General features: G+C 70.4%; 58 protein-coding genes and 4 tRNA genes (1 of these 62 running past the window's edge). 39 read left to right on the plus strand and 23 right to left on the minus strand.

The window, feature by feature from the left end; all coding sequences use genetic code 11:
* Positions 1-89: 89 nt before the first annotated feature.
* The gene (locus ACFPCV_RS28105; protein ID WP_378059382.1) at positions 90-725 is read left to right on the plus strand and encodes a site-specific integrase; all 636 of its coding nucleotides are present in this window, start codon (positions 90-92) and stop codon (positions 723-725) included.
* Positions 726-998: 273 nt separating this feature from the next.
* On the opposite strand, the gene ACFPCV_RS28110 is transcribed toward ACFPCV_RS28105, so the two are convergent.
* From ACFPCV_RS28110 to ACFPCV_RS28130, 5 genes are all read right to left on the minus strand, one after another.
* Positions 999-1,073 (minus strand) — tRNA-Val (locus tag ACFPCV_RS28110).
* Position 1,074: 1 nt separating this feature from the next.
* Positions 1,075-1,146 (minus strand) — tRNA-Cys (locus ACFPCV_RS28115).
* 43 nt (positions 1,147-1,189) lie between these two features.
* Positions 1,190-1,262, minus strand: a tRNA-Gly gene (locus ACFPCV_RS28120).
* A gap of 93 nt (positions 1,263-1,355) precedes the next feature.
* Positions 1,356-1,781: an SsgA family sporulation/cell division regulator gene (locus ACFPCV_RS28125; RefSeq protein WP_075123646.1), complete on the minus strand. Its 426-nt coding sequence runs from the start codon at positions 1,779-1,781 to the stop codon at positions 1,356-1,358.
* Positions 1,782-2,759: 978 nt separating this feature from the next.
* A tRNA-Val gene (locus ACFPCV_RS28130) sits at positions 2,760-2,834 on the minus strand.
* 193 nt (positions 2,835-3,027) lie between these two features.
* On the opposite strand from ACFPCV_RS28130, the gene ACFPCV_RS28135 reads away from it, so the two are divergent.
* Positions 3,028-3,810 carry a hypothetical protein gene (locus tag ACFPCV_RS28135; protein ID WP_378059383.1) on the plus strand — a complete coding sequence of 261 codons (783 nt, stop codon included), beginning with the start codon at positions 3,028-3,030 and terminating at the stop codon, positions 3,808-3,810.
* A gap of 50 nt (positions 3,811-3,860) precedes the next feature.
* On the opposite strand, the gene ACFPCV_RS28140 is transcribed toward ACFPCV_RS28135, so the two are convergent.
* A complete protein-coding gene (locus ACFPCV_RS28140) occupies positions 3,861-5,285 on the minus strand; it encodes an LVIVD repeat-containing protein (protein ID WP_378059384.1) in 1,425 nt (474 codons plus the stop codon).
* A 104-nt stretch (positions 5,286-5,389) separates the two neighbouring features.
* Between ACFPCV_RS28140 and ACFPCV_RS28145 the strand changes: the two genes are divergently transcribed.
* From ACFPCV_RS28145 to ACFPCV_RS28155, 3 genes are all read left to right on the plus strand, one after another.
* On the plus strand, positions 5,390-6,043 hold the full coding sequence (locus tag ACFPCV_RS28145) for a DUF305 domain-containing protein (RefSeq protein WP_378059385.1): 654 nt from the start codon (positions 5,390-5,392) through the stop codon (positions 6,041-6,043).
* Positions 6,044-6,122: 79 nt separating this feature from the next.
* Positions 6,123-8,147 carry a threonine--tRNA ligase gene (gene thrS / locus ACFPCV_RS28150; RefSeq protein ID WP_378059386.1) on the plus strand — a complete coding sequence of 675 codons (2,025 nt, stop codon included), beginning with the start codon at positions 6,123-6,125 and terminating at the stop codon, positions 8,145-8,147.
* 35 nt (positions 8,148-8,182) lie between these two features.
* Positions 8,183-8,734, plus strand: coding sequence for an HIT family protein (locus ACFPCV_RS28155; protein WP_378059387.1), 552 nt, complete (start codon positions 8,183-8,185; stop codon positions 8,732-8,734).
* Positions 8,735-8,789: 55 nt separating this feature from the next.
* On the opposite strand, the gene ACFPCV_RS28160 is transcribed toward ACFPCV_RS28155, so the two are convergent.
* Positions 8,790-9,362 (minus strand): YceI family protein, encoded by a 573-nt coding sequence (locus ACFPCV_RS28160; protein WP_378059388.1) that lies wholly within the window; start codon positions 9,360-9,362, stop codon positions 8,790-8,792.
* A 102-nt stretch (positions 9,363-9,464) separates the two neighbouring features.
* On the opposite strand from ACFPCV_RS28160, the gene ACFPCV_RS28165 reads away from it, so the two are divergent.
* From ACFPCV_RS28165 to ACFPCV_RS28185, 5 genes are all read left to right on the plus strand, one after another.
* On the plus strand, positions 9,465-9,968 hold the full coding sequence (locus tag ACFPCV_RS28165) for a MarR family winged helix-turn-helix transcriptional regulator (RefSeq protein ID WP_378059389.1): 504 nt from the start codon (positions 9,465-9,467) through the stop codon (positions 9,966-9,968).
* A gap of 85 nt (positions 9,969-10,053) precedes the next feature.
* Complete coding sequence (gene pgsA / locus ACFPCV_RS28170; RefSeq protein ID WP_378059390.1) at positions 10,054-10,665, plus strand: phosphatidylinositol phosphate synthase; 612 nt, start codon at positions 10,054-10,056, stop codon at positions 10,663-10,665.
* Positions 10,666-10,719: 54 nt separating this feature from the next.
* Positions 10,720-11,628: a phosphatidylinositol mannoside acyltransferase gene (locus ACFPCV_RS28175; RefSeq protein WP_378059391.1), complete on the plus strand. Its 909-nt coding sequence runs from the start codon at positions 10,720-10,722 to the stop codon at positions 11,626-11,628.
* Complete coding sequence (locus ACFPCV_RS28180) at positions 11,625-12,782, plus strand: glycosyltransferase family 4 protein (protein ID WP_378059392.1); 1,158 nt, start codon at positions 11,625-11,627, stop codon at positions 12,780-12,782. The genes ACFPCV_RS28175 and ACFPCV_RS28180 overlap by 4 nt, the downstream gene beginning before the upstream one ends.
* An 88-nt stretch (positions 12,783-12,870) precedes the next feature.
* The gene (locus tag ACFPCV_RS28185) at positions 12,871-13,869 is read left to right on the plus strand and encodes an NUDIX hydrolase (protein ID WP_378059393.1); all 999 of its coding nucleotides are present in this window, start codon (positions 12,871-12,873) and stop codon (positions 13,867-13,869) included.
* Between the two features lie 24 nt (positions 13,870-13,893).
* Here ACFPCV_RS28185 and ACFPCV_RS28190 read toward each other — a convergent pair whose 3' ends face one another.
* Positions 13,894-16,029 carry an elongation factor G-like protein EF-G2 gene (locus tag ACFPCV_RS28190; protein WP_378059394.1) on the minus strand — a complete coding sequence of 712 codons (2,136 nt, stop codon included), beginning with the start codon at positions 16,027-16,029 and terminating at the stop codon, positions 13,894-13,896.
* A gap of 201 nt (positions 16,030-16,230) precedes the next feature.
* Between ACFPCV_RS28190 and pdxS the strand changes: the two genes are divergently transcribed.
* Positions 16,231-17,145 (plus strand): pyridoxal 5'-phosphate synthase lyase subunit PdxS, encoded by a 915-nt coding sequence (gene pdxS / locus ACFPCV_RS28195; RefSeq protein WP_378059395.1) that lies wholly within the window; start codon positions 16,231-16,233, stop codon positions 17,143-17,145.
* Positions 17,146-17,149: 4 nt separating this feature from the next.
* Here pdxS and ACFPCV_RS28200 read toward each other — a convergent pair whose 3' ends face one another.
* Positions 17,150-17,701 (minus strand): helix-turn-helix domain-containing protein, encoded by a 552-nt coding sequence (locus ACFPCV_RS28200; RefSeq protein WP_378059396.1) that lies wholly within the window; start codon positions 17,699-17,701, stop codon positions 17,150-17,152.
* A 79-nt stretch (positions 17,702-17,780) separates the two neighbouring features.
* On the opposite strand from ACFPCV_RS28200, the gene ACFPCV_RS28205 reads away from it, so the two are divergent.
* The 6 genes from ACFPCV_RS28205 to ACFPCV_RS28230 all read left to right on the plus strand — a co-directional run bounded on the left by ACFPCV_RS28205 (position 17,781) and on the right by ACFPCV_RS28230 (position 21,300).
* Positions 17,781-18,470, plus strand: a complete 690-nt coding sequence (locus ACFPCV_RS28205; protein ID WP_378059397.1) for an AzlC family ABC transporter permease — start codon at positions 17,781-17,783, stop codon at positions 18,468-18,470.
* Positions 18,467-18,796 carry an AzlD domain-containing protein gene (locus ACFPCV_RS28210; RefSeq protein WP_378059398.1) on the plus strand — a complete coding sequence of 110 codons (330 nt, stop codon included), beginning with the start codon at positions 18,467-18,469 and terminating at the stop codon, positions 18,794-18,796. The genes ACFPCV_RS28205 and ACFPCV_RS28210 overlap by 4 nt, the downstream gene beginning before the upstream one ends.
* 32 nt (positions 18,797-18,828) lie before the next feature.
* Positions 18,829-19,458 (plus strand): pyridoxal 5'-phosphate synthase glutaminase subunit PdxT, encoded by a 630-nt coding sequence (pdxT, locus tag ACFPCV_RS28215; RefSeq protein ID WP_378059399.1) that lies wholly within the window; start codon positions 18,829-18,831, stop codon positions 19,456-19,458.
* 73 nt (positions 19,459-19,531) lie between these two features.
* Positions 19,532-20,284, plus strand: coding sequence for a YebC/PmpR family DNA-binding transcriptional regulator (locus tag ACFPCV_RS28220; RefSeq protein ID WP_378059400.1), 753 nt, complete (start codon positions 19,532-19,534; stop codon positions 20,282-20,284).
* Positions 20,285-20,314: 30 nt separating this feature from the next.
* Complete coding sequence (locus ACFPCV_RS28225; RefSeq protein WP_378059401.1) at positions 20,315-20,824, plus strand: DUF4262 domain-containing protein; 510 nt, start codon at positions 20,315-20,317, stop codon at positions 20,822-20,824.
* Complete coding sequence (locus ACFPCV_RS28230) at positions 20,821-21,300, plus strand: GNAT family N-acetyltransferase (protein WP_378059402.1); 480 nt, start codon at positions 20,821-20,823, stop codon at positions 21,298-21,300. The genes ACFPCV_RS28225 and ACFPCV_RS28230 overlap by 4 nt, the downstream gene beginning before the upstream one ends.
* A 46-nt stretch (positions 21,301-21,346) precedes the next feature.
* Here ACFPCV_RS28230 and ACFPCV_RS28235 read toward each other — a convergent pair whose 3' ends face one another.
* The gene (locus ACFPCV_RS28235; protein WP_378059403.1) at positions 21,347-21,796 is read right to left on the minus strand and encodes a cupin domain-containing protein; all 450 of its coding nucleotides are present in this window, start codon (positions 21,794-21,796) and stop codon (positions 21,347-21,349) included.
* Between the two features lie 28 nt (positions 21,797-21,824).
* Here ACFPCV_RS28235 and ACFPCV_RS28240 point away from each other — a divergent pair, with 28 nt between their 5' ends.
* Together ACFPCV_RS28240 and ACFPCV_RS28245 are read left to right on the plus strand one after the other, a co-directional pair.
* A complete protein-coding gene (locus ACFPCV_RS28240; protein ID WP_378059404.1) occupies positions 21,825-23,534 on the plus strand; it encodes a metallophosphoesterase family protein in 1,710 nt (569 codons plus the stop codon).
* Positions 23,535-23,541: 7 nt separating this feature from the next.
* Positions 23,542-23,988 carry a GNAT family N-acetyltransferase gene (locus ACFPCV_RS28245; RefSeq protein ID WP_378059405.1) on the plus strand — a complete coding sequence of 149 codons (447 nt, stop codon included), beginning with the start codon at positions 23,542-23,544 and terminating at the stop codon, positions 23,986-23,988.
* 279 nt (positions 23,989-24,267) lie between these two features.
* Here the strand turns inward: ACFPCV_RS28245 and ACFPCV_RS28250 are convergent, their stop codons facing one another.
* From ACFPCV_RS28250 to ACFPCV_RS28270, 5 genes are all read right to left on the minus strand, one after another.
* On the minus strand, positions 24,268-25,791 hold the full coding sequence (locus ACFPCV_RS28250) for a glucoamylase family protein (RefSeq protein WP_378059406.1): 1,524 nt from the start codon (positions 25,789-25,791) through the stop codon (positions 24,268-24,270).
* A gap of 10 nt (positions 25,792-25,801) precedes the next feature.
* Complete coding sequence (locus tag ACFPCV_RS28255; protein ID WP_378059407.1) at positions 25,802-26,656, minus strand: carbohydrate ABC transporter permease; 855 nt, start codon at positions 26,654-26,656, stop codon at positions 25,802-25,804.
* On the minus strand, positions 26,649-27,626 hold the full coding sequence (locus ACFPCV_RS28260) for a carbohydrate ABC transporter permease (protein WP_378059408.1): 978 nt from the start codon (positions 27,624-27,626) through the stop codon (positions 26,649-26,651). The genes ACFPCV_RS28255 and ACFPCV_RS28260 overlap by 8 nt, the downstream gene beginning before the upstream one ends.
* Complete coding sequence (locus tag ACFPCV_RS28265; protein WP_378059409.1) at positions 27,619-28,893, minus strand: sugar ABC transporter substrate-binding protein; 1,275 nt, start codon at positions 28,891-28,893, stop codon at positions 27,619-27,621. The genes ACFPCV_RS28260 and ACFPCV_RS28265 overlap by 8 nt, the downstream gene beginning before the upstream one ends.
* Before the next feature lie 157 nt (positions 28,894-29,050).
* Complete coding sequence (locus tag ACFPCV_RS28270; protein WP_378059410.1) at positions 29,051-30,061, minus strand: LacI family DNA-binding transcriptional regulator; 1,011 nt, start codon at positions 30,059-30,061, stop codon at positions 29,051-29,053.
* A 78-nt stretch (positions 30,062-30,139) separates the two neighbouring features.
* On the opposite strand from ACFPCV_RS28270, the gene ACFPCV_RS28275 reads away from it, so the two are divergent.
* The 8 genes from ACFPCV_RS28275 to ACFPCV_RS28310 all read left to right on the plus strand — a co-directional run bounded on the left by ACFPCV_RS28275 (position 30,140) and on the right by ACFPCV_RS28310 (position 36,897).
* Positions 30,140-30,367 (plus strand): hypothetical protein, encoded by a 228-nt coding sequence (locus ACFPCV_RS28275; RefSeq protein WP_378059411.1) that lies wholly within the window; start codon positions 30,140-30,142, stop codon positions 30,365-30,367.
* Between the two features lie 32 nt (positions 30,368-30,399).
* Positions 30,400-30,972: a crossover junction endodeoxyribonuclease RuvC gene (gene ruvC / locus ACFPCV_RS28280; protein WP_378060030.1), complete on the plus strand. Its 573-nt coding sequence runs from the start codon at positions 30,400-30,402 to the stop codon at positions 30,970-30,972.
* Positions 30,969-31,565 carry a Holliday junction branch migration protein RuvA gene (ruvA, locus tag ACFPCV_RS28285; RefSeq protein ID WP_378059413.1) on the plus strand — a complete coding sequence of 199 codons (597 nt, stop codon included), beginning with the start codon at positions 30,969-30,971 and terminating at the stop codon, positions 31,563-31,565. Before ruvC ends, ruvA begins: the two co-directional genes overlap by 4 nt.
* 21 nt (positions 31,566-31,586) lie before the next feature.
* Positions 31,587-32,666 carry a Holliday junction branch migration DNA helicase RuvB gene (gene ruvB, locus ACFPCV_RS28290; protein WP_378059415.1) on the plus strand — a complete coding sequence of 360 codons (1,080 nt, stop codon included), beginning with the start codon at positions 31,587-31,589 and terminating at the stop codon, positions 32,664-32,666.
* A gap of 21 nt (positions 32,667-32,687) precedes the next feature.
* Complete coding sequence (gene yajC, locus ACFPCV_RS28295) at positions 32,688-33,071, plus strand: preprotein translocase subunit YajC (RefSeq protein ID WP_378059416.1); 384 nt, start codon at positions 32,688-32,690, stop codon at positions 33,069-33,071.
* Positions 33,072-33,233: 162 nt separating this feature from the next.
* Positions 33,234-35,084 (plus strand): protein translocase subunit SecD, encoded by a 1,851-nt coding sequence (secD, locus tag ACFPCV_RS28300; RefSeq protein ID WP_378059417.1) that lies wholly within the window; start codon positions 33,234-33,236, stop codon positions 35,082-35,084.
* A complete protein-coding gene (secF, locus tag ACFPCV_RS28305) occupies positions 35,081-36,379 on the plus strand; it encodes a protein translocase subunit SecF (RefSeq protein ID WP_378059418.1) in 1,299 nt (432 codons plus the stop codon). Before secD ends, secF begins: the two co-directional genes overlap by 4 nt.
* On the plus strand, positions 36,376-36,897 hold the full coding sequence (locus ACFPCV_RS28310; RefSeq protein WP_378059419.1) for an adenine phosphoribosyltransferase: 522 nt from the start codon (positions 36,376-36,378) through the stop codon (positions 36,895-36,897). The genes secF and ACFPCV_RS28310 overlap by 4 nt, the downstream gene beginning before the upstream one ends.
* 7 nt (positions 36,898-36,904) lie before the next feature.
* Here ACFPCV_RS28310 and ACFPCV_RS28315 read toward each other — a convergent pair whose 3' ends face one another.
* Both ACFPCV_RS28315 and ACFPCV_RS28320 read right to left on the minus strand, forming a co-directional pair.
* Complete coding sequence (locus tag ACFPCV_RS28315; RefSeq protein WP_378059420.1) at positions 36,905-37,543, minus strand: VOC family protein; 639 nt, start codon at positions 37,541-37,543, stop codon at positions 36,905-36,907.
* 10 nt (positions 37,544-37,553) lie between these two features.
* Positions 37,554-38,312, minus strand: a complete 759-nt coding sequence (locus tag ACFPCV_RS28320; protein WP_378059421.1) for a dioxygenase family protein — start codon at positions 38,310-38,312, stop codon at positions 37,554-37,556.
* Positions 38,313-38,413: 101 nt separating this feature from the next.
* On the opposite strand from ACFPCV_RS28320, the gene ACFPCV_RS28325 reads away from it, so the two are divergent.
* Together ACFPCV_RS28325 and ACFPCV_RS28330 are read left to right on the plus strand one after the other, a co-directional pair.
* The gene (locus ACFPCV_RS28325) at positions 38,414-40,723 is read left to right on the plus strand and encodes a RelA/SpoT family protein (RefSeq protein WP_378059422.1); all 2,310 of its coding nucleotides are present in this window, start codon (positions 38,414-38,416) and stop codon (positions 40,721-40,723) included.
* Between the two features lie 70 nt (positions 40,724-40,793).
* Positions 40,794-41,210, plus strand: coding sequence for a DUF4190 domain-containing protein (locus ACFPCV_RS28330; RefSeq protein WP_378059423.1), 417 nt, complete (start codon positions 40,794-40,796; stop codon positions 41,208-41,210).
* On the opposite strand, the gene ACFPCV_RS28335 is transcribed toward ACFPCV_RS28330, so the two are convergent.
* Genes ACFPCV_RS28335 through ACFPCV_RS28345 form a run of 3 tightly spaced genes read right to left on the minus strand, consistent with a single transcriptional unit; the run spans position 41,203 to position 43,545 of the window.
* Positions 41,203-41,904: a helix-turn-helix transcriptional regulator gene (locus ACFPCV_RS28335; protein WP_378059424.1), complete on the minus strand. Its 702-nt coding sequence runs from the start codon at positions 41,902-41,904 to the stop codon at positions 41,203-41,205. The two genes, ACFPCV_RS28330 and ACFPCV_RS28335, sit on opposite strands and share 8 nt — an antisense overlap.
* 46 nt (positions 41,905-41,950) lie before the next feature.
* Positions 41,951-42,709, minus strand: coding sequence for a peptidylprolyl isomerase (locus tag ACFPCV_RS28340; protein WP_378059425.1), 759 nt, complete (start codon positions 42,707-42,709; stop codon positions 41,951-41,953).
* Positions 42,706-43,545 (minus strand): peptidylprolyl isomerase, encoded by an 840-nt coding sequence (locus ACFPCV_RS28345; RefSeq protein ID WP_378059426.1) that lies wholly within the window; start codon positions 43,543-43,545, stop codon positions 42,706-42,708. Before ACFPCV_RS28345 ends, ACFPCV_RS28340 begins: the two co-directional genes overlap by 4 nt.
* Positions 43,546-43,792: 247 nt before the next feature.
* Here ACFPCV_RS28345 and ACFPCV_RS28350 point away from each other — a divergent pair, with 247 nt between their 5' ends.
* Positions 43,793-46,027 (plus strand): tetratricopeptide repeat protein, encoded by a 2,235-nt coding sequence (locus tag ACFPCV_RS28350; protein ID WP_378059427.1) that lies wholly within the window; start codon positions 43,793-43,795, stop codon positions 46,025-46,027.
* A 103-nt stretch (positions 46,028-46,130) separates the two neighbouring features.
* Here the strand turns inward: ACFPCV_RS28350 and ACFPCV_RS28355 are convergent, their stop codons facing one another.
* The gene (locus tag ACFPCV_RS28355; RefSeq protein WP_378059428.1) at positions 46,131-47,084 is read right to left on the minus strand and encodes a nucleoside hydrolase; all 954 of its coding nucleotides are present in this window, start codon (positions 47,082-47,084) and stop codon (positions 46,131-46,133) included.
* Positions 47,085-47,162: 78 nt separating this feature from the next.
* Between ACFPCV_RS28355 and ACFPCV_RS28360 the strand changes: the two genes are divergently transcribed.
* From ACFPCV_RS28360 to ACFPCV_RS28375, 4 genes are all read left to right on the plus strand, one after another.
* Positions 47,163-47,723: an LOG family protein gene (locus tag ACFPCV_RS28360; RefSeq protein ID WP_378059429.1), complete on the plus strand. Its 561-nt coding sequence runs from the start codon at positions 47,163-47,165 to the stop codon at positions 47,721-47,723.
* A gap of 205 nt (positions 47,724-47,928) precedes the next feature.
* Positions 47,929-48,687: a GGDEF domain-containing protein gene (locus tag ACFPCV_RS28365; RefSeq protein WP_378059430.1), complete on the plus strand. Its 759-nt coding sequence runs from the start codon at positions 47,929-47,931 to the stop codon at positions 48,685-48,687.
* A gap of 22 nt (positions 48,688-48,709) precedes the next feature.
* Positions 48,710-49,405 (plus strand): MBL fold metallo-hydrolase, encoded by a 696-nt coding sequence (locus ACFPCV_RS28370; protein WP_378059431.1) that lies wholly within the window; start codon positions 48,710-48,712, stop codon positions 49,403-49,405.
* On the plus strand, positions 49,406-50,041 hold the full coding sequence (locus ACFPCV_RS28375) for a hypothetical protein (RefSeq protein ID WP_378059432.1): 636 nt from the start codon (positions 49,406-49,408) through the stop codon (positions 50,039-50,041).
* Here ACFPCV_RS28375 and ACFPCV_RS28380 read toward each other — a convergent pair.
* Entirely contained in the window at positions 49,998-51,503 is a 1,506-nt protein-coding gene (locus ACFPCV_RS28380) for a YibE/F family protein (RefSeq protein WP_378059434.1), read from the minus strand. The genes ACFPCV_RS28375 and ACFPCV_RS28380 overlap by 44 nt on opposite strands.
* 12 nt (positions 51,504-51,515) lie before the next feature.
* On the minus strand, positions 51,516-52,598 hold the full coding sequence (locus tag ACFPCV_RS28385; RefSeq protein ID WP_378059435.1) for an AAA family ATPase: 1,083 nt from the start codon (positions 52,596-52,598) through the stop codon (positions 51,516-51,518).
* 143 nt (positions 52,599-52,741) lie between these two features.
* Between ACFPCV_RS28385 and pqqA the strand changes: the two genes are divergently transcribed.
* The 5 genes from pqqA to pqqB form a co-directional block, all read left to right on the plus strand.
* Positions 52,742-52,840 (plus strand): pyrroloquinoline quinone precursor peptide PqqA, encoded by a 99-nt coding sequence (gene pqqA / locus ACFPCV_RS28390; protein WP_378059436.1) that lies wholly within the window; start codon positions 52,742-52,744, stop codon positions 52,838-52,840.
* Between the two features lie 87 nt (positions 52,841-52,927).
* Positions 52,928-53,632 carry a pyrroloquinoline-quinone synthase PqqC gene (gene pqqC / locus ACFPCV_RS28395; protein ID WP_378059437.1) on the plus strand — a complete coding sequence of 235 codons (705 nt, stop codon included), beginning with the start codon at positions 52,928-52,930 and terminating at the stop codon, positions 53,630-53,632.
* Complete coding sequence (pqqD, locus tag ACFPCV_RS28400) at positions 53,616-53,873, plus strand: pyrroloquinoline quinone biosynthesis peptide chaperone PqqD (protein WP_378059438.1); 258 nt, start codon at positions 53,616-53,618, stop codon at positions 53,871-53,873. Before pqqC ends, pqqD begins: the two co-directional genes overlap by 17 nt.
* On the plus strand, positions 53,864-54,949 hold the full coding sequence (gene pqqE / locus ACFPCV_RS28405) for a pyrroloquinoline quinone biosynthesis protein PqqE (RefSeq protein ID WP_378059439.1): 1,086 nt from the start codon (positions 53,864-53,866) through the stop codon (positions 54,947-54,949). The genes pqqD and pqqE overlap by 10 nt, the downstream gene beginning before the upstream one ends.
* Positions 54,946-55,043, plus strand: partial view of a pyrroloquinoline quinone biosynthesis protein PqqB gene (gene pqqB, locus ACFPCV_RS28410; protein ID WP_378059440.1) — the start only. Its footprint extends 772 nt past the window's final position; 98 of the gene's 870 nt are visible here — the first part of the coding sequence; its start codon is at positions 54,946-54,948; its stop codon lies beyond the right edge, outside the window. The genes pqqE and pqqB overlap by 4 nt, the downstream gene beginning before the upstream one ends.

The raw sequence follows: 55,043 nt of genomic DNA on the forward strand, positions 1-55,043 counted from the left end.
CGCACTCGTCCTCACCCATTTCGAACACGGCCGACTCACCTGAAAGTCGCTGAGATCACCTCACTGTCCGGAAAGTGGGAGGCGCGCCAATGACAGTCAAGGCCTGGGTCAAGGCCCTGCGACGGTCGCTGGCGGAACCCACCGTGCAGGACGTGGTGTCGCTGTTCTCGACGATCATGAACGAAGCCGTCGACGAAGGACTGATCGCAGCGAACCCGTGCCGCCGACTGCGGATCAACACCGGCGCCGGGGATGAGCGGCCTGTCGCGACACCGGAGCAGGTGTCGATGATCGCGGGGCGGGCGCGGTTGATGGACCGTGTGATGATGATCATGGCCGCATACGGTGGGATGCGATGGGGCGAACTCGCCGGGCTCCAGTGGCAGCGGGTCGACCTGGACCGCGGCCACCTGAGCATCGACGCCAAGGACGGGGCTCTGCACGAAGTCGGCGCGACGTTGGAGTTGGGGCCGCCGAAGACCAAGGCCAGCGTCCGCACCGTGCACCTGCCGCCGTTCCTGGTCGACCTGCTCGCTGAGCTGCGCGCGTCACATCCGGGGCTCGGTATGTGTTCACGGCGTTCGAGGGTGGATGGCATCGGCGGGCGAACTTCCGGCGACGGGTCTGGCTGCCTGCCGTCGCCGGAGACGCCAAGCGTGGCTGGGATCCGATCGCGCCCGGTCTGCACTTTCATGATCTGCGTCACACGCACAACACGTGGTTGATCGAGGACCACGTTCCGGACGTCCTGCGACACCGTCGCATGGGCCATCGGCAGAAGGGGTGTCCGGGATCTACTCCCACGTCACCCCACCCATGATCACCGCGATGCTCGGCGGGTTGCAGCAGCGGTGGGAGCATTTTGGGAGCACCGATGCGGGTGACCACTACCGGGATGCAAGTGTGGTCAAGATCAGTTGCTCCCAATTTGCTCCCACAACGCAGAAACGGCCTGTCGGTGATGATCACCAACAGGCCGTCTGACCAGCGTTTATGTCTGGTGGGCGATACTGGGATTGAACCAGTGACCCCTACCGTGTCAAGGTAGTGCTCTCCCACTGAGCTAATCGCCCGAGGCGGCGGCGGGAATCGAACCCGCGTACAGGGCTTTGCAGGCCCTTGCCTAAGCCACTCGGCCACGCCGCCGTGGCTACCGCGTGGAGTTGGGGGTTATGGGATCCCCTACTCGAGCGGACGACGGGATTCGAACCCGCGACCCTCACCTTGGCAAGGTGATGCGCTACCAGCTGCGCCACGTCCGCGAAACCTGGGGCTGTGGAACGGATTCCGTGTTCCCCTCGGTGTGAGCGGAACTCTATCCGATGGCCGAATCGACGATCACAGGGGGGTCCCTGTCATGTCAGGTCGGTGGAGATGAGGTGTGTCAGTGCCTCGTCCACGTCGACCCAGAGGTGTTCGTTGCCGGGGACCACGACGTCGTACGTGCGGTCCAGGAAGTCGGCCAGTTCCTGTGCCGACGCCTCGAACACGGCGTGCCCCGACGGTGAGCTGAGCTCGATGACGACGACCTCGGGATCGTCGACCGCCGGCCGGATCCGTACGTCGCCGTTGCCTGCTTCCGCGATGAGACCGTCGGCGAGCAGGTCACGTGCGAAGACCCACTCGACCCACCCCGCGCGGCCGGTGCGGAAGGCCGCGACAACGGCGTAGGGATCGCGCGTGTCGTAGCGCAGCTCGACCTTCACGGGGACGGCAGGCGTCCGCGGCGCGAGTAGGTCGAACACCGCTGTTGAGCGGAGCGTTACGTGGTCGTTGCGCATTGTCGCTACCCCTTCTCTCCCTTCCCAGCCTTGAAACGACTGAGCCCCTGTCCCTGTGACGGTTGAAGGACCTCTTTCGATCGCACAACCCTCGCAGTTCACCCATCCGGGCCAGCATTTCAGCGGAACGCACCCGGTCCGCGACGCTCCGTGAGTCGGTGCCGTTCCGCCATTTGCATCCCTGGCAAGGACCGTCCGCACCCCGGTAGCGCCGTGGCCCGGATATTGCCCCGTGCCATCCGGCAACTTACCTCAGGGTAGGGCCATACAACCCGCGGCGAACGAGAATTTCCCCTAACCGGACACCAACTTGAGGCGGGAAAGAACCCGGCCGGACACCGGAGTGAACGACCGGGTGACGAAGGCTGACCCATACGGGTGATCGACAGTCCAAGCAGGACGGTCGTTGTCCTGGCGGTGATCAACACCTGGCTGGTGCGAGTCACCTCAAAGTTGGGTTACGGCCACCCATTCGGGGTGTAAAGCCACTCCAACTGGGTGATCTCGGCGACACGACTGCCACGCTCGGTGGCAGCCCCGCTACGCCAATCCGCCTGTGCGTAAGCGGTAAGCGCTCTGACCAGGCAAGTAGTGGCAAACGCGCCGCGCGTTGGCGAAGAGGGCTGCCCATTGCCGGACCTGCCGCCGCCGCCGCGGCGATTGTGACGCACAGCACATCACACGCAGAGGCAATTGCCGTCCACTTGATGAGTGGCGACCGCTCGCGAACGGGCGGAGAGCGAGGGGCCAGAGCGGGCGAGGTGCAGAGCGTGGCCTGGTGGGGCAGGGCGGGCGCGTCACGGTCCTCGGGCGGCGGGGGCTCGCTCAGTGGTGCGGCCAGTCGATGCAGGGGGGCGACAAGCGAACAGGATGAGGAAACGCGTCACCAGCGGGGCCGGGGCGGGTCTGGAGTTGTACCCCGGAAACAACGACGACCGACCCGGCTCGCGCGTTCTGCGAGTATGGGTCGGCCGTCGGTGGTGGGCGATACTGGGATCGAACCAGTGACCTTTCCGGTGTGAGCGGAACGCTCTCCCGCTGAGCTAATCGCCCCTCAGCGATGGCGAAAGACTACCGGATGCCTCTCAGGGGCATGCGCAGAGGGTCACCATAAGATCTTCTGATGCCTTTACCTGCGGTTAAGCCGCTCGCTGTCGTCGCTGCCCTTGGGGTGGTGCTTGCCGGGTGCTCAGGCGAGGAGGACTCGGCACCGCCCGCCATCTTCGCTGATGGGCTGGTCGGGGCCTTGGCGAAGGTTCGGGCCACGTCGGACTCCCGGACCTCCGTCGAGTACGGGGCACCCGCCCGGCTACGGGAGCTGGGCGAGCGGTTCCTGGCCCTCCAGGGCTACGGCTACGGCACCATCGCGAACACGGCGAAGCGCGTTGACGAGGCGATCGGGGTGGATCCGGGGACGTTCGACGAGGGGCTACTCGTCGGGCAGCCGCCTCGGTGGGGGTCGGTGCTCTGGGGGGACTACGACGTGGCGGCGGTGGACTCGCGGCTCGCCGGGATGGGCATCGAGCGGGCCGAGCAGGACGGGGCCACCCTCTGGACCAGTGGGGCGGACCTCGAGATCGACTTCGACGGGCCGTTCATCGGGGTGGTGCAGACCAACCAGTTCAACGTCATCCGGACGGCGGAGGGGGCCTTCGCGTTCGCTCCCGCCAGGGCCGGTGTCGAGTGGGTGTCCGTCCCCGGGGACGAGACGCTCGCCGCCGACGAGCGGATCGGTGGGCTCGCCCGCTGTCTCGGGGACGTCGTCGCCGCTCGGATCGAGCGGGAGGCCGCCGGGGTCCTGGAGGACGGGACCGAGGTGTTCTGCCTGGCCGCCGACAAGGACGCGGTGGAGAAGGCGCTGGCCGGGGACGTGCCCTCCACCAGGCAGTCGTGGGACGAGCTGCTGCCGGGAGCGACCGCCGAGGCGGACGGGGACCTGGTGCGGGTGACCGCGCCAGGCCGGGACGGCGCACCTGTCGGGCGGGTGCTGAGGGCGATGGTGACCGGGGACCTGCGGGCCCTCACATGAGAGTGAGGCCCCGCCGGTCTGAGCCGGCGGGGCCTCCACGTTCACACCGTTCAGCGGCCGTAGCTGCCCTGGGTCTGGACGTTCAGCTCGGTCATCCGCACGTGCTTCGCGGGGTTCGTGCGCCGGTCGTTGATGCTGAAGACATCAAAGCCCTTGCCGAGGTCGGACGAGAAGATGTAGCCGTTGTAGTAGTACGCCGACCAGCTGCCGCCGCCCGTGTCCGGGTCGGCCGCGGGGCCGCGCTCGATGAAGCCGATCTTCTTCGGCTTCGCCGAGTTCGTGAAGTCCCAGACCTCGATGCCGCCCATGTACCAGGCCTGGACCATGATGTCCTTGCCCTTCACCGGGATCAGCGAACCGTTGTGTGCGACGCAGTTCTCGTCGTCGGTCTGGTGGCGGTCGATCTTGAAGTAGCTCTTGAACACGAGCTTGCGGTGGTCACCGCGACCGACGATGTCGTAGATGCCGTCGGCACCGCGCTTCTCGCCGATCTCGGCGTTGCACGTCGCCGCGCCGCCGCCGCCGAGCTCGTCGGTGAAGACGACCTTGGTGCCCGCGTTGTTGAACGTCGCCGAGTGCCAGAACGCGAAGTTCTCGTCGTCCTGGATGCGGTGGAGCTCGCGCGGGTTGAGGCGGTCGGAGATGTCGAACAGCACACCGTCACCCATGCAGGCACCCGCGGCGAGGTCCTTCTCCGGGTACACGGTGATGTCGTGGCAGCCGGAGGTGGCCGACACGTAGCCATCCTCGACGTTGCCCGGGATGCCGGGGTTGCCGCCGTCCGGGAACAGCACCGGGGTTGCCGCGACTCTGGCCGCGGTCGGGTTGCGCAGCGGCACCTCGACGATCGAGAGCTTGTCGTGCGGCGGCTGGCAGCCGGAAAGCGACGCCGACGGGCTGTACGACGAGACGTACAGGTAGGCGGTCCTGCGGTCCTTCGACGGCACCAGGGTGTGCGTGTGCGAGCCACACGCGGTCTCCACGGCCTTGATGTACCGCGGTGCCCGCTTGTCGCTCACGTCGAAGATCTTGACGCCCTCCCAGTAGGCCTTGGAGCCGTCGGGCTGGGAGGTCGAGTTGCACGAGTCGTCGCTGCGACGCGAGTCGGTGGACAGGAAGACCAGGTCGCCGATGATCGAGATGTCGTTCTGCGAGCCTGGGCAGAGCACCTGGCTCACGATCCTGGTCTTCTTCGGGTTCTTGATGTCGTAGATGGTGAAGCCGAGGTAGTTGCCGACGAACGCGTAGCGACCCTGGAAGGCGATGTCGGTACCCGTCGAGCCCGCTCCGGCGAGCGGCGCGGTCTGCGGGATGTTCAGTTCGTGCTTCATGTTCGGGCTGCTGACGATCTCGTCCGCGCCGGGGAAGTCCTGTGCGGACGCCCCTGGCGCGGTGAGCACGCCGATCGCCAGGGTTGCCGCGCCGATCGCGGCGACTGACACTCTTCGACGCCAGCCGCGCAGGGTGGAGCTCACGACGGTCCCCTCTCGTGCCGTTGGGATGACACATTATGAACAGTTGGGCCGGTAATAAACTAGATCTAATCCTCGGTGGGCGGCAGATGGGAAACCGGTTTCCTGTGAGAGCGACGAACTGGACGTATCGGCTGGCCAGGGCCGGGGCGGGGGTGCTCGTCACCCTCGGTGTGCTCGGCGGCTGCACCGCTGCGCCACCGCCGACCAACTCCGCGCCCGTGATCGTGCCTGGTGCGCCGGGGGAGGAGGCCAGCACGATCCCGCCGGGCGAGGCCACTGTCAGTGAGCAGCCCGGCCCCAACGACGCGGACAAGAAGTTCGTCAAGGACATGATCGTCCATCACCGGCAGGCGGTCCACATGGCCGGACTCGCGCCGGAGCGGGCCTCGTCGAGCGATGTCAAGGGGCTCGCCAGCCGCATCCACGACGTCCAGGGTCCCGAGATCGACATGATGAACCGCTGGCTGTCCCAGCACGCCATACCGACCGTGAACCCGGACGCGCCGCACGGCCACGGCGGCGGTGCGATGCCGGGCATGGCCACGGACGAGCAGTTGGCCGAGCTCGAGAAGGCGAGGGGCGATGGCTTCGACACGCTGTTCCTGCAGCTGATGATCGCCCACCACCAGGGCGCGCTGACCATGGCCGACGAGGTGCGCAAGAACGGTATGGACATCCGCGTCCAGGAGATCGCCGACGACGTCACCGCGGAGCAGTCCGACGAGATCCGCCGCATGCGGAAGTGGCTGGACGGCTGAGCGGAAACCCGCAGGCCAACGCCCGGGGTCGCTCGATAGCATCTGCTGACCAGTATCGACCAGGGACTGAGGAGTCACCGTGTCCGAATCGCGTCCGTCTGCCGTCGAGCCCACCCCGCGAGTGGTGGTGCCGGCCGGCACCACGGCGGGCGCAGCGGTCCGCGAGGCAGGACTGCCCGGCAAGGGTCCCGACGCGATCGTCGTGGTCCGCGACGTCGACGGCCGTCTGCGGGACCTGTCCTGGACCCCGGAGGCCGACGCGCAGGTCGAACCGGTCGCGGCGAACACCGACGACGGCCGCTCGGTCATCCGGCACTCCGCCGCGCACGTGCTGGCACAGGCCGTGCAGCAGCAGTTCCCCGAGGCCAAGCTCGGCATCGGCCCGCCGGTGCGGGACGGCTTCTACTACGACTTCGACGTCGACAAGCCGTTCACCCCAGAAGACCTGCAGGCGCTCGAGAAGCGCATGAAGCAGATCGTCAAGGGCGCCCAGCGTTTCTCCCGCCGCAAGGTCGAGTCGGTCGAGGCGGCCAAGGAGGAGCTGGCGGCCGAGCCGTTCAAGCTGGAGCTGGTCGACCTCAAGTCGGATGTCGACACCGACGAGGTCATGGAGGTCGGCGGCGGCGAGCTGACCATCTACGACAATGTGGACCCGCGCACCGGCGAGCAGGTGTGGGGCGACCTGTGCCGCGGCCCGCACGTGCCGACCACCAAGCACATCCCGGCGTTCAAGCTGACCCGCGTCGCCGCCGCCTACTGGCGTGGCGATGAGAAGAACCCCCAGCTGCAGCGCATCTACGGCACCGCGTGGGAGTCGACGGAGGCGCAGGACACCCACCTGGAGCGGTTGGCCGAGGCGGAGCGCCGCGACCACCGCAAGCTGGGCGCCGAGCTGGACCTGTTCTCCTTCCCGGAGGAGATCGGGTCGGGTCTTCCGGTGTTCCACCCGAAGGGCGGCATCATCCGCCGCGAGCTGGAGAACTACTCGCGGCGCCGCCACGAGGAGTCCGGCTACGAGTTCGTCAACACCCCGCACATCACCAAGGAACAGCTGTTCCTCACCTCGGGTCACCTGCCCTACTACGCGGACACCATGTTCCCCCCGTTGAAGTTCGACGAGGAGAACTACTACCTCAAGGCCATGAACTGCCCGATGCACCACCTGATCTTCCGGTCGCGCGGGCGGTCGTACCGGGAGCTGCCGCTGCGGCTGTTCGAGTTCGGCACCGTGTACCGGTACGAGAAGTCCGGCGTGGTGCACGGCCTGACCCGTGTTCGCGGGCTGACCATGGACGACTCGCACATCTACTGCACCAAGGAGCAGATGCCCGGCGAGCTGCGGTCGCTGCTGCGGTTCGTGCTGGACCTGCTCGCCGACTACGGCCTGTCGGACTTCTACCTGGAGCTGTCGACCAAGGGCGACACCGGCAAGTTCATCGGCTCGGACGAGGAGTGGGCGGAGGCCACCGAGACGCTGCGGCAGGCCGCCGTCGACTCGGGCCTGGAGCTGGTGCCGGACCCGGGTGGCGCCGCCTACTACGGGCCGAAGATCTCGGTGCAGGCGAAGGACGCGATCGGCCGGTCGTGGCAGATGTCCACCATCCAGGTGGACTTCAACCACCCGAAGCGGTTCGAGCTGGCCTACACGGCCTCCGACGGTTCCCGCCAGATGCCGGTCGTGCTGCACCGTGCCCTGTTCGGGTCGATCGAGCGGTTCTTCGGGGTGCTGACCGAGCACTACGCCGGTGCGTTCCCCGCGTGGCTCGCGCCGGTGCAGGTGGTGGGCATCCCGATCGCCGACGAGCACGCGCCGCACCTTCAGGCCGTGGCGGAGAGGCTGCGTGCCGAGGGGATCCGCGCCGACGTGGACACCTCCGACGACCGCATGCAGAAGAAGATCCGCAACCACACCACCCAGAAGGTGCCGTTCATGCTGCTCGCGGGTGGTAAGGACGTGGCGGCGGGCGCGGTGTCGTTCCGTTTCCGCGACGGCAGCCAGATCAACGGCGTGCCGGTCGACGAGGCGGTGCGCACCGTGGTCGAGTGGGTGGGACGCAGGGAGAACACGTCGCCGTCAGCCGAGGTGGTCGAGGTCGAGAACTAGGATCGGGTTCGAAGTTCGGGGAGGCGGAACAGCCGATGACCGGTGCGGAGTTCGACGAGCAGGATGGCGTCGGTGTGCCCGACGCGTTGCAGCGCCTGTGGACCCCGCATCGCATGGCCTACATCAGGGGTGAGGGCAAGCCCGTCGGCGAGGAGGCCGACGGGTGCCCGTTCTGCCGCCTGCCGGGCCTCGACGACGTCGACGCGCTGATCATCGCGCGTGGCGAACTGGTGTACGGGGTGCTGAACCTCTACCCGTACAACCCGGGTCACCTGATGGTGGTGCCGTACCGGCACGTCGCCGACTACACCGACCTGACGCCGGAGGAGACGACGGAGCTGGCGGTGTTCACCCAGAAGGCGATGACCGTCGTCCGGTCGGTGTCGGCGCCGCACGGGTTCAACGTCGGCATGAACCAGGGCGTGATCGCAGGCGCCGGGATCGCCGCGCACCTGCACCAGCACGTGGTGCCCAGATGGGGTGGCGACGCGAACTTCATGCCGGTGGTCGGGCACACGAAGGTGCTGCCGCAGCTGCTGGCGGAGACCCGCGGGCTGCTCGCGAAGGCCTGGGCCGGGATGCCGTGAAGGGTCCGTTCGAGCAGCTCGAACGGACCCTTCGACAGCGGCGCCGAAGCCGGGCTCAGGCCTGCGGCTGACGGAGGTTCGCCTCGGCCTCGATGTGGATGTCGATCTTGTCGGCGACGACCGCGACGCCGTTCTGCACGCCCTCGAAGTTGACGTTGAAGTCCCTGCGGTTGATCGACGCGGTACCCGAGAAGCCCGCGACGGCGCCGCCACCGGTGAGCGGGTTCTCGCCGATGCCGTTCAGCTCGAAGGTCAGCGGCACGACCTTGGTGATGCCCTTGAGCGTGAGTTCGCCGTCGAGCACGAACTTGTCGCCGTCCTGGCGGACGCCGGCCGCCCGGTAGGTCATCGTCGGGTACTTCTCGACCTCGAAGAAGTCGGCCGAGCGCAGGTGGCCGTCGCGCTGGTCGCTGTTCGTGGTGATCGAGTTCAGGTCGATCTCGATGTCCACGCTCGACTCGAGCGGGTTCTCGGCGGCCACGATCGTGCCGCTGAAGTTCGCGAACCGGCCGCGGACCTTCGTGACCACCAGGTGGCGGACGACGAAACCCACTTCGGAGTGCGCCTGGTCGATGTCCCAGGTACCGGCGACGTAACCCGGGATCTCGATGCTGGTGGCACTGCTCATCTGGAAGGTCCTCCTGTGGAGATAGTTGAGAGATCAGTTGTTGAACGATCAACCGTGACAGTACACCTACATGATTGAGAGTTCAACAAGTACACTGGTGACATGTCAGAGACCCGCTGGTTGACCGACCGCGAACAGGAGATCTGGCGTTCGTACCTGTCGGCGACCCTTGGGCTGGCCGACGCGCTCGCCCGGCAGCTCCAACGGGACGCCGGGATGCCGCACGCGTACTACGAGATCCTCGTCGCGCTGTCCGAGGCGCCGGACCGCACGCTGCGCATGAGCGAGCTGGCCGGTGTCCGCAACTCGTCCCGCAGCAGGCTGTCGCACGCCGTCGCCCGCCTCGAGGAGGCAGGCTGGGTGTGCCGCCGCGACTGCCCGACCGACAAGCGCGGCTCGTACGCGATGCTGACCGACGCGGGCTTCGCCGCGCTCGACGCGGCGGCGCCAGGCCATGTGACCGAGGTGCGGGAGCGGCTGTTCGACCAGCTCACCCCGGAGCAGGTGGAACAGCTGGGCGAGATCAGCAGGGCCATCCAGCGTGGCCTGGGCACGCCGCCCGCGGTGACCTGCCCGAGCCTCACGGCGGAGGGCCGCGCGTCCTGACCGACGCGGGGCGGAACGGGCCACCGAACCCAGTAGGCTGCTGAAGCCATCAGCCGTTCACCCGTCCGTGAGGCTCACCGCCCCCATGCTGAACATCTTCGCCAGAGCCTCGGTCTCACGTGTCACCGACCCGATCGGTGCCGCGCTGGTACGGATCGGCCTCACGCCGAACGGGATGACCGTCATCGGCACCGCGGGTGCGGTCGGCTTCGCGCTCTGGCTGTTCCCCGCCGGGCACCTGCTGGCGGGCACGTTCGTCGTGTGGGGCTTCGTCATGCTCGACCTGCTCGACGGCGCGATGGCGCGGGCGCGGGGCGGTGGCACGAAGTTCGGCGGGGTGCTCGACTCGGTGTGCGACCGGATCGCCGACGGCGCGTTGATGGCGGGCATCGCGTGGTACGCCTTCGAGGTGGCCGACCGCAGACCACTCGCCGCGGCCGCGTTGATCTGCCTCGTGCTCGGCCAGGTCATCTCCTACATCAAGGCACGAGCGGAGGCGTCCGGGCTGTCCGCCAACGTCGGGCTCGTCGAGCGGGCGGAGCGGCTGATCATCGCGCTGGTCGGCACCGGCCTGCAGGGGCTCGGCGTGCCCTACGCGGTCGACGTGGCACTGTGGCTGCTCGTCGCCGGTTCGGCGATCACAGTGGGGCAGCGGCTGGTCGCGGTGCGGCAGTCGGCGGCAGCGGAGGCTACCTGACATGAGCGGAGCTTGCGGAGCGAATCGTCGAGGTCGAGCCTGCGAGGGGGCGGTATGAAAGCTGCGCAACGGTTGTCCGACCTCGCGTACGCAACGGGCTGGGGCGTCGTGCGGGGCCTCCCGGAGCCGGTGGCGAACGGGCTGTTCCGGGCCGCGGCCGACTTCGGCGCGCGCCGCAACGGGCCGGGGGTCCAGCAGCTGCGCCGCAACTACGCGCGTGTCGTGCCCCAGGCCGGGCCCGCCGAGCTGGACGAACTCGTCCACGCGGGCCTGCGGTCGTACGCGAGGTACTGGAAGGAAGCCTTCCGGCTCCCCGGGATGGACCACAAGAAGCTCTACCAGCAGGTGAACGAGAGGTTCGTCGGCGCGGCGCTGATCGACGCGGCCCTCGAACGCGGCAAGGGCGCGGTCATGGCGCTGCCGCACACCGGCAACTTCGACATCTCCGGCATCTGGATGGTCGGCCACCACGGCTCGTTCACCACCGTCGCAGAACGGCTCAAGCCAGAGTCGCTCTACCAGCGGTTCGCCTCCTACCGCGAGTCGCTCGGGTTCGAGATCCTGCCCAGCGAGGGCGGCGCGTACCGGCTGCTGATCGAACGCCTGCGCGCCAACAAGATCGTGTGCCTGGTCGCCGACCGGGACCTGTCGAAGCGGGGTATCCCGGTCACGTTCTTCGGCGAGGAGGCCCGCATGCCGTCCGGCCCGGCCCGGCTCGCGGCGGTCACCGGCGCGGAGCTGCTGATCGCGGACAACACCTTCACCGAGGACGGCTGGGGCGTGCGGATCCACACCCCGATCGTCGTGCACGGCCGCGAGGACGTCGCGCCCGCGACACAGCGGATGGCCGACGCGTTCGCCGCCGACATCGCCACGCACCCGGCCGACTGGCACATGATGCAGAAGCTCTGGCTCGCCGACCTCGACGACGAGCGGCGGAAGGCGCTGCAGGGATCGCGATGAAGATCGGCATCGTGTGCCCGTACTCCTTCGAGGTCCCCGGAGGGGTGCAGGGCCACGTGCTCGACCTGGCCAAGGCGCTGCGCAAGCGCGGTCACGAGGTCGACGTGCTCGCGCCAGCCGACGAGGACACGCCGCTGCCCGACTTCGTCCACCCGACCGGCCGCTCGGTCGGCATCCCCTACAACGGCTCGGTGGCGCGGCTGTCGTTCGGGCCGGTGTCCTACCGGCGGGTGCGCCGCTGGATCCGCGAGCACGACTTCGACGTGCTGCACCTGCACGAGCCGACGACGCCGAGCCTTTCGCTGCTGGCGCTGATGATCGCCGACGGCCCGATCGTCGCGACCTTCCACACGTCCACCTCGCGGTCGCGCACGCTGAGCGCGTTCGAGCCGGTGCTGCGGCCGTTCCTGGAGAAGATCACCGCGCGGATCGCCGTGTCCGCGCTCGCGCGCCGCGTGCAGGTCGAACACCTCGGTGGGGACGCCGTGGAGATCCCCAACGGCGTGGACGTCGAGTTCTTCTCCGCCGCGGAGCCGCTGCCGGGCTACCCCCGCGACGGCGGCACGGTGGGGTTCGTCGGCCGGTTCACCGAGCCGCGCAAGGGCATGCCGGTCCTGTTGTCCGCGTTGCGGATCCTCGCACCGGAGTTCCCCGGGCTGCGGCTGCTCGTGGTGGGCGGCGGCGACCAGGACGAGCTGCGCCGCGAGGCGGGCAGGGAGCTGGCCGACCGGCTCGAGCTGCTCGGGCAGGCCGACGACGCGATGAAGGCACGCGCGCTGCGCAGCGTCGACGTGTACTGCGCGCCGAACACCGGCGGCGAGAGCTTCGGGATGATCCTGACGGAGGCGATGTCGGCGGGCGCCGCGGTGGTCGGCAGCGACCTCGACGCGTTCCGGCGGGTGCTCGACGACGGTCGCGCCGGTGCCCTGTTCCCGGTCGGTGACCCGGTCGGTCTGGCCGACGCGCTGCGCGGGATGCTTGTCTCCCCGCAGCGGCGCGAGTCGTTCGTGGCGGCCGCCCGCAGGCGGGTGACGGCGTTCGACTGGACGGTGCTGTCCGGCCAGGTGCTGCGGGTCTACGAGCAGGCGATCGCCGCCGACCCGCGGCGGATCGTCGAGTCAGATGCCGGTCTCGAGTCTGGTGAGGTGTCGTGAGCCGAGCTTGCGGAGCGGACCATCGGTGTTCAGGACGCTGCCGAGCCTGCGGAGCGTTGCTGCGCCACGGAGCGGGTGAGGGAGCGTCGTGACAGCGTTGGTCGTCACGCTTGTCGTCGTTGTCGTCCTCGTTGCCCTGGTGCTGGGGCTGTGGCTCGCCGCGACCGCGAACCGGCTGGACCGGCTGCACGTGCGCACCGACGCGGCGTGGGCGGCACTGGACGCGGCACTGGCGCGGCGGGCGGTCGTTGCCCGTGCCGCCGCGGCGGCCATCCGGCTGGACGACGTCAGTGCCGACCGGCTGCGCGCCGAGGCCGAACGCGCCGAGCGCACCCCGCGGGAGGAACGCGAGGAGGCCGAGAACCGCCTGTCGCTGCAGCTCGCGGCCGTCGACAGGGCCAAGCTGCCGCTGGCGCTGGCTGCCGAGCTGCTCGACGCGGAGCACCGCGTGGTCATCGCCCGCCGGGTGCACAACGACGCGGTCCGCGACACGCTCACGCAGCGGCGCAGGCGGCTGGTGCGGTGGCTGAAGCTCGCCGGGACGGCCAGGCAGCCGGAGTACTTCGAGATCGTCGAGCCGACCCTGTCCGGTGAGCCGGACGGGGCGCCGCTGCCGCGCCCGTCGGCACGGGTGCTGCTGCTCGACCCGGAACGCAGGGTGCTGCTGTTCAACGGCCACGACCCGATCCGCCCGGAGGCGCGGTTCTGGTTCACCGTCGGCGGCGGCGTCGAGCCGGGGGAGGACCTGCGGTCGGCCGCGTTGCGGGAGCTGGCCGAGGAGACCGGCGTGAAGCTGTCCGATGACGCGCTCGTGGGCCCGGTGTGGCGGCGCCGGGTCGCGTTCAGCTTCGACGGCCGCACCTACGACGGCGAGGAGTGGTTCTTCGTCGCCGACATGGCCGACGAGGTGCACGTCGACACGTCGGGCTTCACCGACGTCGAGAACGACGTCGTCGACGGCCACCGGTGGTGGACGGTCCATGAGCTGCGCGAGACCGACGAGACCGTGTACCCCGTTCAGCTGCCGACGCTGCTGCCCAGCGTGCTGACGGCCAAGTGGGACGGCACGGTCCGCACGGTCCGCTGAAGGTCACGCTTTCGGAAGACCGGTTCAGGTGAACTGGGCGGCCAGGGACTCGGGCAGCGGGTCGTAGCGGCTGAAGGTACGGGTGAACGTGGCCGAGCCGGACGTGATGGAACGCAGGTCGATCGCGTACCGCAGCAACGAGGTCGCCGGGACCTCGGCGCGGACCACGCTGTAGCCCGGCGTCGGGTCGGCCTCCGTGCCGAGCACGCGGCCGCGCCGGGACGACAGGTCGCCCAGCACGGTGCCGAGGTGCTCGTCGGGCAGTCGCACCGCCACCGCGTCGACCGGTTCCAGCAGCGAGAGCCGGCCGTTGGCGGCCGCGTCCTTCAACGCGAGCGAACCGGCCATCTGGAACGCCGCGTCGGAGGAGTCGACGCTGTGCGCCTTGCCGTCGAACAGGGTCACGCGCAGATCGACCACCGGGTAACCGGCCTGCAGCCCCTTCTCCAGCTGCGCCCGCACCCCCTTCTCGACCGACCCGATGAACTGGGACGGCACGGAACCGCCGACGACCTTGTCCGCGAACTCGAACCCGGACCCGGCCGGCAGCGGCTCGACCTCGATGTCGCACACGGCGTACTGGCCGTGCCCGCCGGACTGCTTGACGTGCCGGCCGTGCCCGCGTGCCTTGGTCGCGAACGTCTCCCGCAGCGCGATCTTCACCGGTTCTGTGTCGACGTCAGCGCCACCGGCCCGCAGCCGCGCCAGCACGACGTCCGCGTGCGCCTCGCCCATGCACCACAGCACGAGCTGGTGGGTCTCGGCGTTGCGTTCCAGTCGCAGCGTCGGGTCCCCGGCGACGAGCCGGGACAGGTTGCGGGACAACGTGTCCTCGTCGCTGCGGGTCTTCGCGACCACCGCCACCGGCAGCAGCGGTTCGGGCATCGGCCACGGCCGCATCAGCAGTGGCTTCTCGGGGCTGGAGACGGTGTCGCCGGTCTCGGCCGACCCGAGTTTGGTCAGCGCGCAGATGTCGCCGGCGACGCAGTGCGTGACCTCGCGCAGGTTCGAGCCGAGCGGGGAGTAGATGTGTGCGACGCGTTCGTCGACGTCGTGGTCCTCGTGGCCGCGGTCGGCCATGCCGTGCCCGGAGATGTGGACCGGCCGCTCCGGCCGCAGCGTCCCGGAGAACACCCGGACGAGTGACACGCGGCCGACGTAGGAGTCGATGGCGGTGCGCACGACCTCGGCCACCAGCGGCCCGTCGGGGTCGGCGGAGATCCGGCCGCCGCCAGTGCCGAGGTCGCGGCCGTTGACGTCGGTCACGGCCGGCACCGGGTGCTCGAGCGGTGACGGGAACGCACCGGTCAGCGCCTCCAGCAGCTCGGCGAGACCAACACCGCTGGTCGCGCAGACGGGAAGGACGGGGTGGAAGGAGCCGCGGGCGACCGCGGTCTCGAGGTCGCTGATCAGCGTCTCGGTCTCGATGTCCTCGCCTTCGAGGTAGCGGTCCATGAGGGTCTCGTCCTCGCTCTCGGCGATGATGCCCTCGATGAGCTCGTTGCGTGCCTCGTCGATCCGCGCGAGGTCGGCCTCGTCCGGCTCGCCGACCCGGGGCGGGAAGCCGTTCGAGTAGTCGAGGAACCGGCGGGTGATGAGCCCCAGCAGGCCCGGCCTGTCCGTCGAGGGGAGGTACAGCGGCAGCACGCCCGCGCCGAAGGCCTCCTGGCAGGCCCGGATCTCCGCGCCGGCGTCCGCGCGCTGGTGGTCGAGGCGCGCGACGACCACCGCCCTCGGCATGCCCACCGCGGCGCACTCCTCCCACAGTGCGATGGTCGCCGGGTCGACGCCCTCGGCCGCGCACACGACGAACAGGGCGGCGTCCGCGGCCCGCAGGCCCGCCCGCACCTCGCCGACGAAGTCCGCGTATCCGGGGGTGTCGATCAGGTTGATCTTGACGTCGTTGTGGACCAGCGGCGCGACGGACAGCCCGACGGAGCGCTGCTGGCGCTGGGCGGCGGGGTCGTGGTCGCAGACGGTGGTGCCCTCGGTGACCGAGCCCGCCCTGCTGATCACGCCCGCGGTGGTGAGCAGGGCTTCTGTGAGGGTGGTCTTCCCGGAGCCGGACGGCCCGACGAGAACGATGTTCCGCACCTTGGCCGGGTCGTCCACAGCGACCGCGGCTCCGCCGTCACCGTTGTCTGAGTGTTTGCTGGCCATGCCACTCACCCTTTCCGCTTGACCGCACTGTCAGCCGGATGGTCGGTGTGTTCGCCTATGTGCTCGATCTCACACCTGTTTGCCTGGTCGGACAACCCCGACCGGCGAAGTGGCCTGGCGAGATACCTCCGGATTGGCACGCTGGGAATGGCCACATCGCGCCTAGACTGGTTGGGGAATCCACATAGGAAGGACGATTTGGTGACCGAGGTTTCTGAGACCGCAGCCAGTACGCCGGAGACCGGCACGGCCCGCGTCAAGCGGGGTATGGCGGAGATGCTCAAGGGCGGCGTGATCATGGACGTGGTCACCGCCGAGCAGGCGAAGATCGCCGAGGACGCGGGTGCGGTCGCGGTGATGGCGCTCGAGCGCGTGCCAGCGGACATCCGCGCACAGGGCGGCGTCGCCAGGATGAGCGACCCCGACCTGATCGACGGGATCATCGAAGCGGTCTCCATCCCGGTGATGGCCAAGGCCCGCATCGGCCACTTCGTGGAGGCGCAGGTCCTGCAGTCGCTCGGTGTCGACTACGTCGACGAGTCCGAGGTGCTCACCCCGGCCGACTACGCCAACCACATCGACAAGTGGCAGTTCACCGTGCCGTTCGTGTGCGGTGCGACGAACCTGGGCGAGGCGCTGCGCCGGATCACCGAGGGCGCTGCCATGATCCGCTCGAAGGGCGAGGCGGGCACGGGTGACGTGTCGAACGCGACCACGCACATGCGCAGGATCCGCGGCGAGATCAAGCGGCTGACGTCGCTGCCCGAGGACGAGCTGTTCGTCGCCGCCAAGGAACTGCAGGCGCCCTACGAGCTGGTCAGGGAAGTGGCACGGCTGGGCAAGCTGCCGGTGGTGCTGTTCACCGCGGGTGGCATCGCGACCCCGGCCGACGCGGCGATGATGATGCAGCTCGGCGCCGAGGGCGTATTCGTCGGCTCCGGCATCTTCAAGTCGGGCGAGCCGGCCAGGCGCGCGGAGGCGATCGTGAAGGCGACCGCGTTCCACGACGACCCCGACGTGCTCGCGAAGGTGTCGCGCGGCCTCGGCGAGGCCATGGTCGGCATCAACGTCGAGGACGTGCCCGAGCCGCACCGGCTCGCCGAGCGCGGCTGGTAATCACCTACACGTGCTCGGACACCAGCACCGACGCGGTGCCGGGTTCGAGCGCTTCGAAGACGTGCGGGAGGTCGCCCGGGTAGGCGACGTAGTCACCCGGGCCGACCTCCACCGGGTCCTCGGTGAGCCCGATCCGCGCCCGGCCGGAGCACAGCACGACGTGCTCCACCACGCCGGGCATGTGCGGTTCGGACTCGCGGGCCGACCCTGGCTCGGCGGTGATCAGGTAGATGTCGCGGCGAGCGTTCGGCGGGCAGGACGCCAGCAGGGTGGCCACGTAGTCCGCCCGTTCGGAGTACACCGCCGGGCCCTCGCCTGCGCGGATGACCTGCACCTTCGGGCGCGAGGGTTCGACGAGCCTGCTGAACGGGACGTCGAGCGCGACCCCGAGCGCCCACAGGGTTTCCACGCTCGGGTTGCCGTTCGCCGCCTCCAGCTGGGACAGCGTGGACTTCGCGATACCGGCCCGCTTGGCCAGCTCGGACAGCGACAGACCGGCGCGTTCCCGCTCCCGCCGGAGCGAGAAGGCGATGACGTCGAGCGGCGCCTGTGCCATGGGTGACCTCCCGTGTTCGCTCTGTGAGACCGACCGTTCGTCTTGACGAACGGCTCGACTGGTGTTCATCATAAAAGACATGCGTTCGATTTGGCGAACCCTGACTCCCGGGCTGCGACGCGACATGCTGGCGATGGCCGGTGCGATCGCGGTCGTCGGCGTGTCCTTCGGCGCGATCGCCGTGGCGAGCGGCCTCGACTGGTGGATGCCGAGTGCGTTGTCCGTGCTGGTGTTCGCGGGTGGGTCACAGTTCATGGTGGTCGGCGTGGTGGCCGCGGGCGGCGGGCTGGTCGCCGCCGTGCTCGGCGCCCTGCTGCTCAACGCGCGGCACCTGCCGTTCGGCCTCGCGGTCGGCGACATCATGGGCAGCGGGCGCCTCGCGCGGGCGGTCGGCTCGCACCTGATGATCGACGAGTCGGTGGCCTTCGCGATGGCGCAGAAGGACCCGGGGCGGGCACGGGCCGTGTTCTGGTTCCTCGGCACCACCGCGTTCGTCGTGTGGAACCTCGGGACGATCGTCGGCACCGCCGCGGGGCAGGTCATCCGCGACACCGACGCGTTCGGCCTGGACGCGGCGTTCCCCGCCGCGCTGCTGGCGCTGCTGCTGCCGTCGCTGAGAAACGCCCGCACCCGCAACGCGGCACTGCTCGGCGCGGTGGTCGCGCTCGCCACGACCCCGTTCCTGCCCGCGGGGGTGCCGGTGCTGCTGTCGCTGGTCGGGCTGGTCGCGCTGATCCCGGCACGGAAGAAGGAGACGGTGACCGCATGACGATCACCGCGATCCTGGTCCTCGCGGCGGGCACGTACGCCTTCCGGCTCGCCGGGCCGCTGCTGCGGGCCCGCCTGGCCAAGGCGGGTGGCACCGCCGAGGTGCCGCCACGCGTCGAGGAACTGCTGTCCACCGCGGCCACCGTCCTGCTGGTCGCGCTGGTCGCGACGGCCGCGCTCACCGACGGCGGCGGCTTCGCCGGGATCGCCCTGCCTGCCGGGGTGCTGACCGGTGGCGTGCTGGCCTGGCGGCGCGCGCCGTTCGTCGTGGTGGTCGTCGTGGCCGCCGCTGTCGCGGCCGGGCTGCGGGCGCTCGGCGTGCCATAAGTAAGCTGAACGGAATCACAGGAGGTCAACAGGTGTCCGCTGGTCCGCTGATCGGTGTCCTCGCGTTGCAGGGAGACGTGCGCGAGCACCTCGCCGCGCTCGAGCAGAGCGGTGCGCGTGCCACGGCCGTCCGCAGGCCGGCCGAGCTGTCCGAAGTGGACGGACTGGTCCTGCCGGGTGGCGAGTCGACGACCATGTCGCGCCTGCTCGACATCTTCGAGCTCCTGACCCCACTGCGTGCGCGTCTCGCGGCCGGCATGCCCGCGTATGGTTCGTGCGCGGGCATGATCCTGCTCGCGAACAAGGTGCTCGACGGTCGCGAGGACCAGCACCAGCTCGGCGGGCTGGACATGATCGTCCGGCGCAACGCCTTCGGGCGGCAGGTCGACTCGTTCGAGGAGGACCTCGACTTTGACGGCGTGGGCGGCGGCCCGGTGCACGCGGTGTTCATCCGCGCACCGTGGGTCGAGTCGGCGTCGCCTGCGGTCGAGGTGCTCGCGCGGGTGAGTGACGACCCGCAGGTCCCCGGCGGTGCGGCGGCCGCCGGTAGGATCGTCGCGGTCCGGCAGGGATCCGTGCTGGCCACGGCGTTCCACCCGGAGCTGACTGGGGACACGCGCGTACACAGGCTGTTTGTCGAGATGGTGGAGGGTAGATCGTGAGCGGAGCTTGCGGAGCGAACCAATCAACACAGGGCGTCCGCGAGCGGTCGCTCGGAGCCTGCGAGGAGCGATCGTGAGCGGCCACTCAAAATGGGCGACGACGAAGCACAAGAAGGCCGCACTCGATGCCAAGCGGGGCAAGCTCTTCGCCAAGCTGATCAAGAACATCGAGGTCGCGGCCCGTACCGGTGGCGGTGACCCGGACGGCAACCCGACGCTGTTCGACGCCATCCAGAAGGCGAAGAAGAACTCGGTCCCGCAGGACAACATCGAACGTGCCCGCAAGCGCGGCGGTGGCGAGGAGGCGGGCGGCGCCGACTGGCAGACGATCATGTACGAGGGCTACGGCCCCAACGGCGTCGCCGTGCTGATCGAGTGTCTCACCGACAACCGCAACCGCGCCGCGAGCGAGGTCCGCACCGCGATGACCCGCAACGGCGGCAACATGGCCGACCCTGGCTCGGTGGCGTACCTGTTCAACCGCAAGGGCGTCGTGCTCCTGCCGAAGAACGACCTGTCGGAGGACGACGTGCTCATGGCCGTCCTCGAGGCCGGTGCCGAGGAGGTCAACGACCTCGGCGAGAGCTTCGAGGTCGTGTCCGAGGCCACCGATCTGGTCGCGGTGCGCAAGGCGCTGCAGGACGCGGGCTACGACTACGAGTCGGCGGACGCGAGCTTCCTGCCCTCGGTCAGCGTCCCGCTCGACGCGGACGGCGCGCGCAAGGTGTTCCGGCTGATCGACGCGCTCGAGGACAGCGACGACGTGCAGAACGTCTACGCGAACTTCGACATCTCCGACGACGTCATGGCCGAGGTTGATGCGTAGCACCCACGTGACGCGGTGGCGGCGGGTGGCATGAGTGACCACCTGACCGCCGAGCACCGGCAGCTGCGCGACCAGTTCATCGCGCAGTCCAACGCGCAGGGTGCCGCGATCGTGGAGGTGGCGGGCGACGACAAGCATCCGCCGTACACGTTCTCGGTCGGTGCGTGGCGGCGGTTCCACGTGCCGGAGGCGGTGACGATCGGGCTGCCTCCCGGCGGGGGCGAGCTGCTAGTGCGGAACTACGTGCGCCGCGCGGGCCATGGCGAGCAGTTCGTCCCCGGCTCGGTGTGGGACGACCTGCTCGAAGGCGTGCTCGTCACGGTCGAGAAGGTCAGCAAGGGCCACTACTACACGTACTTCGGCAGCGTCTTCCTCCTCCACCCCGATGGCGACTTCGACGCGGTCCAGCTGATCACCGCCACCCCGGACGACCAGTGGCCGTGGGAGCCCGACGCGCCCGCCGGTTTCGACCGGTGGCAGCCGCTGCTGACCGCAAGCCACGCCCCGGAGAGCTGGACACCGGGCGTCGACGGGCCATGAACGACGCGCCTGCCATCCACATCGGACCGCTCGCCGCGGCGCACGCCGGTGAGGCGCTGACCGTCCAGCGCGCCGCGTACGTCACCGAGGCGCAGCACTACGACGCGCCCCGCATCCCGCCGCTCACCGAGACCCTCGACGAACTGCGCGGCGACCTGATGTCGGGGGTGCCGGCGTTCGGCGCCTGGACCGGCACCCGGCTCGCCGGTTCGGTCCGCGGCCGTGTCGACGGCGACCGCATGGAGGTCGCACGGTTCTCCGTCGCGCCGGACCTGCAGGGGCAGGGGATCGGCAGTGCGCTCCTGTCGGCGGTCGAGGCGGCCGCGCCCACCGAGGTCCGCACCTTCTGGCTGGTCACCGGCGCCGACAGCGAGGCCAGCCTGCGCCTGTACCGCAAGGCGGGCTACGAGGTCGTCGCCGACACCACGGACGCCGTCGGTGTCGCGCTGGTCGTGCTGGAGAAGGTCCGTAGTTGATCGCCGTCGGCGGCGGTGCGGCGTCGCGTACTCCCAGCGCGCGGGTTCACCCGCGGCACAACCGGCGGATGTCCTCGGCGTGCCCGGGGTACTCGGCCACGAGGTCGGCCGCGTCACCGAACTCGACGCAGTCGTCGGTGTAGGGCGGCACCACCACGCACCCCATCAACGTCCACGCGCCGAGCGTTTCCGCTGCCTGCCACGTGCCGGGTGGCACGACCACCTGCGGCCGTTGCCCTGCCGCGAGGTCCGTGCCCAGCACCTCGGTGCGTGCCGTGCCATCCGGTGACAGCAACAACATCCGGGTCGGCGCGCCCGCGTGAAACGTGAAGATCTCGGTGCGGTCGAGCCGGTGCACCGCAGAGAACTCCGGGTCCGCGAGCAGGTAGTAGATGGCGGACACGGTGCCGGACCGCCAACTCTGCGCGAACTGCCCGCCTTCGATGGGCAGCGGTTCGAGGCCGAGCAGCGACGCGATCTCCCGGGGCGTGGACATACCCACGATCATGCTCCACCCTGAACGAATGGCACGACCGCGTCCACACGACATGTCAGAGGAGCAGCTTGGTTTCCGGCCCCGGAAGGCGGTCCGCTGGCTGGCTCCGAGAGTCCTGGTCACCACGGGCGCGCAGTCGCTGGTCGCCGAGATCTTCGGGTCGTACGCGGACAAACGCGAACTCCAGGGCGGTCTCCCGGCTCAGGTGTACGACCACGGCGCCGGCGACGAGCTGTGGCTGGACTTCGTAGCCGATCTCGGGGACGGGTTCGACGCCACCTACTCGGTAGCCTCGCTGCTGGCCGCGCCGGCACTGGACCTCGACGGGCCGAAACCCCGTGGCAGCCTGCTCGTCATGGGCGGCGACCAGGTCTACCCGGCCGCGTCCACCAACGCCTACGAGGACCGCAGCAAGGGGGTCTACCGCGCCGCGCTTCCCGTCGCGCCGGAGGACCCGCCGACGCTGTTCGCCCTGCCCGGCAACCACGACTGGTACGACGGACTCACCTCGTTCCTCCGCGTCTTCGCGCAGCGGCGGCCTTTCGGCGGCTGGAACACCGAGCAGACCCGCAGCTACTTCGCGGTGCGGCTGCCGCAGAACTGGTGGCTGTACGCCATCGACACCCAGTTCGACGACTACGTGGACGCGCCGCAGCTCGAGTACTTCCGCGACGCGTCCGCGCAGCTGCGGGAAGGCGACGCGGTCATCCTGTGCACCCCGACCCCCGCGTGGGTGCAGGCCGGGTGCGGCGGCAGGGCCAAGGGCTACGACACCATCGAGTTCTTCCAGCGCGAGGTGGTCCGGCCTTCCGGCGCGTCCGTCCGCGTCATGCTGACCGGCGACAAGCACCACTACGTCCGGTACACCGAACGCGGCGGCACCGGGCAGAAGATCACCTCCGGTCTCGGCGGCGCCTACCTCGCGTCCACCAGCAGGCTGCCGCCGACACTCGACCTGCCGGGGGAGAAGTCACGGGTCCGGGAACCGTCCCCGCCCAGCACCTTCGAACTCGCCGCCCGCTACCCGGAACACTCCGGCAGGCTCGCGGCGGGCATCATGAGACTGCCGTGGCGCAACCCGGGGTTCTGGGGCCTGACCGGCATCGCGCAACTCGTCGCCACCGCGGCCGTCCTGTACGGGCTCGCAGAGTCCGCCGTCCGGGACGGCGTGTTCGGACTGCTGGCGGCGTGGTCGCCCGCGGTGCTCGCCGCCGTGGTGCTGGTGCTGGCCGGTGTCGCGTTCGCGCGGTTCGACGTGCCGACCTCGAGCAAGAGAAGTGTGCTGGCCGGTGTCGTGCACGCGGTGGCGCACCTGGCGCTGAGCGTGGGCTGGGCACTGGTGGTCCGCGCGCTGTACCCGGCGCTCCCCGACGGGGTGGCCGCGGACTGGCTGATCTTCCTGATCGTCGCGGTCGGCACCCCGGTGGTGATCGGTTTCGTCGACGCCGAGGTGGTGGCCCTTTACCTGCTCGTCGTGAGCCGGTTCGGGATCAACCTCAACGAGGTGATGGCGGGCCAGAGCATCGAGGACCACAAGGGTTTCCTCCGCATGCACGTCGGCGCGGACGGCACGCTGACGATCTACCCGGTGAAGCTGCCCCGCGTGGGCCGCGAGTGGATCGCCGACCCCGGCGGCGCACCCACCGACCCGTGGCTGCGCCCGGCCGAACCACTGAAGGTGGAACTGATCGAAGCGCCGATCAAGGTGCCGCGCCACCAAGGGACGACCCGTAAATGAGCCGTGGGTGAGGAACCTTCGGGTTCGGCCCGCTCTGCGCGGGGATCGGGAGTTCCTCTTCGCGGTGAGGCGAGCGGCCCTGCGGGCATACGTCGAACAGACGGTGGGATGGGATGAGGCCGACCAGCGCGTAGCCGCTGACAAGGAGTTCGCCGAGCTGCCATTCGCCGTGGTCGAGGAGAGCGGTCGGCACGTCGGCTACGTGTGTGTCATCCACAGGACTGAGTGCGACTTCGTCGACGAGATCGCGCTGCTCCCCGAGGCGCAGGGGCGTGGCATTGGCACCCGGCTGTTACGGGACATCCTTCTGGCTGCTCAACGGCGCGGCGTTCCGGTCCGGCTCAGCGTCTTCGTCAGCAACCCCGCACAGAGCCTCTATGCCCGCCTCGGGTTCGAAGTCGTGCGCGTCGAGGGTCCGCGAATGGCCATGGAGTGGACCCCGCGCAACGCGTGAGGCGGCTTGTCGTCCGGGTGTTGTGGTTGGCTTGCCCCACCATCGGGTCGGGTGGGCAGGGGCCCGGCTTCGCCGGCGCGTGGCGCCCTGGCTTGGTGCTGTGAAAGGCACTTGACGGCGTCTGCGATGCCGTCGAAGGCGCTTCACGACATTTGGCCCCCCTGCGGATGTCCCGCCGGGAGCTGCGCCAGGCTCACTTCAGACTATGGCCGCGTTACCGGGGCTGGGAACGGCCGGGGCGGATGGGTGAGGGGGTGCCCACCCGCCCCGGCCCCCGGGTCACTGGCGGCGGGGGAGGTTGAACTCCTCCATCGCCATGACCGGACGCAGGTGTCGTTCCGCGCCGCCCTTGGTGAAGGCGGCACGCAGGATGTCGCCGCCGAGCAGGTTGCCGAGCGCACCCATGATCATTCCCTGGTCGAGGGCGAGGTACCGCTTGGCGACCTTGCCGCTGCGCACGGCGATCGCGTCGTAGTAGCCGCCGGGGCCGTAGGCGTCGAAGTCGCGGCGCAGCTTCGCCAGTTCGGTCAGCGCGGCACGGGGCTGGTAGGGCAGCGCCAGCACCACCGCGTGCGGGGTCACGACCCCGTCGCCGTACTCCGCCGGCGGTGGCTGCGCCGCACGGCAGCCCTCGAAGCCGACGTCCACCGACGTCTTCTCCTGGTCGCTCGTGTACCCCGGCCCGTCGAGACCCATGACGTCCACGCCGTACTCGCGGTACCCCCCGTCGGGGTTGGACGACGGCGAGAAGCCCCAGTACCCGTACTTCGCGTCGTGCAGGCCGTGCTCGATCTGGCCGCGCACGTACACCGGGTGCTGCCGCGCCCACGAGTCCCCGCCCCAGCGGACCTCTGGCACGAACATGTCCGGCATCAGTGCCTCGAACATGTCACCGCCCCACGTCGGCACGAACCTCAGCCCCCGGTAGGTGTAGTTGCCCTCGAACACCGGCACACCGAGGTAGTCCACGAACTCGCCGGAGGGCTTCTGCTCCTGCCAGTCCCAGTCACACGTGTCGGGGAACGTCCGCCACGGCGCGAAGTAGTGCGCGGGCGGCACCTGCCCCAGCGCGATCGCGACGTAGGAGATCATCCGGGTCTCCGAGGCGAACGAGCCGTAGGTGTGGCAGGTGTAGTGGACGTTCGGTCCCTCGCCGGTGTAGTTGCCCTCCAGCGAGCACTGTGGCGGCGGCGTGTCCCAGAACCCGCCCCGCATCAACCCGGCCGGGACGTCCGGGCCGCGGCCCTGCGGGTCGTAGAAGAACGAGAAGTCCATGGGCGCGAGGAGTTCCCGCGCCTGCGCCCGCACCTCGGGCACCGCGTTGCGCACCACCATCAGCGCGGCGGCGAGCCACGCGTTGTCCACACTGGACGCGAACGGGTACACGACCGACCCGTCCTCGGGCCACGTGGTCAGCCGCTCCAGCGTCACCGGGTCGTACCAGTTGTAGAACTGGCCGGACGCCGGGTGCCGCCGTAGGTGCGCCAGCGAGGACAGCGTGGTCCTGGTGCGCGACACCAGGTCCCGCCGCGAGATCACCCCGAGGTCCTCGGCGACGATCGCCGACCACAGGTACGAGCCGATGTTCGTCGGCGACGTGTACTCCGCGCGGGTGGCCGGGTCGAGGTCGCCGCCGATGTTGTCGGCGGGCATGCCCGTCTCCGGCACGGTCATCGCCTCGAACGACCGCCACGTGTCCCGCACGAGCGAGAGGTGGGGAGCGGCCGCCGCCGTGGCGGGTGCGAGCGGGGTCAGCAGCGCGGCCGTGAGCACGGCGACACCAGCCAGTCGTAATCGGGACATGCGGGCACCTCTACTTCAGTCCGGTCGTCGCGATTCCTCGGACGAAATGACGTTGCAGCAGGATGAAAACGATGAGCACCGGCAGCACGACCACCACCGCGCCTGCCAGCAGCAGGTCGTACTCGGTCCGGTTCTGGCCGATCGCGTACAGCGCGAGTGCGACCGGCAGGGTGTAGGTCTCCTCCCCGGTCGCCGCCACGAGCGGCCACAGGAAGTTGTTCCAGGAGCCCAGGAACGTGAGGATGCCGAGCGTGGCGAGCGCGGGGCGGCACAGTGGCAGCACGATCTGCCAGAAGATCCGCAGCTCGCTCGCCGCGTCGATGCGGGCCGCCTCCAGGAGGTCGTCGGGGATGGACAGGATGAACTGGCGCATCAGGAACACGCCGAACGCCTGCGCCAGGTAGGGGAGGATCAGCCCGGCCAGTGTGTTGACCAGGCCCAGGTTCGACGACAGCACGAACAGCGGCACCATCGTGACGATGCCCGGCACCATCAGCGTGCCGAGCACGATGCCGAACAGCAACTTCCTGCCCGCGAACGGGAGCTTCGCGAGCGCGTAGCCCGCCGCGGAGCAGAACAGCAGGTTGCCGACCGTGGTGACCACCGCGACGACCGCCGAGTTCGTGAAGTACGTCGGGAAGTCGAGCCGGTCGAACAGGGTGCCGTAGTTCGCGAACGTCGGGTCGTGCGGCCACCACGTCGGCGGGTCGGCGCGGATCTCGCCCTCCGGTTTGAACGAGGACAGCAGCATCCACACGAACGGGCCGACGACGAGCACGAGCCCGCCGAACAGCAGCAGGTACAGCACCGCCTTGGCGATCCGGTCGCGCGAACGGAGCCGCCCGGTCGTCGATCGCTCAGTCATCGACGTTGTTCCTCAGCAGCTTGAACCAGACGATGGACAGCAGCACCACGATCACGAACAGCACGTAGCCCATGGCCGACGCGTAGCCGTAGTTGCCGAACCCGAACTGGTTGTAGGTCGCGTAGGCCATCGACAGCGTCGAGTCGAGCGGGCCGCCCTGCGTCATCACGAACGGCTCCTCGAAGAACTGCACATAGCCGATCGTGGTGATCACCGCGACGAACAGCATGGTGGGCCGCAGCAGCGGCAGCGTCAGGTACCGGAACCGCGCGAACCGCCGCGCGCCGTCGACCGTGGCCGCCTCGTACAGGTCCTTCGGGATGGCCTGCAGCCCGGCCAGGAAGATCACCATGCCGAACCCGAGGTTGCGCCATGCCCCCATCACGATCAGCGTCGGCAGCGCGAACGTCTCGTTGCCGAGCCAGTTGGGCCCTGCGATGCCGAAGAACCCCAGGATCTCGTTGAGCAGCCCGGTGTCGGGCTGCAGGACGAACCGCCACACCACCGAGATCGCCACGATGCTGGTGACGACCGGCAGGTAGTAGCCGACCCGCAACAGCGTCCGGAACCGCACGAGCCCGGAGTTGAGGCCGAGCGCGACGAGCAGTGACAGCGCCATCGTGAGCGGCACACCGACCACCACGAACACCGCCGTGTTGCCGGCCGCGGTCAGGAACTTCTCGTCGCCGAACAGCCGGACGTAGTTGTCCAGCCCGACGACGTTCACGCCGAACGGGTCGAGCAGGTCCGCGCTGCGCAGGTCGGTCACGCTCATCACGAGCGAGGCCACCACCGGGCCCGCGGTGAACACGAGGAACAGCACCGCGAACGGCAGCGCGAAACCCCAGCCCGCCAGCGTGCGGTTGGTGCGCCCGGCCCGCGCGGGCCTGCGCGGGCCAGGCGCGACCGCGACCGCCGCGGCCGGGCCCGGCGCGACGGTGCGGTCCCGGACGCCCGGCACGTCAGTCACCGGTGCCGATCGACGTCGCCTGGGACTGCATGGCCTTCGCCGCGTCGGCCGGCGACGACGCGCCCTTGGCGACCTTCTCCAGCTCGGTGTCCACCCCGGCCGCGATCTGCTCCCACGTCGGGATCGACGGCGGCGCCTTGGCCTTGTCGAGCTGGTCGCCGAACACCTTCAGCTGCGGGTCGCCCGCGAGCGTCTCGTCGTCCCACGCGGCCTGCACCGACGGCAGGTCCGAGACGGTCCGGTACCACTTGACCTGCACGTCCGGCCGCATCAGGTACGAGACGAACTTCCATGCGGCGTCCCGGTTGTCCGCGTTCTCGAACACCGACAGGTTGCTGCCGCCGATGAACGAGGTGTGGTCCCCGGGACCGCTCGGCATCGGCCACAGGTCGTACTTGCCCTCGCCACCCAGTTCGTTCAGCAGCCCGATGTGCCACGGGCCGGACACGAACGACGCGATCTCACCGGACAGGACCTTCGGCTCGGTCTCGCCCTCCCGCAGCCGGTCCTTCGTGGACAGTCCATCGTCGTAGAACGACCGGTAGTACTCGAGTGCCTCGACGACCTGCGGGCTGTCCAGCGTGAACTGGGAACCGTCGTGGATGTCGCCGCCGTTCTGCCACACGAACGGCATCACGGTCTGCCACGCGCCCATCTGCCCGGGCTGCAGGTAGGTGCCCCACTTGGCGCCGCCCTTGGCCTGCATGTCCCTGACGGCCTGCTTCAGGTCGTCCCACGTCCTGGGTGCCTCGGTGATCCCGGCCTTCGCGGCGACCGCCTTGTTCACGTACAACAGCCGGGTCTCGACGTACCAGGGGACGCTGTAGGAGGTGCCGTCCACGACGCCGGTCTCCCACGCGCCGGGGAAGAAGTCGCCCTCGGACACGAAGTCCGGTGGCACCACGTCCAGCGCGCCGGTCTTCGCGAACTCGCCGACCCACGTGGTGCCGAGCATCGTCACGTCGGGTGTCTCCTGGCCCGCGATCGCGGCCGCGAGCTTGTTGTGCGCGCCGTCCCACGGCACCGGCGTGACCGTGACCTCCGCGTCCGGGTTCTCCTTCATGAAGTCGTCGGCGAGCACCGACAGCTTCTCGCCCTCGGTGCCCATGGCCCACACCGTGATCTGGCCGGACGCCTTGCCGCCGGAGACCTCCTCGCCCTGCTGTGCACCCGCGTCCCCGCTGTCCCGCCCGCACGCCGACGCGACGAGCGCGGCCGCGGTGAGCGCGGCGAGCAGCACAGTTCGCCTGCTGGCTCGGGGTGTCATGACTCGTCCGCCTCCCCGAAATCAACACTTGTGGTTGCGTTGAGCCGGCATCGTCCAGTTCGGCACGTGTCGGTGGCCGGACCGCGTCCCGTTCCCCTTGGGCGCGGTTGGGAGCCACGCGGCTCGGGGTGCAAGGCAACGCGGCGACTTGACGGTGTCATCCCCTACCTCCGGGGTCGTGGGGTCCGCAGCTGGTGCGGATCACCAGCCGGGTCGGCAGCACCTCGTGGCGTGCCGTGGTCGTGGTGCCGCCGATCCGCTGGTCGAGCCACCGCGCGGCGGTCGCGCCGAGCTCGCGCATCGGCTGCCGCACGGTGGTCAGGCGCGCGTAGCCGGCGGCCATGATGTCGTCCCAGCCGGTCAGCGCCAGGTCGCCGGGCACGGACAGCCCCAGGTCCTCCGCGGCGCGCAACGCGCCGAGCGCCACCTCGTCGTTGGCGCACACGACCGCGTCGGGGCGGGTGCGCAGCACGTCCTTCGCCGCCGCGTGGCCGGACCGGACGTCGAACGCGCACGGCGTGGCGGCCGGGACCGGGAACCCGCCGTCGGTCAGCGCCTTCCGGAAACCCTGGTAGCGCCCGGCGACGTCCGGTGACTCGGCAGGGTCGCCGAGGAACGCGATACGCCGGTGGCCGTGGCCGAGCAGGTGCGCGGTCATGGCGCGGGCGCTGGTCTCGTTGTCGGCGGTGACGGTGTCGACGAGCCCGACCGGCGGGCGGGCCAGCAGCACGAGCGGCAGCCCGGTGTCGGCGATGCGGGCCACCACGTGGTCGCCGACCGTCCGGCCCATGATCACCATGCCGTCGACGCGGCCGGCCAGCTCGAGCGCCGCGTCCTCGGCCTTCGCGCGGCCGTTCGTGGCGAGGATCAGGACGCTGCGGCCCAGCTCGGCGACGACCTCCTCGTACCCGAGGACCACCTCGGCGTAGTACGGGCCGGACAGGTCGGGGAACACGATCCCGTTCGCGGCGTGCTGGCCCTCGGCGAGCGCCCGGCCCGCCCGGCTCGGCCGGAAACGCAGCTCCTCCGCGACCTGCCGGACGCGGCGCCGGGTGCCCGGTGCGACCAGGTCGGAGTCCCGCAGCGCACGGGAAACGGTGGCGATCGACACCCCGGCCCGTTCGGCCACCTCGTAGATGGTGACCGGCCGCCGTTCCCGACCAGACATGGCTGCCTTCCGCCATTGGAAGCGCTTACATTTCCGTTGTCTGAAGTTCTAACACGCATGTCAAGTGAAGGCGCTTACATGGCGGACCTCGGCTGGCGGGCGGCGTTCTATGCGGTGGCCGTCCTCGCGCTGGTCGCGGCCGCGCTGACCGTCCCCGGTGCGGTGGAAGGGGAGCGGAAACCGGGTGAGGGCGCCGGGCTGCGTGCCACGGCCGGTGCGGGCCACCCGGTCGTCGCGTGGACCGGCGCGGGCGTGCTCGGGCTCGGTGCCGTGTCGGTGCGCGGGGAGCAGGGCCTCGTCGCCTAGGCTTCGAACTGATGTTCTCGACAGGCAAGACCATGCGCGTGCTCGGCGTCGACCCCGGCCTGACCAGATGCGGGATCGCCGTCGTCGACGGGGCGGTCGGCAGGAAGGTGACCTGCGTCCAGGTGGACGTGGTGCGCACCCCGGTCGACGCCGACCTCGCCGTGCGCCTGCTCGCCGTGTCCGACGCCGTCGAGGAGTGGCTCGACCGCCACCGCCCCGACGCGGTCGCGGTCGAGCGGGTCTTCAGCCAGTACAACGTCCGCACCGCCATGGGCACTGCCCAGGCAGGCGGCGTTGTCGCGCTCGCCGCGGCCAGGCGCGGGCTGCCGGTCGTGTTCCACACGCCATCGGAGGTCAAGGCCGCGGTCACCGGCTCCGGCCGCGCCGACAAGGCGCAGGTCACGACCATGATCACCAAGCTGCTCGGGCTGCGTGAGGCGCCCCGGCCCGCCGACGCTGCGGACGCCATCGCCATCGCCGTCTGCCACATCTGGCGCGCCCCCATGCGCAACCGGCTCGCCGAGGCCGAGGCCAGGGCCGCGGAAATGGCCCGCAACCACAAGGCACGCATCGCCGCCGCTTCGAAGAGAAAGACCACGACATGATCTCCCGCGTTCGCGGAACGGTGCTCTCGATCAGCCTCGACCACGTGGTGGTCGAGGTCGGCGGGGTCGGCCTCGCGATCACCGCCACCCCGGCCACGCTCGCCACCCTGCGCACCGGCGAGGAGGCGGTCCTCGAGACCACGCTCGTCGTCCGCGAGGACTCACTGACGCTGTTCGGTTTCGCCGACTCGCAGTCCCGCGAGCTGTTCGGGCTGCTGCAGACCGTGTCCGGCATCGGTCCGCGCATCGCCATGGCCACGCTCGCCGTGCTCGACCCGAACCAGCTGCGTGCGGCACTGGGCGAAGGCAGCGTCGCGGTGCTCACGCAGGTGCCGGGCATCGGGCGCAAGGGCGCCGAGCGTCTCATCATCGAGCTGCGGGACAAGGTCGGCTCGCTCGCAACCGTGACCGCGGAGACCGTCGCGACCGGCAACGGTGTGGTGCGGGGGAGTGTCGTCGAGGCCCTCGTCGGGCTCGGGTTCGCGGCCAGGCAGGCCGAGCAGGCGGTCGACGCGGTGCTCGCGGAGAACGGCGTCTCCGACACCCCGACCGTGCTCCGCAGGGCACTCGCCACCCTGGGCAGGAAGCGGTAGCGGGTCGTGCACGATGAAGCCGTGACCGACCCCGGTGAGATCGCGCCAGAGATCGCGTCCCCCGAGCCGCTGCCGGGGGACGACGAGGCGACGCTGCGCCCGAAGCGGCTCGCCGAGTTCGTCGGCCAGCACCGGGTCCGCGAGCAGCTCGAGCTGGTCCTGCAGGGCGCGACCCAGCGCGGTGTCCCGCCGGACCACGTGCTGCTGTCCGGCCCGCCGGGGCTCGGCAAGACCAGCCTCGCCATGATCATCGCGGCCGAGCTCGGCAGCTCGCTGCGCCTCACGTCGGGCCCCGCGCTGGAACGGGCGGGCGACCTCGCGGCCATGCTGTCCAACCTCGTCGAGGGCGACGTGTTGTTCATCGACGAGATCCACCGGATGGCCCGCCCCGCCGAGGAGATGCTCTACCTCGCGATGGAGGACTTCCGCGTCGACGTGGTCGTCGGCAAGGGGCCCGGCGCCACCAGCATCCCGCTCGAGATCGCGCCGTTCACGCTCGTCGGCGCCACCACCCGCTCCGGCTCGCTGACCGGGCCGCTGCGGGACCGGTTCGGCTTCACCGCGCACATGGAGTTCTACTCGGCCGCCGACCTCTACCTGGTGCTGCGGCGCTCGGCCGGCATCCTCGGCGTCGACCTGCGCGGCGACGGCGCCGAGGAGATCGCGGGCCGCTCCCGTGGCACGCCCCGCATCGCCAACCGCCTGCTGCGCCGCGTGCGCGACTTCGCGGAGGTGCGCGCCGACGGCGTCGTGACCAGGGACATCGCCCGTGCCGCGCTCGAGGTCTACGACGTCGACGAGCAGGGGCTCGACCGGCTGGACCGGGCTGTGCTCGGCGTGCTCGTGCGGTCCTTCGGCGGCGGGCCGGTCGGTGTGTCGACGCTGGCTGTCGCGGTGGGCGAGGAGCCAAGTACGGTGGAGGAGGTGTGCGAGCCGTACCTGGTGCGGGCGGGCATGCTCGCCAGGACTCCGAGGGGTCGGGTCGCCACCGCGGCGGCGTGGTCCCATTTGGGGCTTTCGCCCCCGGCTAACGCTCCTGGCCCGGTCCCGCCTACGCTGTTCGACAGTGACACGGACAACACTGCGCACACCGCAGAGTAGGCAACTCACGGATGGACAAACATGGATATCCTTCCCCTGCTTCTGATGTTCGGCCTGCTGGGCGTCATGATGTACTTCATGACCCGGCGCCAGCGCAGGGCACAGCAGGAGCAGCAGGCGCTGCAGAACTCGCTCGCTGTCGGTGACCGCGTGATGACGACCTCCGGCCTGTACGGCACTGTGATCGACGCCGAGGACAGCGCCACCATCACGCTCGAGATCGCCCCTGGTGTCGAGACCGAGTGGCTGCGTGCCGCCGTGCGCGAGAAGGTCGGCCCGGTCGCGGAGAGCGACGACGTCGAGGACCTCGAGGACACCGACGTGGCCGACGAGACCGAGACCGTCGACGCGGCGACCAACGAGCCCGCGGTCAAGGACGCCGAGCTCGAGTCCGGCAAGAAATAGCGCCTTGCGTGAGCGTGACGTGACCGTCTGACAACGGCCTCACGTCACGGGAGGTACGCTGCGCCCTCACCCACACGTGTAACGGGTGCGGGCGCAGTCTTGTGACCACATCAGGGCACAGACACGCCTGACGACCCTGTAGTTCGAGGAGACCGACCGACCGTGGCCTCACCCTCCGGGCAGATCCGCCCAGGGCGCTACCTAGCGTTCTTCCTGTTCATCGTGGTTCTGCTGTACGGCCTGGTGTTCGCAACGCCGGATCACAAGCCGACCCCCAAACTCGGCATCGACCTGCAGGGCGGCACCCGGGTCACGCTGACCGCGCGTACCGAGACCGGCGACGCGCCCAGCCGTGAGGCCCTCGACCAGGCCCGGCAGATCATCGAGAACCGCGTCAACGGCATCGGTGTCAGCGGCACCGAAGTCGTCCTCGACGGTAACAACATCATCATCACCGTGCCGGGTGAGGAGGGTGAGCAGGCCAAGGACCTCGGCCAGACCGCTCAGCTCCGGTTCCGCGCGGTGATCGGCCAGCCGCAGCCTGCCCAGGTGCCCCAGCAGGAGGAGCCGACCGAGCCGTCGACGCCACCGGACGGGGAGTCCACCGAGCCGTCCGCGCCGTCGACAGAGCCGTCCGCCCCGCCGACCGCGGGCGGGGCCACGGGCACGCCGCAGGGCAGGCCCGCCCCGGCCGCAGCGGCCCAGCCGGGCACCACGGATCCGACGGCCCCGCCGGCCTCCGACGCGGAGCAGCCGACCGACGAGGAAGCGCTCGCCGATCCGCTGAGCGCGTGCGCCAAGTACGCGGCCGACGTGGCGACCTACAACAAGGACGTCGGTTCGGGCAAGGAAAGCTCGGTCACGACCGCGAGCCTGATCCAGTCGGGTCGCGCGTGCCGCCAGGCGCCGCAGCTCGCGGGCAGCGAGGACGGCACCGTCCAGCCGGACCCGAACCTGCAGCAGGCCGCGATGGCCGCTCTGGACTGCTCCAAGCCGGACCCTCTGGTCGGCAACGACCTCGCGGACCAGCCGCTGGTCGCCTGCGACCAGGAGGGCACCGCCAAGTACGTCCTCGGCCCGACGTTCCTCCACGGCACCCAGATCTCCGACGCGGGCTCCGCGGTCAACCCGGAGGGCGTCGGCTACGTCGTCACGCTGGACTTCGAGAGCGAAGGCGGCCGGATCTGGGCCGACTACACCGAGGCCCACGTCGGCCAGATGGCCGCGTTCGTCCTCGACACCCAGGTCGTGTCGGCACCGGAGATCCAGGGTGCCATCACCGGCCAGACCCAGATCACCGGCGGCGGCCAGGGCGGCTTCAGCTCCACGGAGGCCAAGAGCCTCGCCGACGTGCTGAAGTACGGCTCGCTGCCGCTGTCGTTCGACTCGTCCGAGGCGGAGACGGTGTCCGCGACGCTGGGGCTCGCGTCGCTCAAGGCGGGTCTGATCGCGGGCGCGATCGGTCTGGTACTGGTGTTCATCTACTGCCTGTTCTACTACCGGATGCTCGGCCTGCTCACGATCCTGTCGCTCGCGCTGTCCGCGGTCATCGTGTTCGCGTTCCTGGTGCTGCTCGGCCGGTGGATCGGGTTCACCCTCGACCTCGCGGGCGTCGCAGGCTTCATCGTCGCGATCGGTATCACCGCGGACTCGTTCGTGGTGTTCTTCGAACGGCTGAAAGACGAGATACGCGAAGGCAGGACGTTCCGGTCGGCGGTGCCGAGGGCGTGGGTGCGTGCCCGGCGCACGATCCTGTCCGCCGACGCGGTCATGTTCCTCGCGGCCGCCGTCCTGTACGTGCTGGCCGTCGGGCAGGTCCGCGGCTTCGCGTTCACGCTCGGCATGTCGACCGTGCTGGACCTGATCGTGGTGTTCCTCGTGACCCACCCGCTGGTGGCGCTCTCGTCGCGGTCCAAGTTCCTGTCCAGCCCGAAGATGTCCGGTCTCGGCGCGGTGCAGCGCCAGGCGAATGAGCGGCGGGCCGCCGGCCGTACCGTCGCGAAGGAGGTGTGACGGTGGCTGCCAACGAAACACAGGCGCCCGCCGGGAAACCCGCCGGGAAAGAGGGCGTGTTCCAACGGCTCTACGTGGGCACGGGCGCGTTCGACATCGTCGGCAAGCGCAAGCGCGCCTACGTCATCTTCGGCGTCGTGGTCCTCGTGTGCCTCGCGTCGATCGTCTTCCGGGGCTTCAACCTCGGGATCGACTTCACCGGCGGCACCCGGGTCTCACTGCCTGCGCAGGGCGCGAACGGCGAGATCTCGATCGCCCAGGTCGAGGAGGCGTTCACCGAGACGCTCGACCTGGAGCCCGCCGCCGTGCAGACGGTCGGCACCGGCGACGCGGCGACCATCCAGATCCGGTCGGAGGCGCTGGACAACGAGCAGGTCACCACGCTGAAGGCGGCACTGTTCGACCGGTTCCAGCCGGAGAACGCGCAGGGCGAGCCGAGCGAGCGATCCATCAGCGACAGCGCGGTGAGCGCGTCGTGGGGTGGTGAGATCTCGCAGCAGGCGTTGATCGCGCTCCTCGTGTTCCTCGTGCTGGTGACGATCTTCCTCGCGCTGTACTTCGAGCGATGGATGGCGGTCGCCGCGATCGTGGCGCTGTTCCACGACATCATCGTGACCGCGGGGGTGTACTCGCTCGTCGGCTTCGAGGTGAGCCCGGCGACCGTGATCGGTCTGCTGACGATCCTCGGCTTCTCGCTGTACGACACGGTGGTGGTGTTCGACAAGGTCAAGGAGAACACCCGCGGTCTGCTGGGGCTGACCCGCCGCACGTACGCGGAGGCGGCGAACCTGGCGCTGAACCAGACGCTGATGCGGTCGATCAACACGTCGCTGATCGCGGTGCTTCCGGTGCTCGGCCTGCTGGTCGTCGGCGTCGGCCTGCTCGGCGTCGGCACGTTGCAGGACCTGGCACTGGTGCAGCTGACCGGCATCATCGCCGGTGTGCTGTCGTCGATCGTGCTGGCCACGCCGATCCTGGTCGACCTGAAGATGCGGGAGCCGAAGTTCCAGCAGCAGGCGGCCCGGGTGCGGGCGCGGCGCGAGAACCTCGCCCGCAAGGCGGCCGAGCGCGAGACGTCCAGCTCCCCGGCTGAGGTAGCGCAGGTCACCGAGATCGACGATGACCTGCCGGCCACCGACGACGAGGCGCTCGACGAGGAGCTGAGGCAGGAGCGCGCCATGGCAGCGGCGAGCAGCGTCCCGGCCCGCAACCCGAAGTCGGCCGAGGCACAGCAGCGCAGGGGCAAGCCGACCGGCAAGCACCCCGGCCGTCCTTCGGGCAAGCGGCGACGTTGACCGACCTCGCGGCGGCACTGGAACTGGTTCGCACGGTCCCGGACTTCCCCGAGCCAGGGGTGCAGTTCCGGGACCTGAACCCGCTGTTCGCGTCCGCACCGGCGTTCCGGGCGGTCATCGACGAGATGGCCGCCCGGCTCCCGGCGGACGTGGACGCCATCGCGGCGGTCGAGGCACGCGGCTTCCTGCTGGGTGCCCCGGTGGCCGTGGCCCGTGGCTGCGCGCTCGTGCCGATCCGCAAACCGGGCAAGCTGCCGGTGGTCGCGGACCGCGTCGACTACGCGCTGGAGTACGGCACGGCGACGCTGGAACTGCCGGGCGGTGTCCTGCCGGCCGGTGCCCGTGTCGCGGTCGTGGACGATGTGCTGGCGACCGGCGGCACCGTGGGCGGTGTGTGCGAGCTGATCGAACGCGCGGGCGCGACCGTGTCGGTGGTGTCGGTGGTCCTGGAGCTGGCGGCCCTGTCCGGCCGCGACCGCGTCGGCGGTCAGGAGATCCAGGCGTTGCGGGTCATCTGACCGGCGGTCAGGCGCGTTGCTGCCAGGTGCACAGGCAGACCCGGTTGCCTTCCGGGTCGGCGAGCACCCAGTAGCTGGGCGCCGCCGCGTCGCTGACCAGCGTGCCACCCGCCGCGAGCGCGGCGTCGATGCGTGGCCGGACCTGAGCGGGTTCGACCCACACGTCGGGGTGCCAGCGCTGGCGGGGTTCCTCGCTGCCGGACTCCTGGAACCACACGACCGGCATGGTGTCGGCCGGGTCGCGGACCTCCCCGTCGCCGGGTGTCATCGCGAGCACCGCGGCCCAGAACGGCAGCACCGCCGCGTGGTCCGGGGTGTCGAGCGCCAGTTCGAGCCGGGACACGGTCGCGGACTCCGGCGCCAGCCCCGCGTCCCCGGCGAGCGAGGTGATGGCGCGCGCCAGCCGGACGTCCCTCTCGGTGACCCCGCGCTCGCCGTCGCTGGTGAGCCGGAGGTCGACGTGGTCGCGCCGAAGGTTGACGTCGGGGTGGTGGTTCGCCTCCTCGGCCGCAGCGCCGATGGCGGCGAGGAGTGCGACACCGGTCGCGAAGTCCCCGGTCCGGACGCGGGTGTGCAGACCGCCGAGCAGGTAGGCCCACCCCGTGAGCCCTTCGCCGGCGATCTGCTGCCCGGTCAAGGTGGTCATGCCGCCAAAGTTAGCCGATCTGGATCGAGCGCTTCGCCAGGCCGTGCCAGTAGCCGTCGATGACCTGCTTCGGTGCCTCCGTCGTGCCGAGGGCCGCGCCAAGGGACACGAACAGCGGCGCGAAGTGCTCGGTGCGCGGGTGGGCCAGCCGCGCGGCGGGGGACTTGTGCTGGAAGTCCAGCAGCGCGTCGAGGTCCCGGGCGGCGAGCGCTTCGGCGCCCCAGTGGTCGAACTCCGCCGACCACGTCGGTGCCGCACCGCCTGCGTCGGCCCGCATGCCGGACAGGTTGTGGGTGAAGAACCCGCTGCCGACGATCAGCACGCCCTCGTCGCGCAACGGGGCCAGCCGCTGCCCGATCGAGAACAGCTCCTCCGGGTCCAGCGACGGCATCGACATCTGCAGCACGGGCACGTCCTCGGCCGGGTACATCTCCTTCAGCGGCACGTAGGCGCCGTGGTCGAGGCCGCGGTCGGGGTCCTCGTGGACCGAACCGAGCAGGGCGTGCACGGAAGCGGCCAGGCCGGGGGCGCCGGGCGCCTCGTACGTGACGTCGTAGTAGTGCCGCGGGAAGCCCCAGAAGTCGTACACCAGCGGCACTGTCGTCGTCGCACCCACCGTGAGCGGCGCGTTCTCCCAGTGCGCGGACACCATCAGGATCGAGGTGGGCCTCGGCAGCTCCGCCGACCAGCCGGCGAGCTGGCGGGTCCACAGGTCGTCGTCGGCGAGCGGCGGGGCGCCGTGACTGAGGTAGAGGACCGGCATGGACATGGTCGCGCTCCTGAAGTTGAAGTTTCAACTACAGCCTACAGGAACCCACCGGGCGATCTTCACGGCGATCGCGGTTATTCTCAGTGCCAGAGGAGTCGCTATTGAGCCAGAACGTTGAGACCGGAGCGGCGTCCGACAGCGCGCCGCCCACAGCCGCGCGAGCGCCGTCGGCCACGCGGCGGGTGCGCGCGCGCCTGGCCCGCCGCATCACCGCCCAGCGGTCCGCGCCGGTCAAGCAGGTGCTGGAGCCACTGGCCGCGGTCCACCGCGAGCTGCACCCCAAGGCCGACCTGGCGTTGCTGCAGCGTGCCTACGACGTCGCCGAGGAGGCGCACCGAGGGCAGCGGCGCAAGTCCGGCGACCCGTACATCACCCACCCGCTCGCCGTCGCGACCATCCTCGGCGAGCTGGGCATGGACACCATCACCCTGGTCGCCGCGCTCCTGCACGACACCGTGGAGGACACCTCCTACGGCCTGAAGGACCTGCACGAGGACTTCGGCGAGGAGGTCGCCCGGCTCGTCGACGGCGTCACCAAGCTCGACAAGGTGCAGCTCGGCAGCGCGGCGGAGGCCGAGACCATCCGCAAGATGGTCATCGCCATGGCCCGTGACCCCCGCGTGCTGGTGATCAAGCTCGCCGACCGGCTGCACAACATGCGCACGATGCGCTTCCTGCCGCCGGAGAAGCAGGCGAAGAAGGCCCGCGAGACCCTCGAGGTGCTCGCGCCGCTCGCGCACCGGCTCGGCATGGCGACGGTCAAGTGGGAGCTGGAGGACCTCGCGTTCGCGATCCTGCAGCCCAAGAAGTACGACGAGATCGTCCGCCTGGTCGCCACCCGCGCGCCCTCCCGCGACACCTACCTGCAGAAGGTCACCGGCGAGCTGACCACGCACCTGGACCAGTCGCGCATCAACGCCAAGGTCGAGGGCCGCCCCAAGCACTACTACTCGATCAACCAGAAGATGATCGTCCGCGGCCGCGACTTCGACGACATCCACGACCTGGTCGGCGTGCGGATCCTCGTCGACGACGTCCGCGACTGCTACGCCGCCATGGGTGTCGTCCACGCGCTGTGGCAGCCGATGCCGGGCCGGTTCAAGGACTACGTGGCCCAGCCGCGGTTCAGCGTGTACCAGTCGCTGCACACCACGGTGATCGGGCCGGACGGCAAGCCGCTCGAGGTCCAGATCCGCACGCACGAGATGCACCGCACGGCCGAGTACGGCATCGCGGCGCACTGGCGGTACAAGGAGACCCGAGGCACCCACGACGGGCAGGCCGTCGAGGTCGACGAGATGGCGTGGATGCGCCAGCTCCTCGACTGGCAGCGGGAGGCCGCCGACCCGGGCGAGTTCCTCGAGGCGCTGCGCTACGACCTCGCGGCCCGCGAGATCTTCGTGTTCACGCCCAAGGGCGACGTGATCACGCTGCCCGCCGGGTCGACGCCCGTGGACTTCGCCTACGCCGTGCACACCGAGGTCGGCCACCGCTGCATCGGCGCCCGGCTCAACGGCAGGCTCGTCGCGCTGGAGCGCAAGCTCGAGAACGGCGACGTCGTCGAGATCTTCACGTCCAAGGCGGAGGGGGCCGGTCCGTCCCGCGACTGGCTCGCGTTCGCCGCCTCCCCGCGTGCCCGCGCCAAGATCAAGCAGTGGTTCGCCAAGGAACGCAAGGAAGAGGCGATCGAGGCGGGCAAGGACGCGATCGCCAAGGAGGTGCGCCGCGTCGGGCTGCCCATGCAGCGGCTCGTGTCGGCCGACTCCATGGCGGCGCTGGCCCGCGAGCTTCGCTACGCCGAGGTGAGCCAGCTGTACGCGGCGGTCGGCGAGGGCCACACCTCGTCGCGGCACGTCGTGCAGCGGCTCGTCGCGCTGCTCGGCGGTGTCGAGCACGCCGAGGAGGAGCTGGCGGAGCGGTCCACCCCGTCCACCGTCACCCGCCGCAGGGCGTCCGGCGACGCGGGCGTGATCGTCAAGAACGCGTCCGACGTGTGGGTCAAGCTCGCACGCTGCTGCACCCCGGTGCCCGGCGACGACATCCTCGGGTTCGTCACCAGGGGTGGCGGGGTCAGCGTGCACCGCACCGACTGCACCAACGCAGGCGAGCTGCTGGCCACCCCGGAGCGGCTCGTCGACGTCGAGTGGGCGCCGTCGGACTCGTCGGTGTTCCTCGTGGCCATCCAGGTGGAGGCGCTCGACCGGCACCGGCTGCTGTCCGACGTCACGAAGGTGCTGGCCGACGAGAAGGTCAACATCCTGTCGGCGTCGGTGACCACGTCCCGCGACCGGGTCGCGGTCAGCCGGTTCAGCTTCGAGATGGGCGACCCGAAACACCTCGGGCACGTGCTGAAGGTCGTGCGGAGTGTCGAAGGTGTGTACGACGTGTACCGGGTGACGTCCGCTTCCTGAAACACGGGACCCGTCCCGGCCGATGCGCGATGAGATGGTGCGGACGCGCCAAACGAACTGGGGGAGACCCGTGACCACACCGCAGGAACCCGACGGCCGGCCCTACTACGCGGAACCACCGGTGGCCGGGGTGCCGTACGCGGAGCCGCCCGCCGCCCAGCCCTACCAGCAGTACGCGCCGCCCGCCTACCCGCCACCGCCCGGGTACGGGCAGCAGCCGCCCTACCCCTACCCGTATCCCTACCCGTACCCGCCTGCCCGGTCGACGAACGGCATGGCCATCGCGTCGATGGTGCTGGGCATCCTGTGGGTGTACTGGATCGGCAGCATCCTGGCGCTGATCTTCGGGTACCTGGCGCTGAACGAGATCCGCCGCTCCAAGCAGGCCGGCGAGGGCATGGCCATCGCCGGCATCGTGCTCGGCTGGATCGGTGTCGGTGTGCTCGCCATCGTCCTGCTGATGGTCGCGACCAGAGGGTTCAGGTGATCAGCGCGGTCATCGGGACGCCCGCGATGGACTTCACGTCGCGGGCCAGGTGCGCCTGGTCCGCGAACCCGGTCTCGTAGGCCACCGACGCGAGGTCGGTGCCCGCGCGGGCGAGGCGCAACGCACGGTCGAACCGCAGCACCCGCTGCAGCGTCTTGGGCCCGTACCCGAACGCGGCCAGCGACCGCCGGTGCAGCTGCCGCTCCGTCCACCCCAGTGCGTCGGCGACCGTGGCCACCCGCTCGCCGCGCCGGATCAGCGTGAGCAGGCGCGGCACGGCGGGATCCCAGTTCGCGTCGACAGCCGCCACGGCGTCCGCCAGCACCCGCTCGGCCCGCGCCACCGTCGCCGTCGCCGCCAGGTCGTCCGCGAGGTGCCGGACGCGGTCACCCGGCCACAGCCGGTCGAGGTCGACCCGCTCGTCCCGGACGGCCGACGACGGCACCCCGAGGCCCTCGGGCGCGCGACCCGGCTTGAACCGGACCGCCACCAGCAGCCCGGCCGACAGCGAGGTCCGGTGTGCGTACGTGTCCGGCCCGGCGACGAACAGGCGGCCGGACTCCCGGTGCCACAGGATGTCCGCGCACGCGTCCGGCACCACGTGGGTCGGCGTCGCACCGTGCGGCATCGTCCGCGACCACGTGCACGCGAACACGTCGTGTGCGCTGGGCCGTTCGGAGTACTCGTCGGTCACGGTGCCCAGTGTGCCACCGGGCACCGACAGACCGGCCGACTCGGACTCAGGCGGCCTCGGCCGACTCGATCGTCACCGGCGTGACCGGTGCGCCGTCCTGCGGGCTGTTCCCGCCCGGTGCGACACCGGCCGCCGCGACCTGGTCCAGCGTCGCGAGGCTCGCCTCGTCCAGCGTGCCGAAGACCGTGTACTCCGGCGGAAGCGTGGAGTCGGCGTACACCAGGAAGAACTGGCTGCCGGTGGTGCCGGGGCCCGCGTTGGCCATCGCCACGGTGCCGCGCGGGTAGGTCACGCTCGAACCGTCCGCCGAGGGCGGCAGGTCGGTCGGGAACTCGTCCGGCACGACGTAGCCGGGACCGCCGGAGCCGTTGCCCGCCGGGTCGCCGCACTGCAGCACCCTCAGGCCTTCGGACGTGGTGAGGCGGTGGCAGTTCGTGCCGTCGAAGAAGCCCTCACCGGCCAGGAAGACCATGCTCTGGACGGTGCACGGCGCCCGCTCGGCGTCGAGCTGGATCGTGAGCGGACCCGCCGACGTGGTGAGCGACAGCGTCGTGGCGTCCACCGGGCCCTCGTCCGGGGGCAGCCCGACCGAGGGCTCCGAACCGGACTGGTCGGGCCCGAAACCGCACTCGCCCTCGGTGGTGGTGCCTCCCTCGGCGGTGTCCTCGGCGCTGGTCGTCTCCTCGGCCGTGGCGGTCGGGAAGTCGTCGTCCCCGCGCTGGGACGACGGGTTCTCCCGTGCGACGCAGCCCGCCAGGGTCAGGCCGATGGCGGCGACGACGGCAGAGGTACGAAGGATGTTCACTGCACTGCCGCCGTTTCGATCGTGACCGGCAGCTTCGGTGTGCCGTCCTGTTCGCCGTTGGGGCCCGGGGTGATGCCGCCTGCCGCGACCTTGTCGATCGTGGCGAGACCTGCCGGGTCGACCGAGCCGAAGACCGTGTAGTTCGCCGCGAGCGTGGAGTCGCCGTACACCAGGAAGAACTGGCTGCCACCGGTGTTCGGGCCCGCGTTGGCCATCGCGAGCGCGCCGCGCGGGTAGATCACCGACGGGCTGCCGTCGGGTCCGGCAGGGCCCTGCTCGAGGTCGGTGGGCAGCTCGTCCGGGATCGAGTAGCCGGGGCCGCCGCCGCCGGTACCGAGCGGGTCACCGCACTGCAGCACCTTCAGGCCCTCCGACGAGGTGAGCCGGTGGCAGGTGATGCCGTCGTAGAAGTCCTTCTCCACCAGGTGCTCGATGCTCTGCACGGTGCAGGGGGCCTTCGCGCGGTCCAGCGTCAACGGGATGTCGCCCTGGTTCGTCTTGAGCAGCACCTCCACGGTGCCGGTGCTCGGCGTCTCCGCCGGGTCCTCCGGCAGGCCGGGGTTCTTCTCCGACTGCTCGTCCGGCGCTTCCTTGTAGCCGCAGGCGCCGTCGGTGGTGTTCTCGGCGGGTGGCGTGTCCGTGGGGTTGGTGGCGGCCTCACTGTCCTCCGGACCGAGGTTCACGAGCCAGTACACGAGGCCGACTGCGGCGACCACCACCATGACGGTGATGCTCACACCCCAGATGCGGCGCCGCTTGGCGCGTTCCGCGCGGCGAGCCAGCTGGCGTTCCAGCTTTCGCTTGGCCGCCTGCCGACGCTGCTCGTTGCTCGGCACCGGGCACCCTCCCTGACCTGAGACCTGATTTTGTGACGTCAACCAGGCGCGCAGTCTATGGGTACCGCTAGTAAGAACCGTGTGGAGGTCTGTCAAAACACGGCAACCTCTCAGAAACTTCTGGGGAGCGATCCCCCAGACCCCCGGAAGAAACCCGTCGGTAGGGGTGTGACCCGGAGGGGGTGGGGGTGAGAAGCTGGATACTGGGGGTGGCCGTACGGTGACGGTGACTGACAAGGTGGGCTCTATGCACGACAGGCGGGACGACGGGACTTCGCCGTTCGCCGAGGAACTGGAGCGTCTCCTCCGCAAACGGGGCCTGTCCTGGCGCCGTCTCTCCGACCTCATCGGCTACACCCCGAGCTGGCTCTCGAAGATCAAGCACGGCGCGCCGCCGTCCGCTGAGCTGGCCCGCAAGTGCGATCAGGTCCTTGAGGCGGAGGGCCATCTGATCGCGCTCGCCGCGTCGACGAGCGGTCCGGTCCGGCTCGCGCAGCTGCCCGCGGCCGCCGCCACCTTCGTCGGCAGGGACGCCGAGCTGACGGAGCTGACGGGCATCCTGGTGCACCACGGCGAACCGGGCACCCCGCAGACCATCACGATCGACGGGCCGCCGGGGGCAGGCAAGACCGCGCTGGCCCTGCGGGTCGCCCACGCGGTGGTGGAGCACTACTCCGACGGCCAGCTGTACGTGGATCTGCGCGGCTACTCGCCGGACGGGCACCCCAGGATCGTCGACGAGGTGCTCGAGGAGTTCCTGACCGCCCTCGGCGTGCAGATCGACGTCATCCCGGCGGGGCTGGAGGCACGCGCGAAGCTGTACCGGTCCGTGCTCGCCGACCGGCGCGTGCTCGTGGTCCTGGACAACGCGGCCGACGCGCAGCAGGTGCAGTCGCTGGTGCCCGCGTCGTCTGGCTGTGGCGTGGTCGTGACGAGCCGCAAGCGGATCACCGGCATCGAGATGCGCGGCGACAGCCGGATCACCCTCGGCCCGATGTCGGAGGACGAGTCGATCACGTTGCTGCGCAAGGTGATCGGCGCCGACCGCACGGCCGCCGAGCCGGCCGCCGTTCGCGGGCTCGCGAACCGCTGCGGGCACCTGCCGCTGGCGCTGCGGATCGCGGCGGAGCGCGTGGCGACCCACCCGCACCACTCGGTGAGCCTGCTCGTCGAGGAGCTCGACACCGAGGAGCAGCGCCTCGACGGCCTGTCCACCGACGACTCGGTCGCGGTCAAGACGGTCTTCTCGTGGTCCTACCGCGACCTGTCCGCGGACGCGGCGCGGATGTTCCGGCTCGTCGGCCTGCACTCGGGTTCGCACCTGAGCACCGGAGCGGCGGCGGCGCTCGCCGACCAGCCGGTGGCGAGGGCCCGCAGGCTGCTCGACCGCCTGACGGCCGTGCACCTGCTGGAGGGCATGGGCAACGACCGCTACCGCATGCACGACCTGTTACGGGTCTACGCGGCCGAACAGGCGGCGGAGGAGGAGCCGGAGGCGGAGCGCACACTTGCGCTGCGCCGCATGGTCGACTGGTACCTGCACAACGTCTACGCGGCCAACCACGCGCTCGCGCCGCAACGCCACGACCCGGTGCTGGACAAGTCCGCGTACGCCATCGACGTCGCCGACTTCGACTACGACTCCGCGCTGGAGTGGTGCGAGATCGAGATGTCCAACATCGTGATGGCCACCCGCACGGCCCACGCGGTTGGCGAGCACGTCGCGTGCTGGAAGCTGCCCGCGGGCTCGTTCAACTACCTGCACCTGCGCAAGCGCTGGAGCCTCTGGGTCGCGTCGCACGAGGTGGGGGTCGAGGGCGCGCGGCACGCGCAGGACGCGTACGGCGAGTCGTGGGTGCTCAACAACCTCGCACACGCCTACCGGGAACTGCGCAGGCTCGACGAGGCGATCGCGGCCTACGAGAAGTCACTCGCGATCCGCACGGAGATCGGTGACCAGGTCGGCCTGGCGTGGACGCTCACCGGCCTGGGCAACGCCGGGTTCGACCAGTCCCGCTTCGACGTCGCGGCCGAGCACTTCGAACGGGCGCTGGCCATGTTCCGCGGCGTGGGCGACCGGCACGGCGAGGGCATCGCACTCGCCAACCTCGGTGACGCCATCCGCGCACAGCGCGAGTTCGACCGGGCCGTCGCGGTCCTGGAGCAGGCACTGAACCTGTTCCAGGACATCGAGGACCGCTACGGCGAGGGCTACACGCTGGTGAAACTGGGCGACACGTACTCGGAGCTGAAGCGGCCCGCGGAGGCGCTGAACTTCTTCGAGCGCGCGCTGGCGATCCGGCGTGAGCTCGGTGACCGCTGGGGCGAAGGCGAGACCCTGCACAAGCAGGGCCTCGCGCTCTACGACAGCGGGCAGCCGGAGCCGGCTCGGGAATGCCTCCGCGGCGCGGTGGCGATCTTCGACGAGCTGGGTGACCCGAGGGCCGCGGACCTGAAGGAACTGCTCGCTTCGACCGCTTAGCGGGGTCCCCGGCGGGGCGCCGTGTTCGGGAGGCACTGGGTGGTTCGGCTCCCGGGGCTTGTTGTGGGCCGAGGGTTGGTCAACGGCGCTTCCGGGACATCGGTCAGGCCTTCAGTGCCTCGAACATCTGGTCCAGGAACCTCTGCACCTCGACGGTTTCCGCCACCTTCACCGCCACGCGCCCCGCACCGGCCTTGGTGGCGATGTAGGCGTCGCTGGCGATCAGGCGTTGGTCGGAGACCACCTGGCCGCGCGTGTGGGTGCCGGTCAGCTCCACGGCGAGCGGCATCTCCCGGTACGTGGCGAGCTTCGGTTCCAGCATGAGCGCGGCCGCGAGCGGGTCGTGCAGTGTGCACGTGTGCGTGCCGAACATCTGCGAGTAGAAGCCCGAGTAGTGGTCCAGCAACCGGTTCGCGAACGTCGCGCGGGGGCTGTCCAGCGCGCCGACCGCGGTCAGCCACTCCGCGCCTGCCCGTGCCTGTTCGGTCGCGTCGAGGCCGACGAGCGTCATGTCGGGGAACCCGGCCCCGAGCACGAGGTCGGCGGCTTCCGGGTCGTGGAAGAAATTTGCGTCCGCGTACGGCGTGATGTTCCCGGGCACGGTCACCGCGCCACCCATGACGACCACGGAACGTAACAGCTTGGGCAGGTCCGGTTCGAGGAGCACCGCGAGCGCGATGTTGGTGAGCGGGCCCAGGGCGAGCAGGGTCAGCTCGCCCGGATGCGCACGCGCCAGCCGCACGAGCTGCTCGGCCGCCGACTCCGACACCACGGTCCCGTTGGGCTCCGGGCCCGCGTGACCTCCCAGTCCGTCCGCGCCGTGCACGAACTCCGCGGTCTGCAGCGGCTGGGCGAACGGCCGGGCGGCACCGACCGCCACCGGCACGGTCAGCCCTACCAACTCCAGTACCCGTAGAGCGTTCCGCGCCGCTAACGGGGCAGAACAGTTGCCGTGGACACTACCCACAGCGACGATCTCCGCGTCCTCCTGGGCCGCGAGATACATGATCGCGAGGGCGTCGTCAACCCCCGGATCGGTGTCGAGAATGATGCGCACGCTGTGGCACTCAACCAGACAACCGGCCGGTAAAGCCAGACCGGGTGGCCAAGATCGGTACGTGAGTAGGGTCGCCTCGTGCGAGTGTGTGTTTTCTGCGGATCATCGCCAGGCAAGAGCCCGGTCTACCAGGACGCGGCGCGGCGGGTGGGCGAGGTGTTCGCCGAGCGGGGCATCGAGCTCGTCTACGGCGGTGCGAGCGTGGGCACCATGGGCGTGCTCGCCGACGCGGTGCTCGCGGGTGGCGGCAAGGCCCACGGCGTGATTCCCAGGAGCCTGGTCGACCGCGAGGTGGCCCATGACGGGCTCACGTCCCTGAAGGTCGTCGCCGACCTGCACGAACGCAAGGCGGCGATGTCGGAGCTGGCCGACGGCTACCTGACGTTGCCCGGTGGCGCCGGCACGCTCGAGGAGCTGTTCGAGGTGTTCACGTGGGCGCAGCTGGGACTGCACACCAAGCCGATCGCGCTGCTCGACGTCGATGGGTACTACCAGCCGATGTTGCGCTTTCTCGAGAACATGTCCGCTGAGGGCTTCCTTGCGGAGGACTTTCGGGGGATGCTCATCGTCACCACCGAGGTCACCGAGGCGCTCGAACGGTTCGTCGATTACCGCCCGCCCCGGACAAAGTGGACATGAGATCACGTGGAGTGATCACACACCGCGCACCGTGACTCCCCCATTCGGTGTTTCCTGATTTCGTCAACACATCAACACTGTGCAACCGCCCTGTGACTCCCCATAGTTGGCGGTGACGGCCGGTGAGGGATGTTGACGATGCGTCAAACGGGGGTAGTACCGGTCGGACACCTCATCCACGGGTGCGACTGACAGGGGAGACGGCATGCACACGGCCAGGGCGGGAGCAGGCGAGGGCGAACACACCGACCGGCACGAGCACGTGGACATCGTGGCGCCGAGGTCGGGGGACCGGCCGCTGCAGTCGGTCGCCGCCGCACACCACCGCCGCTGCGACTCCTGCGGCCAGCTGATGACCGACCCGCCCACCGGGCTGATCGAGCGCTGGCACTGGGACGAGGTGGCGGCCGAGACCGTCGCGCAGGCGCGGATCCGCGGCGAGTCGATCGCGCTGATCATGATCGACCTGGACCGCTTCAAGGACGTCAACGACAGCTACGGGCACCTCGCGGGGGACGCGGTGCTGCGCGGGGTCGCCGACGTCATCAGGGACTGCACCCGCGAGGGTGACCTGGCCTGCCGCTACGGCGGCTCGGCCGGTGACGAGTTCCTGGTGCTGCTGCCCGCCTCGGAGCTGGACGCGGCGCTCGGGGTCGCGGAGCGCATCCGCGCGGGCATCACGGGCATGTCGGTGACCGCGAAGGTGACCCGCGAGCTGACGACCACCATCGAGGGCCAGACCGCGTCGATCGGCGTGGCGACCTACGGCCTCGGCGACCTGGTCGAGCTGGACCTCGAGGACCTGATGCTGGACGCGGACGTGTCGCTGCGCGCCGCCAAGCGCCACGGCCGGGACCGGATCTGCGTGGCGAACATGGACGTCAGCACGACGACCGAGTCGGCCAGCCAGGCCACCAAGCGGATGGCCACCTGGGCCCGGTTCCGTCGCCTCAGGTCGGTCTGAATACCTGCGGTAGGTTCGGCCCGTGCTGGTAGTCGGATTTCCCACGGGTGCGTTCCAGGCCAACTGTTATCTCGTCGCGGCGGGTGAGGGCGAGCCGTGCGTGGTCGTCGATCCGGGGCAGGACGCCGTCGAGCCGATCACGGAGGCACTGCGCAAGTACCGGCTCTCGCCGGTCGCGGCACTGCTCACACACGGCCACTTCGACCACGTCTTCTCGGTCACCCCGATCTGCGACGGCAACGACATCGCCGCCTGGATTCACCCCGAGGACCGCACGATGCTCAGCGACCCGATGAAGGGGCTCTCCGCACAGGGGTCCGCGTTCTTCGGCGGCAAGCTGGAGATGCGTGAGCCCGCCGAGGTGCGGGAGCTGTCCGACGGCGCCGACCTGGACCTGGCGGGCCTGAAGCTGACCGTGGACCACACGCCCGGCCACACCCGCGGCTCGGTCGTCTTCCACACCGCGCTCGAAGAGGGCGGACGGGTGATGTTCGCGGGCGACACCCTGTTCGCCGGCTCGATCGGCCGCACCGACCTGCCTGGCGGGGACATGCGGACGATGACGGAGACGCTCCGCACCAAGATCCTCCCGCTCGCCGACGACACCGTCGTGCTGCCAGGGCACGGCGGCAGCACGACGATCGGCCGGGAGCGCGCGAGCAACCCGTTCCTGCTGGAGCTGGACCCCACGGCGCCCGGCCCGTCCAGGGGCATGTGAGTGGTCGGCGACGACGGCGGGCCCATCCCGCTCGACCTCGCTGAGCTGTCCAGCGCCCGGCGGCGCGGTTGTGTGGCGTTCGGTGTCGCGGTCCTGTTCGGCGCGGCGATCGGCGGCATCGTGGCCCTGTTCGCCGGCCAGACCGCCGCGCTGGTCACCGCGGCGGTCGTGATCGTGGCGATGACGTTCCTCGCGTGGGTGTCGGGCAGGCGCAGGCTCTCGCTCGATGGCGACCGCGTGGTGTCCACGGCGCTCGGCCGCAAGTCGGTCGACCTGGTGCACGTCGACAGGATCGAGCTGATGGTGACCGACGTCCGCGGCGCGCGGACCGTCGGGCTGCTGCTGACCGGCGACCGCAAGGCGATCAACCTGGCGCTCGCGATCTACTCCGGCGCCGGTGGGCGCGAGCTGGGCATCCTCGTGCTGCGCAGGCTCGCCGACGTCCTCGCCCGCAGCGAGAACACGGCCGGGCTGGTGTTCTCGCAGCTACTGGTAGCGCAGCTGCGCGCGGAGGCCAAGGGTGACGTGGCGGCCGACCGGCCGCTGTACCGCCTCGCGACGCTGGCCCACGGCGGCAGGCTCGCGCAGCGCATCAAGCCGGAGGCGGTGACCCGCTTCGTCGCGAGCCTCGACTGACCGGCCGGGGTGCGGGCGCCGCCCTGCGTGGCCGCTCCCCGTCCGGAACGCGTCGCCGCCGGCCGTCGTCGGTGGGTTCCCGCGGCGGCCGGTCCGCGGCCCGCTCACGGTCGGTGGTCCCGCGCTCCCCGGTCCGTTCCCGCTCGCGCTCGGGTGGCCTCGGCTTGCGCCGCGCGGGTGGCTCGGCAGGCAGCTCCTGCGTGGCGACGGCGGCGGCGAGCGCGGTGGTCACCGGGACCGCGGCGACGATGCCGATGCTGCCGACGAGCGTCCGCACGATCTCCTGCGCGATCGACTGGGACGTCACGATGCTGCCGATGCCGACCCCGGACACCGACGAGTACAGCAGCAACGGCAGCGCGGCACCGGCGTAGGCCATGACCAGGGTGTTCACGGCCGACGCGACGTGGTCGCGGCCGATCCGCAGCGCGGCGGTGTACAGCTCGCGCCGCGACAGTGACGGGTTCGCCGCCCGCAGCTCCCACACGGCACTGGTCTGCGTCACGGTCACGTCGTCGAGGACGCCGAGCGCGCCGATCACCACGCCCGCGAGCAGCAGGCCCCTGGTGTCGATGGGCTGGCCGAGCGTCGCGATCAGCGTCGACGCGGCGTCGTCGATGCCGGTGAGCTTCGCGAACGCGGCCCACAGCGCGCCGAGCACCCCGATCAGCGCGAGGCTGATCATCGTGCCCAGCACGGCGGTCGACGTGCGTGCCGACAGCCCGTGCGTCAGGTACAGGACCACGAACATGATCACGCCGGCGCCGACGATCGCCACCAGCAGCGGGCTCTCCCCGCTGATGATCGCGGGCAGCACGAAGAACACGAGCACCAGGAAGCTGATGACGAGCGCGCCGAGCGCCTTGAGCCCCTGCCACCGCCCGAGCAACAGCACCGCGACCGCGAACAACGCGGCGAGCAGCGCGAGCGGCACGCCGCGCTGGAAGTCGACCAGCTGGTAGGACCCGCCGTCGACCGGGTCGCCGCCGCCGTAGGACAGCACGACCTCGTCGTCGACCGCGAACCGCGGCGTGGACGGCTCGATGGGGACGATCGTGCGGATGTGCTGCTCCGGCGCGGGCCCGTCGGTCATGCGGACGTCGACGACGAGGCACCGGTCGTCGCCCTCCTGCGCACCGACCTGCACGTCACCGTTGCACGCTCCGGTGCCGGTGGCCGTGACGACGCCGTGCACGGGGGTGCCGCCACCGGAGTTCGGCTCCGGCGCCGGGCCGAACGGGTAGAGCAGCACGATGCCGACGGCGGCCGCGAGCGCGAACGGGATCAGCAGCGCGGCGATGACCGTGCGCACCCGGCGCGAGGCGGGCGGGGCCGGGGTGTGGCCGTGACCGTGACCGACGGGGGCCGCGGTGCGCTCCTCGTCGGCCGGCTCCGCCCGGCGCCCGCGCGCGGGCGCCCGGTCGGTGACCCGGGGGATCGGTTCGGTCTCGCCCTCGTACACGCGCGCAGTCTTTCAGGCCGTCAGCGGGTCGTTGAACCGGAAGTGCCGGGTGAGCAGGTCGTCACACGCGGCGACCGCCCGCGAGAGCCGCTCCTCCCGGTCACCGGTGACCTTCACCCACGGCACCCCCCTCGCCGAGAGCAGCTCGGAGAACCGGCCGGTCATCCACTCCCGCCGGTGCTCGCCGTCACGCCACCCGTCCTGCTCGAACGGCACCCCGACGTGGTCGGTGAGCAGGTACAGCGCGGGTCTGCGCTCGGTGGCGACCACCGGGTGGGCGGCGCCGAGGTACCGCTCGCACCACACCGTCGCGGCCCACGCGTCGTTGTCGCACACGAGCAGCGGCCCGCCGCGCCCGGCCGCGCGGTCCTCCTCCCGCGACTGGCGCCTGGCCACGTCGACGAAGTCGCCGACCGTCCACACCAGGTCGTCGAGCCGGGGCGGGACACCGCCCGCGAGCGCGGTGGCGGCGGTGAACTTGTCCTCGGTGTGCCTGCGGCCCTCCTCCGCGACCCACTCGGCGCGGTAGTGGTCGGCGAGCGCCCTGCTGAGGGTGGTGGTGCCGGTCGACTCGGCGCCGACCACGACCACCCGTGCGCACAGCCCGGTACGGGTGGCGGGGGCGAGCTGGTCCCAGTGCGCCGGGGTGTCGGCCCTGATCGCGGTGCCGGACACGGGCACGGCCGTGCGGTCCGGGTCCACGGCGACGTGCTTGGCGCCGAGCCTGCTCGCCAGCTCCGCGCCGTAGTCCTCGCTGGAGAACACGACGTCGACCGGCGCGCGGCGCGGGTCGCCGTCGAGCATGGCGCGGCGGGCGAGCACCGCGCGCACGATGCCGACGTGCAGGTCCCAGATCGCGTCGTCGTGGTAGTCGATGGGGTGGTCGTCGACGTCGCCGACGATCGCGACCCCCGCGTCGGCGGCGTGCTCCGCGCTGAGCCATGCGACCCGGTCGGCGAGCGGGATCGACTCGACGGCGGCGGCGAGCACGGCGACGGTCGTGCGGGCCGACGACACCGCGGCTACCCTGATGAGCCGGTGGTGACCGGCGTGCGGTGGGTAGAACTTCCCGAGGACCAGCGCGTGCTCGTACATGCCCGCATCGTGCCCCAGCGTTCCCCGGCGGCTCGCGGTGGTGTCAAGATCCGCGGAAAACGCTTGCCTTGCGGTATCGGCTCCGTCACGTTGCCGTTACCCTGGGGAGTGCCCGGATAGTTCCCGTGTTCTCGGGAGGATCGATGGACAGCGCCGAGTTGGAGGTCTGGACCACTCCGGACTTCGTCGAGTACGAGACGCCGATGGAGGTCACCGCCTACGCCGCGCGTATGGAGGACTGACCGCGCTGCCCGGCGCGGCCGGTTCCTCCGGGGAACGACCCGCAGTCCCCGGTACCGCGCCGGGCAGACCCATCGGAGGAGCGTCCTTTGATCCGCACCCCTGAGGAGTTCGTCGCCGAGCTCCGCGGCCTCTCCCACCGCTACTGGGGCACCCACCCGTTCCACCAGCGCATGCACGCCGGTGAGCTGTCCCGCGACGAGCTGCGGACCTGGGCCGCCAACCGCTGGTACTACCAGAGCGTGCTGCCGCGCAAGGACGCGGCCATCATCAGCAACTGCCCGCTGCCGGAGATCCGGCGCGCGTGGCTCGACCGCGTCGTCTACCACGACGGCCGCTCCGACGACGGCACCGACCTCGACAGCGGCCGGGAGCGCTGGTTGCGGCTGTGCGAGGCCGTCGGCCTGTCCCGTGCCGAGGTGCTGGACGAACGGCACGTCGTGCCCGGTGTCCGGTTCGCCGTCGACGCGTACGTGACCTTCGCGCGCACCCGCCCGTGGCTGGAGGCGGTCGCGTCCGGCCTCACCGAGATGTTCTCCGGGCACCTGATGCAGCGCCGCGTCGCGGACATGCTGGCGCGCTACGACTGGATCTCCCGCGACGACCTCGCGTACTTCACCGACCGCATCGAGGCGGTGTCCGGGGAGGGCAAGTCCACGTTGGACATCGTGGTGCGCTACAGCGTCACCGCGCAGCAGCAGGACGCGGCGGTCGCCGCGCTGTCGTTCAAGTGCGACGTCCTCTGGTCCGTGCTGGACGCGATCGAGCGGGCGGCCCATGTCCGGGAAACCTAGGCTGCGCAAGGGAGTCCGGCTCTCCTTCGACAAGACGCGGGACACCGACGTGCTGCTGTTCCCGGAAGGTGTGTTGGTGCCCAACGCGACCGCGGCGGCCGTGCTGTCGCTGTGCGACGGTCGGTCCACGGTGGACGAGATCGCGGCCGCGCTCGGCTCGCGGTTCCAGGGGGTGCGGGCCCAGGACGTGACCGACGTGCTGACGAGGCTGGTGGAGCGGAGGGTCGTGGAATGGACGTGACCGTGGCGCCGCCGCTGGGCATGCTCGCCGAGCTGACACACCGCTGCCCGCTGCACTGCCCGTACTGCTCCAACCCGGTCGAGCTGGCCACACGTGCCGACGAGCTGACCACCGCGCAGTGGCTGGCCGTGCTGGACGCGGCGCGGGACATCGGCGTGCTGCAGGTGCACCTGTCCGGCGGTGAACCGCTGGCCCGCCACGACTTGCCGGAACTCGTGTCGCGGGCCGCGGGCATCGGCTGCTACGTCAACCTCGTCACCAGCGGCCTGGGGCTGACGGCCGGCCGGCTGTCGGACCTGGTCGAGCGCGGGCTCGCCCACGTGCAGCTGTCCGTGCAGGGCGCCGAGCCGGACCGTGCCGACCGCATCGCCGGTGCCCGCGCGCACCGGCACAAGCTCGCCGCGGCCGCGCTGGTCAAGGAACAGGACGTGCCGCTGACCGTGAACGTCGTGCTGCACAAGGAGAACCACGACGTCGGCGCGCTCATCGCGCTCGCGGAGGAGATGGGCGCCGACCGCCTGGAGCTGGCCAACACGCAGTACTACGGGTGGGCGCTGCGCAACCGGGCCGCGCTCATGCCGACACCCGCGCAGCTCGCGGCCGCCGAGCCGGTCGTGCGTGCGGCGGCGCAGCGGCTGCGCGGGGCGATGGAGATCGTCTACGTGGTGGCCGACCACTACGAGAAGTACCCGAAGCCGTGCATGTACGGCTGGGGTGCGCGGCAGCTGACGGTCGCACCGAACGGTGACGTGCTGCCGTGCCCCGCGGCCTCGGCGATCACCACCCTGCCGGTGGAGAACGTGAAGACCAGGCCGCTGCGGGAGATCTGGTACGACTCGGCGTCGTTCAACGCCTACCGGGGCGAGGAGTGGATGAGCGAGCCGTGCCGCACGTGTGACCGCCGGTCGGCCGACTTCGGTGGCTGCCGGTGCCAGGCGTTCCAGCTGCTCGGCGACGCGGCGGCGACCGACCCGGTGTGCTCGCGTTCGCCGGACCGCGGGGTGGTCGACCTGCTGCTGCGGTCGCCGGGGGAGCAGGACGGGTTCGTGATGCGTGGTTCGGTGGGGGCGCGATGAGGGTGGTCGTCCTCGGCACCGCGGCCGGGGGCGGGTTCCCGCAGTGGAACTGCGCGTGCCCGCTGTGCTCGGAGTGCAGGGCCGGGGCCGCGGA

This window comes from Actinophytocola glycyrrhizae (assembly GCF_042653545.1).
Classification (GTDB): domain Bacteria; phylum Actinomycetota; class Actinomycetes; order Mycobacteriales; family Pseudonocardiaceae; genus Actinophytocola; species Actinophytocola glycyrrhizae.

What these genes read in the sequence shown, in the direction of transcription:
- ACFPCV_RS28105 (WP_378059382.1), top strand. Translation starts at nt 90, where the DNA reads ATGACAGTCAAGGCCTGGGTCAAGGCCCTGCGACGGTCGCTGGCGGAA.
- ACFPCV_RS28125 (WP_075123646.1), bottom strand. Translation starts at nt 1,781, where the DNA reads ATGCGCAACGACCACGTAACGCTCCGCTCAACAGCGGTGTTCGACCTA.
- ACFPCV_RS28155 (WP_378059387.1), top strand. Translation starts at nt 8,183, where the DNA reads ATGACCGGTGCGGAGTTCGACGAGCAGGATGGCGTCGGTGTGCCCGAC.
- ACFPCV_RS28160 (WP_378059388.1), bottom strand. Translation starts at nt 9,362, where the DNA reads ATGAGCAGTGCCACCAGCATCGAGATCCCGGGTTACGTCGCCGGTACC.
- ACFPCV_RS28165 (WP_378059389.1), top strand. Translation starts at nt 9,465, where the DNA reads ATGTCAGAGACCCGCTGGTTGACCGACCGCGAACAGGAGATCTGGCGT.
- pgsA (WP_378059390.1), top strand. Translation starts at nt 10,054, where the DNA reads ATGCTGAACATCTTCGCCAGAGCCTCGGTCTCACGTGTCACCGACCCG.
- ACFPCV_RS28175 (WP_378059391.1), top strand. Translation starts at nt 10,720, where the DNA reads ATGAAAGCTGCGCAACGGTTGTCCGACCTCGCGTACGCAACGGGCTGG.
- ACFPCV_RS28180 (WP_378059392.1), top strand. Translation starts at nt 11,625, where the DNA reads ATGAAGATCGGCATCGTGTGCCCGTACTCCTTCGAGGTCCCCGGAGGG.
- ACFPCV_RS28190 (WP_378059394.1), bottom strand. Translation starts at nt 16,029, where the DNA reads ATGGCCAGCAAACACTCAGACAACGGTGACGGCGGAGCCGCGGTCGCT.
- ACFPCV_RS28200 (WP_378059396.1), bottom strand. Translation starts at nt 17,701, where the DNA reads ATGGCACAGGCGCCGCTCGACGTCATCGCCTTCTCGCTCCGGCGGGAG.
- ACFPCV_RS28205 (WP_378059397.1), top strand. Translation starts at nt 17,781, where the DNA reads ATGCGTTCGATTTGGCGAACCCTGACTCCCGGGCTGCGACGCGACATG.
- ACFPCV_RS28210 (WP_378059398.1), top strand. Translation starts at nt 18,467, where the DNA reads ATGACGATCACCGCGATCCTGGTCCTCGCGGCGGGCACGTACGCCTTC.
- ACFPCV_RS28225 (WP_378059401.1), top strand. Translation starts at nt 20,315, where the DNA reads ATGAGTGACCACCTGACCGCCGAGCACCGGCAGCTGCGCGACCAGTTC.
- ACFPCV_RS28230 (WP_378059402.1), top strand. Translation starts at nt 20,821, where the DNA reads ATGAACGACGCGCCTGCCATCCACATCGGACCGCTCGCCGCGGCGCAC.
- ACFPCV_RS28235 (WP_378059403.1), bottom strand. Translation starts at nt 21,796, where the DNA reads ATGTCCACGCCCCGGGAGATCGCGTCGCTGCTCGGCCTCGAACCGCTG.
- ACFPCV_RS28240 (WP_378059404.1), top strand. Translation starts at nt 21,825, where the DNA reads ATGGCACGACCGCGTCCACACGACATGTCAGAGGAGCAGCTTGGTTTC.
- ACFPCV_RS28250 (WP_378059406.1), bottom strand. Translation starts at nt 25,791, where the DNA reads ATGTCCCGATTACGACTGGCTGGTGTCGCCGTGCTCACGGCCGCGCTG.
- ACFPCV_RS28255 (WP_378059407.1), bottom strand. Translation starts at nt 26,656, where the DNA reads ATGACTGAGCGATCGACGACCGGGCGGCTCCGTTCGCGCGACCGGATC.
- ACFPCV_RS28265 (WP_378059409.1), bottom strand. Translation starts at nt 28,893, where the DNA reads ATGACACCCCGAGCCAGCAGGCGAACTGTGCTGCTCGCCGCGCTCACC.
- ACFPCV_RS28270 (WP_378059410.1), bottom strand. Translation starts at nt 30,061, where the DNA reads ATGTCTGGTCGGGAACGGCGGCCGGTCACCATCTACGAGGTGGCCGAA.
- ACFPCV_RS28275 (WP_378059411.1), top strand. Translation starts at nt 30,140, where the DNA reads ATGGCGGACCTCGGCTGGCGGGCGGCGTTCTATGCGGTGGCCGTCCTC.
- ruvC (WP_378060030.1), top strand. Translation starts at nt 30,400, where the DNA reads ATGCGCGTGCTCGGCGTCGACCCCGGCCTGACCAGATGCGGGATCGCC.
- ruvA (WP_378059413.1), top strand. Translation starts at nt 30,969, where the DNA reads ATGATCTCCCGCGTTCGCGGAACGGTGCTCTCGATCAGCCTCGACCAC.
- yajC (WP_378059416.1), top strand. Translation starts at nt 32,688, where the DNA reads ATGGATATCCTTCCCCTGCTTCTGATGTTCGGCCTGCTGGGCGTCATG.
- ACFPCV_RS28315 (WP_378059420.1), bottom strand. Translation starts at nt 37,543, where the DNA reads ATGACCACCTTGACCGGGCAGCAGATCGCCGGCGAAGGGCTCACGGGG.
- ACFPCV_RS28320 (WP_378059421.1), bottom strand. Translation starts at nt 38,312, where the DNA reads ATGTCCATGCCGGTCCTCTACCTCAGTCACGGCGCCCCGCCGCTCGCC.
- ACFPCV_RS28350 (WP_378059427.1), top strand. Translation starts at nt 43,793, where the DNA reads ATGCACGACAGGCGGGACGACGGGACTTCGCCGTTCGCCGAGGAACTG.
- ACFPCV_RS28365 (WP_378059430.1), top strand. Translation starts at nt 47,929, where the DNA reads ATGCACACGGCCAGGGCGGGAGCAGGCGAGGGCGAACACACCGACCGG.
- ACFPCV_RS28385 (WP_378059435.1), bottom strand. Translation starts at nt 52,598, where the DNA reads ATGTACGAGCACGCGCTGGTCCTCGGGAAGTTCTACCCACCGCACGCC.
- pqqA (WP_378059436.1), top strand. Translation starts at nt 52,742, where the DNA reads ATGGACAGCGCCGAGTTGGAGGTCTGGACCACTCCGGACTTCGTCGAG.
- pqqD (WP_378059438.1), top strand. Translation starts at nt 53,616, where the DNA reads ATGTCCGGGAAACCTAGGCTGCGCAAGGGAGTCCGGCTCTCCTTCGAC.
- pqqE (WP_378059439.1), top strand. Translation starts at nt 53,864, where the DNA reads ATGGACGTGACCGTGGCGCCGCCGCTGGGCATGCTCGCCGAGCTGACA.